The organism is Ruegeria sp. L12 (assembly GCF_056531745.1).
This window is the reverse complement of record NZ_JBQFMH010000010.1, coordinates 1-54,989: the sequence shown is the minus strand read 5'-3', so window position 1 is coordinate 54,989 and position 54,989 is coordinate 1. Positions and strand designations below refer to the sequence as shown.

The 54,989-nt window shown below is 59.7% G+C and carries 59 protein-coding genes (1 of these 59 running past the window's edge); 20 read left to right on the top strand and 39 right to left on the bottom strand.

Annotated elements, in window-relative coordinates:
• Positions 1-115, top strand: partial view of an alkane 1-monooxygenase gene (locus ACR0K9_RS15920; protein WP_480824630.1) — the final stretch only. 1,019 nt of this gene lie to the left of the window's left edge; the window shows 115 of its 1,134 coding nt (coding positions 1,020-1,134); its start codon lies beyond the left edge, outside the window; the stop codon is at positions 113-115.
• Positions 116-194: 79 nt separating this feature from the next.
• On the opposite strand, the gene ACR0K9_RS15915 is transcribed toward ACR0K9_RS15920, so the two are convergent.
• The 4 genes from ACR0K9_RS15915 to ACR0K9_RS15900 form a co-directional block, all read right to left on the bottom strand.
• Positions 195-1,577, bottom strand: coding sequence for an adenylate/guanylate cyclase domain-containing protein (locus ACR0K9_RS15915; RefSeq protein WP_480824628.1), 1,383 nt, complete (start codon positions 1,575-1,577; stop codon positions 195-197).
• 141 nt (positions 1,578-1,718) lie between these two features.
• A complete protein-coding gene (locus ACR0K9_RS15910; RefSeq protein ID WP_480824626.1) occupies positions 1,719-2,822 on the bottom strand; it encodes a DNA methyltransferase in 1,104 nt (367 codons plus the stop codon).
• A gap of 105 nt (positions 2,823-2,927) precedes the next feature.
• On the bottom strand, positions 2,928-3,545 hold the full coding sequence (locus tag ACR0K9_RS15905) for a ribonuclease HII (protein WP_480824624.1): 618 nt from the start codon (positions 3,543-3,545) through the stop codon (positions 2,928-2,930).
• A gap of 110 nt (positions 3,546-3,655) precedes the next feature.
• Complete coding sequence (locus tag ACR0K9_RS15900) at positions 3,656-4,144, bottom strand: hypothetical protein (RefSeq protein ID WP_480824622.1); 489 nt, start codon at positions 4,142-4,144, stop codon at positions 3,656-3,658.
• A 176-nt stretch (positions 4,145-4,320) separates the two neighbouring features.
• Here ACR0K9_RS15900 and ACR0K9_RS15895 point away from each other — a divergent pair, with 176 nt between their 5' ends.
• From ACR0K9_RS15895 to ACR0K9_RS15885, 3 genes are all read left to right on the top strand, one after another.
• Complete coding sequence (locus ACR0K9_RS15895) at positions 4,321-4,608, top strand: hypothetical protein (protein WP_480824620.1); 288 nt, start codon at positions 4,321-4,323, stop codon at positions 4,606-4,608.
• On the top strand, positions 4,580-5,281 hold the full coding sequence (locus tag ACR0K9_RS15890) for a winged helix-turn-helix domain-containing protein (RefSeq protein ID WP_480534396.1): 702 nt from the start codon (positions 4,580-4,582) through the stop codon (positions 5,279-5,281). The genes ACR0K9_RS15895 and ACR0K9_RS15890 overlap by 29 nt, the downstream gene beginning before the upstream one ends.
• 90 nt (positions 5,282-5,371) lie before the next feature.
• On the top strand, positions 5,372-6,943 hold the full coding sequence (locus ACR0K9_RS15885) for a DUF427 domain-containing protein (RefSeq protein ID WP_480824618.1): 1,572 nt from the start codon (positions 5,372-5,374) through the stop codon (positions 6,941-6,943).
• A gap of 18 nt (positions 6,944-6,961) precedes the next feature.
• Here the strand turns inward: ACR0K9_RS15885 and ACR0K9_RS15880 are convergent, their stop codons facing one another.
• The 6 genes from ACR0K9_RS15880 to ACR0K9_RS15855 form a co-directional block, all read right to left on the bottom strand.
• Complete coding sequence (locus ACR0K9_RS15880; RefSeq protein ID WP_480824616.1) at positions 6,962-7,705, bottom strand: DUF1217 domain-containing protein; 744 nt, start codon at positions 7,703-7,705, stop codon at positions 6,962-6,964.
• 47 nt (positions 7,706-7,752) lie between these two features.
• On the bottom strand, positions 7,753-8,154 hold the full coding sequence (gene flbT / locus ACR0K9_RS15875) for a flagellar biosynthesis repressor FlbT (protein WP_480824614.1): 402 nt from the start codon (positions 8,152-8,154) through the stop codon (positions 7,753-7,755).
• Positions 8,154-8,528, bottom strand: a complete 375-nt coding sequence (gene flaF, locus ACR0K9_RS15870; protein ID WP_480534404.1) for a flagellar biosynthesis regulator FlaF — start codon at positions 8,526-8,528, stop codon at positions 8,154-8,156. The genes flbT and flaF overlap by 1 nt, the downstream gene beginning before the upstream one ends.
• Before the next feature lie 75 nt (positions 8,529-8,603).
• Positions 8,604-9,854, bottom strand: a complete 1,251-nt coding sequence (locus ACR0K9_RS15865) for a flagellin N-terminal helical domain-containing protein (RefSeq protein WP_480534406.1) — start codon at positions 9,852-9,854, stop codon at positions 8,604-8,606.
• Positions 9,855-10,062: 208 nt separating this feature from the next.
• The gene (locus tag ACR0K9_RS15860; protein WP_480824612.1) at positions 10,063-10,410 is read right to left on the bottom strand and encodes a flagellar biosynthesis protein FlgN; all 348 of its coding nucleotides are present in this window, start codon (positions 10,408-10,410) and stop codon (positions 10,063-10,065) included.
• Positions 10,400-10,675 (bottom strand): rod-binding protein, encoded by a 276-nt coding sequence (locus ACR0K9_RS15855; protein WP_480824610.1) that lies wholly within the window; start codon positions 10,673-10,675, stop codon positions 10,400-10,402. The genes ACR0K9_RS15860 and ACR0K9_RS15855 overlap by 11 nt, the downstream gene beginning before the upstream one ends.
• 111 nt (positions 10,676-10,786) lie before the next feature.
• On the opposite strand from ACR0K9_RS15855, the gene ACR0K9_RS15850 reads away from it, so the two are divergent.
• The 3 genes from ACR0K9_RS15850 to ACR0K9_RS15840 are packed head-to-tail and all read left to right on the top strand — an operon-like array spanning position 10,787 to position 13,583.
• Positions 10,787-11,998, top strand: coding sequence for a flagellar hook-length control protein FliK (locus tag ACR0K9_RS15850; RefSeq protein WP_480824609.1), 1,212 nt, complete (start codon positions 10,787-10,789; stop codon positions 11,996-11,998).
• Positions 11,999-12,001: 3 nt separating this feature from the next.
• The gene (locus ACR0K9_RS15845) at positions 12,002-12,661 is read left to right on the top strand and encodes a flagellar hook capping FlgD N-terminal domain-containing protein (RefSeq protein WP_480824608.1); all 660 of its coding nucleotides are present in this window, start codon (positions 12,002-12,004) and stop codon (positions 12,659-12,661) included.
• Entirely contained in the window at positions 12,621-13,583 is a 963-nt protein-coding gene (locus tag ACR0K9_RS15840; RefSeq protein WP_480824606.1) for a phosphotransferase family protein, read from the top strand. The genes ACR0K9_RS15845 and ACR0K9_RS15840 overlap by 41 nt, the downstream gene beginning before the upstream one ends.
• Here ACR0K9_RS15840 and ACR0K9_RS15835 read toward each other — a convergent pair.
• The 5 genes from ACR0K9_RS15835 to ACR0K9_RS15815 all read right to left on the bottom strand — a co-directional run bounded on the left by ACR0K9_RS15835 (position 13,578) and on the right by ACR0K9_RS15815 (position 18,865).
• Positions 13,578-14,879 carry an NAD(P)/FAD-dependent oxidoreductase gene (locus ACR0K9_RS15835; protein WP_480824604.1) on the bottom strand — a complete coding sequence of 434 codons (1,302 nt, stop codon included), beginning with the start codon at positions 14,877-14,879 and terminating at the stop codon, positions 13,578-13,580. The two genes, ACR0K9_RS15840 and ACR0K9_RS15835, sit on opposite strands and share 6 nt — an antisense overlap.
• Positions 14,876-15,694 carry an ABC transporter permease gene (locus ACR0K9_RS15830; protein WP_480534419.1) on the bottom strand — a complete coding sequence of 273 codons (819 nt, stop codon included), beginning with the start codon at positions 15,692-15,694 and terminating at the stop codon, positions 14,876-14,878. The genes ACR0K9_RS15835 and ACR0K9_RS15830 overlap by 4 nt, the downstream gene beginning before the upstream one ends.
• Positions 15,691-16,581, bottom strand: a complete 891-nt coding sequence (locus tag ACR0K9_RS15825; RefSeq protein ID WP_480824602.1) for an ABC transporter permease subunit — start codon at positions 16,579-16,581, stop codon at positions 15,691-15,693. The genes ACR0K9_RS15830 and ACR0K9_RS15825 overlap by 4 nt, the downstream gene beginning before the upstream one ends.
• On the bottom strand, positions 16,581-17,708 hold the full coding sequence (locus ACR0K9_RS15820) for an ABC transporter ATP-binding protein (protein WP_480824600.1): 1,128 nt from the start codon (positions 17,706-17,708) through the stop codon (positions 16,581-16,583). Before ACR0K9_RS15820 ends, ACR0K9_RS15825 begins: the two co-directional genes overlap by 1 nt.
• Before the next feature lie 71 nt (positions 17,709-17,779).
• On the bottom strand, positions 17,780-18,865 hold the full coding sequence (locus ACR0K9_RS15815) for a polyamine ABC transporter substrate-binding protein (RefSeq protein WP_480824598.1): 1,086 nt from the start codon (positions 18,863-18,865) through the stop codon (positions 17,780-17,782).
• Positions 18,866-19,005: 140 nt separating this feature from the next.
• Here ACR0K9_RS15815 and ACR0K9_RS15810 point away from each other — a divergent pair, with 140 nt between their 5' ends.
• Together ACR0K9_RS15810 and ACR0K9_RS15805 are read left to right on the top strand one after the other, a co-directional pair.
• Positions 19,006-19,689 carry a GntR family transcriptional regulator gene (locus ACR0K9_RS15810; RefSeq protein WP_480824596.1) on the top strand — a complete coding sequence of 228 codons (684 nt, stop codon included), beginning with the start codon at positions 19,006-19,008 and terminating at the stop codon, positions 19,687-19,689.
• Between the two features lie 75 nt (positions 19,690-19,764).
• Positions 19,765-21,162 carry an aspartate aminotransferase family protein gene (locus ACR0K9_RS15805; RefSeq protein WP_480824594.1) on the top strand — a complete coding sequence of 466 codons (1,398 nt, stop codon included), beginning with the start codon at positions 19,765-19,767 and terminating at the stop codon, positions 21,160-21,162.
• Between the two features lie 34 nt (positions 21,163-21,196).
• Here ACR0K9_RS15805 and ACR0K9_RS15800 read toward each other — a convergent pair whose 3' ends face one another.
• Together ACR0K9_RS15800 and ACR0K9_RS15795 are read right to left on the bottom strand one after the other, a co-directional pair.
• Complete coding sequence (locus ACR0K9_RS15800) at positions 21,197-22,513, bottom strand: lytic murein transglycosylase (RefSeq protein WP_480824593.1); 1,317 nt, start codon at positions 22,511-22,513, stop codon at positions 21,197-21,199.
• A gap of 63 nt (positions 22,514-22,576) precedes the next feature.
• Positions 22,577-23,290, bottom strand: a complete 714-nt coding sequence (locus ACR0K9_RS15795) for a helix-turn-helix transcriptional regulator (RefSeq protein WP_480824592.1) — start codon at positions 23,288-23,290, stop codon at positions 22,577-22,579.
• 81 nt (positions 23,291-23,371) lie between these two features.
• On the opposite strand from ACR0K9_RS15795, the gene ACR0K9_RS15790 reads away from it, so the two are divergent.
• Together ACR0K9_RS15790 and ACR0K9_RS15785 are read left to right on the top strand one after the other, a co-directional pair.
• The gene (locus ACR0K9_RS15790; RefSeq protein ID WP_480824590.1) at positions 23,372-24,067 is read left to right on the top strand and encodes a glutathione S-transferase family protein; all 696 of its coding nucleotides are present in this window, start codon (positions 23,372-23,374) and stop codon (positions 24,065-24,067) included.
• Positions 24,064-24,450 (top strand): DUF1801 domain-containing protein, encoded by a 387-nt coding sequence (locus tag ACR0K9_RS15785; RefSeq protein ID WP_480824588.1) that lies wholly within the window; start codon positions 24,064-24,066, stop codon positions 24,448-24,450. The genes ACR0K9_RS15790 and ACR0K9_RS15785 overlap by 4 nt, the downstream gene beginning before the upstream one ends.
• Here ACR0K9_RS15785 and rnr read toward each other — a convergent pair.
• Genes rnr through dapE form a run of 3 tightly spaced genes read right to left on the bottom strand, consistent with a single transcriptional unit; the run spans position 24,441 to position 28,466 of the window.
• On the bottom strand, positions 24,441-26,699 hold the full coding sequence (gene rnr / locus ACR0K9_RS15780) for a ribonuclease R (RefSeq protein ID WP_480824586.1): 2,259 nt from the start codon (positions 26,697-26,699) through the stop codon (positions 24,441-24,443). The two genes, ACR0K9_RS15785 and rnr, sit on opposite strands and share 10 nt — an antisense overlap.
• Positions 26,700-26,747: 48 nt before the next feature.
• Positions 26,748-27,323: a TIGR04282 family arsenosugar biosynthesis glycosyltransferase gene (locus ACR0K9_RS15775; protein WP_480824584.1), complete on the bottom strand. Its 576-nt coding sequence runs from the start codon at positions 27,321-27,323 to the stop codon at positions 26,748-26,750.
• A gap of 3 nt (positions 27,324-27,326) precedes the next feature.
• On the bottom strand, positions 27,327-28,466 hold the full coding sequence (gene dapE / locus ACR0K9_RS15770) for a succinyl-diaminopimelate desuccinylase (RefSeq protein WP_480824582.1): 1,140 nt from the start codon (positions 28,464-28,466) through the stop codon (positions 27,327-27,329).
• 208 nt (positions 28,467-28,674) lie between these two features.
• Between dapE and ACR0K9_RS15765 the strand changes: the two genes are divergently transcribed.
• Positions 28,675-29,733 carry a transporter substrate-binding domain-containing protein gene (locus ACR0K9_RS15765; protein ID WP_480824580.1) on the top strand — a complete coding sequence of 353 codons (1,059 nt, stop codon included), beginning with the start codon at positions 28,675-28,677 and terminating at the stop codon, positions 29,731-29,733.
• Here ACR0K9_RS15765 and ACR0K9_RS15760 read toward each other — a convergent pair.
• Entirely contained in the window at positions 29,730-30,074 is a 345-nt protein-coding gene (locus ACR0K9_RS15760) for a hypothetical protein (protein ID WP_170763491.1), read from the bottom strand. The genes ACR0K9_RS15765 and ACR0K9_RS15760 overlap by 4 nt on opposite strands.
• A 611-nt stretch (positions 30,075-30,685) precedes the next feature.
• Here ACR0K9_RS15760 and ACR0K9_RS15755 point away from each other — a divergent pair.
• A complete protein-coding gene (locus tag ACR0K9_RS15755; RefSeq protein ID WP_480824578.1) occupies positions 30,686-31,885 on the top strand; it encodes a hypothetical protein in 1,200 nt (399 codons plus the stop codon).
• A gap of 170 nt (positions 31,886-32,055) precedes the next feature.
• Here ACR0K9_RS15755 and dapD read toward each other — a convergent pair whose 3' ends face one another.
• Both dapD and ACR0K9_RS15745 read right to left on the bottom strand, forming a co-directional pair.
• Entirely contained in the window at positions 32,056-32,883 is an 828-nt protein-coding gene (dapD, locus tag ACR0K9_RS15750; protein WP_480824576.1) for a 2,3,4,5-tetrahydropyridine-2,6-dicarboxylate N-succinyltransferase, read from the bottom strand.
• Positions 32,884-32,991: 108 nt separating this feature from the next.
• Positions 32,992-33,903 (bottom strand): threonine/serine dehydratase, encoded by a 912-nt coding sequence (locus ACR0K9_RS15745; protein WP_480824574.1) that lies wholly within the window; start codon positions 33,901-33,903, stop codon positions 32,992-32,994.
• A 79-nt stretch (positions 33,904-33,982) separates the two neighbouring features.
• Here ACR0K9_RS15745 and ACR0K9_RS15740 point away from each other — a divergent pair, with 79 nt between their 5' ends.
• Both ACR0K9_RS15740 and ACR0K9_RS15735 read left to right on the top strand, forming a co-directional pair.
• A complete protein-coding gene (locus ACR0K9_RS15740; protein ID WP_480534455.1) occupies positions 33,983-34,825 on the top strand; it encodes an LOG family protein in 843 nt (280 codons plus the stop codon).
• A 24-nt stretch (positions 34,826-34,849) separates the two neighbouring features.
• The gene (locus ACR0K9_RS15735; protein ID WP_480824572.1) at positions 34,850-35,926 is read left to right on the top strand and encodes a cystathionine gamma-lyase; all 1,077 of its coding nucleotides are present in this window, start codon (positions 34,850-34,852) and stop codon (positions 35,924-35,926) included.
• Here ACR0K9_RS15735 and ACR0K9_RS15730 read toward each other — a convergent pair.
• A complete protein-coding gene (locus ACR0K9_RS15730; protein WP_480534459.1) occupies positions 35,921-36,310 on the bottom strand; it encodes a hypothetical protein in 390 nt (129 codons plus the stop codon). The genes ACR0K9_RS15735 and ACR0K9_RS15730 overlap by 6 nt on opposite strands.
• Before the next feature lie 160 nt (positions 36,311-36,470).
• Here ACR0K9_RS15730 and ACR0K9_RS15725 point away from each other — a divergent pair, with 160 nt between their 5' ends.
• Both ACR0K9_RS15725 and ACR0K9_RS15720 read left to right on the top strand, forming a co-directional pair.
• Positions 36,471-37,391 carry a DnaJ C-terminal domain-containing protein gene (locus ACR0K9_RS15725; protein WP_480824570.1) on the top strand — a complete coding sequence of 307 codons (921 nt, stop codon included), beginning with the start codon at positions 36,471-36,473 and terminating at the stop codon, positions 37,389-37,391.
• A complete protein-coding gene (locus ACR0K9_RS15720) occupies positions 37,388-37,726 on the top strand; it encodes a hypothetical protein (RefSeq protein WP_480824568.1) in 339 nt (112 codons plus the stop codon). The genes ACR0K9_RS15725 and ACR0K9_RS15720 overlap by 4 nt, the downstream gene beginning before the upstream one ends.
• Before the next feature lie 27 nt (positions 37,727-37,753).
• On the opposite strand, the gene ACR0K9_RS15715 is transcribed toward ACR0K9_RS15720, so the two are convergent.
• The 5 genes from ACR0K9_RS15715 to ACR0K9_RS15695 all read right to left on the bottom strand — a co-directional run bounded on the left by ACR0K9_RS15715 (position 37,754) and on the right by ACR0K9_RS15695 (position 41,175).
• On the bottom strand, positions 37,754-38,368 hold the full coding sequence (locus ACR0K9_RS15715) for a cytochrome P460 family protein (protein WP_480534465.1): 615 nt from the start codon (positions 38,366-38,368) through the stop codon (positions 37,754-37,756).
• Positions 38,369-38,567: 199 nt separating this feature from the next.
• Positions 38,568-39,752 (bottom strand): dual-specificity RNA methyltransferase RlmN, encoded by a 1,185-nt coding sequence (gene rlmN / locus ACR0K9_RS15710; RefSeq protein WP_480534467.1) that lies wholly within the window; start codon positions 39,750-39,752, stop codon positions 38,568-38,570.
• A 77-nt stretch (positions 39,753-39,829) separates the two neighbouring features.
• Complete coding sequence (locus ACR0K9_RS15705; RefSeq protein ID WP_480824566.1) at positions 39,830-40,201, bottom strand: lysozyme inhibitor LprI family protein; 372 nt, start codon at positions 40,199-40,201, stop codon at positions 39,830-39,832.
• A 106-nt stretch (positions 40,202-40,307) separates the two neighbouring features.
• A complete protein-coding gene (locus ACR0K9_RS15700; RefSeq protein ID WP_480824564.1) occupies positions 40,308-40,475 on the bottom strand; it encodes a hypothetical protein in 168 nt (55 codons plus the stop codon).
• Between the two features lie 166 nt (positions 40,476-40,641).
• Positions 40,642-41,175, bottom strand: coding sequence for an invasion associated locus B family protein (locus tag ACR0K9_RS15695; RefSeq protein WP_480534473.1), 534 nt, complete (start codon positions 41,173-41,175; stop codon positions 40,642-40,644).
• Between the two features lie 182 nt (positions 41,176-41,357).
• Between ACR0K9_RS15695 and ACR0K9_RS15690 the strand changes: the two genes are divergently transcribed.
• Positions 41,358-42,356, top strand: a complete 999-nt coding sequence (locus ACR0K9_RS15690; RefSeq protein WP_480824562.1) for an asparaginase — start codon at positions 41,358-41,360, stop codon at positions 42,354-42,356.
• A gap of 3 nt (positions 42,357-42,359) precedes the next feature.
• Here ACR0K9_RS15690 and ACR0K9_RS15685 read toward each other — a convergent pair whose 3' ends face one another.
• The 8 genes from ACR0K9_RS15685 to hutI form a co-directional block, all read right to left on the bottom strand.
• Complete coding sequence (locus ACR0K9_RS15685) at positions 42,360-42,680, bottom strand: YciI family protein (RefSeq protein ID WP_480534476.1); 321 nt, start codon at positions 42,678-42,680, stop codon at positions 42,360-42,362.
• A gap of 22 nt (positions 42,681-42,702) precedes the next feature.
• The gene (locus ACR0K9_RS15680; RefSeq protein ID WP_480824560.1) at positions 42,703-43,131 is read right to left on the bottom strand and encodes an SRPBCC family protein; all 429 of its coding nucleotides are present in this window, start codon (positions 43,129-43,131) and stop codon (positions 42,703-42,705) included.
• Positions 43,119-43,448 carry an ArsR/SmtB family transcription factor gene (locus tag ACR0K9_RS15675; RefSeq protein WP_480824558.1) on the bottom strand — a complete coding sequence of 110 codons (330 nt, stop codon included), beginning with the start codon at positions 43,446-43,448 and terminating at the stop codon, positions 43,119-43,121. The genes ACR0K9_RS15680 and ACR0K9_RS15675 overlap by 13 nt, the downstream gene beginning before the upstream one ends.
• Before the next feature lie 40 nt (positions 43,449-43,488).
• Entirely contained in the window at positions 43,489-44,367 is an 879-nt protein-coding gene (serB, locus tag ACR0K9_RS15670; protein WP_480824556.1) for a phosphoserine phosphatase SerB, read from the bottom strand.
• Positions 44,368-44,435: 68 nt separating this feature from the next.
• Complete coding sequence (gene hutU, locus ACR0K9_RS15665; protein ID WP_480824554.1) at positions 44,436-46,118, bottom strand: urocanate hydratase; 1,683 nt, start codon at positions 46,116-46,118, stop codon at positions 44,436-44,438.
• On the bottom strand, positions 46,115-46,912 hold the full coding sequence (gene hutG, locus ACR0K9_RS15660) for an N-formylglutamate deformylase (protein WP_480824552.1): 798 nt from the start codon (positions 46,910-46,912) through the stop codon (positions 46,115-46,117). Before hutG ends, hutU begins: the two co-directional genes overlap by 4 nt.
• Positions 46,912-48,447, bottom strand: a complete 1,536-nt coding sequence (hutH, locus tag ACR0K9_RS15655; protein ID WP_480824550.1) for a histidine ammonia-lyase — start codon at positions 48,445-48,447, stop codon at positions 46,912-46,914. Before hutH ends, hutG begins: the two co-directional genes overlap by 1 nt.
• On the bottom strand, positions 48,444-49,649 hold the full coding sequence (gene hutI / locus ACR0K9_RS15650) for an imidazolonepropionase (RefSeq protein ID WP_480824548.1): 1,206 nt from the start codon (positions 49,647-49,649) through the stop codon (positions 48,444-48,446). Before hutI ends, hutH begins: the two co-directional genes overlap by 4 nt.
• Positions 49,650-49,730: 81 nt before the next feature.
• On the opposite strand from hutI, the gene ACR0K9_RS15645 reads away from it, so the two are divergent.
• Both ACR0K9_RS15645 and ACR0K9_RS15640 read left to right on the top strand, forming a co-directional pair.
• Positions 49,731-51,086 carry a formimidoylglutamate deiminase gene (locus tag ACR0K9_RS15645; RefSeq protein ID WP_480824546.1) on the top strand — a complete coding sequence of 452 codons (1,356 nt, stop codon included), beginning with the start codon at positions 49,731-49,733 and terminating at the stop codon, positions 51,084-51,086.
• Positions 51,087-51,112: 26 nt separating this feature from the next.
• On the top strand, positions 51,113-51,817 hold the full coding sequence (locus tag ACR0K9_RS15640) for a GntR family transcriptional regulator (protein WP_480824544.1): 705 nt from the start codon (positions 51,113-51,115) through the stop codon (positions 51,815-51,817).
• A gap of 111 nt (positions 51,818-51,928) precedes the next feature.
• Here the strand turns inward: ACR0K9_RS15640 and serA are convergent, their stop codons facing one another.
• A complete protein-coding gene (gene serA / locus ACR0K9_RS15635) occupies positions 51,929-53,524 on the bottom strand; it encodes a phosphoglycerate dehydrogenase (RefSeq protein WP_480824542.1) in 1,596 nt (531 codons plus the stop codon).
• Between the two features lie 59 nt (positions 53,525-53,583).
• The gene (locus tag ACR0K9_RS15630; protein WP_480824540.1) at positions 53,584-54,738 is read right to left on the bottom strand and encodes a phosphoserine transaminase; all 1,155 of its coding nucleotides are present in this window, start codon (positions 54,736-54,738) and stop codon (positions 53,584-53,586) included.
• Positions 54,739-54,989 lie beyond the last annotated feature (251 nt).

The window sequence follows — 54,989 nt, the reverse complement described above, 5'->3', positions numbered from 1 at the left end:
CCTTTGGCGACGGATCATGAACCCGCGCGTCAGGGCATGGCGGCGGCAATACTACCCCGAGATCACCAACTGGCAGCCCTATAACAAGGCGCAAAACCCCAAGCCCGGGGCATGACCGCAGCGCGCATCAGCGCGCTGCCCGGCCCAACCGTCCGAGCTGCATCTTCGATGCTGCTCTGACGGGCGGGAGCACCTCAGCCCGCCATCACCCAGACATCCATCGGCGCCTCGACCCCGCGCACGGCCTGCTGGCGCCTGGCTTCAAATCCGGCCATTACGTCCGGTGCAGATGGATTCTCTTCCACAACCCGCGCCCGCACGGCATCGCTCACAACGATACGGGCTTTGAAATCCCGGGTCAGCGCCTCAAGCTTGGCGGCGACATTCACCGCATCTCCGATCACCGCAAATTCCAGGCGGTTCGCGCCGATATCCCCCAACACGACTGAACCGTATTGCACCCCGATCCCGACATGGATTTCAGGCTCACCTGTCCGGCGGCGATCGAGGTTCCAGCGATCGATCACCTCGGCCATCGCGCGGGCACAGCCCAACGCGTTGCTCGCATCCATGGGCGTTGGCACCGGCGTGCCGAAGGTGGCCATCAACCCGTCGCCCAGATACTTGTCCAACGTCCCGTGATGACGGAACACCTCGGTCTCCATCCGGGCGTGAAAACCGCGCAAGACCTCGATCACCTCGTAAGGATCGCGCCCTGCCGCGTATTTGGTGAACCCGACAATATCGATGAACAGAACCGCAACATCCTCTTTGCGTATCTGTTTCAATGGCTCGTCGTTCTGGCTCAACTCGTCCACGACATTGGGCGAGAAATAACGCGACAGGTTGGCCCGCTCACGCTCCAACCCTGCGTTGCTCATCAACAGATGATTCAAGCGGCGCATCGAGATGCCGAGTGTGACGGCAACCATGACGAATACGATCACCTGCTGGACACGCAGGGTCGGCATGAAGCTGTTGGGGTCCAGCATCTCGGCCACATCCGGGTAGCCTGACAGAGCTTCCGCGATGCGCTCACTGATCCCCGGAATGGGCGTGGATACCCACCAGGCGATGATCCAGCCCGCTGTCCACATCCCCGCGGTCCAGGTGCCGATGGCAATCACCGTGCGCCAGGAATAGGCCAGCGTACCTGCGGCCAGAATGATGAAGAAATACTGGAAATTGTCGAACCGATACTGCATCGCCAGCGGTCGTACATCGTCGCTGAACGGGTTGGGGACGATCATGCCCAATGTCATGATCAGCAGGTCAACGAAGATCAAAAGCAGTTCGGTCCGGGATTGTCCCACTTCACCTGCACGTCGGATCAGCCAACCATTGGCACAGATCAGAAGCAGGATGAAGTGATACCAGAGCACCTCCCACTGAGGGTTCAGATAGATCAACAGCAACGCAGTCAGCCCCATCGCAACCCAGCGGGCGCGCACAGCCAGTTCCAGCCCTTCGCGCTTGTGCCGTTCCAGCGCGGCCTCGGTATATTTGTTATCCAGATCGAATGTATCAGGCTGCGTGAAGAACAGGCTGCGGGGTCTGCGCACGGTGGTCTCGGTCATGGCCGTGAACTTTCTTGCGACAAATAGGGGCTGCCTCATGCAATCACTGTTGGGGCAAAAACAAAAGACCCCGCCGTAACATCGGCGGGGCAAGGCGTAGTGCCTTGTGTCAGGCCACAGGCACCGGCGGTATTGGTAAAATCAGCTGTGCATCTCGGCCCTGATCTGCTGGCGCAGCACGTCGATGGGTACGGTTTTGCCATCGCGTTTAAAGCACCAGTAAGTCCAGCCGTTACAGGAGGGCGCGTTTTCCAGATGCGCCCCCACCTGATGGATCGAGCCCTTGACGTTGTCGCCCACCAGCGTGCCATCTGCGCGCACCTTGGCCTTGTGGCGCTGGTTCATGGAATACAGCTCTTCACCCGGGCGCAACATGCCGCGTTCGACCAACTGGCCAAAGGGTACGCGTGGCTCGGCACGCTTGCTGGCGCTGACCTCAAGCGCTTCGCGGTCGAACTTGCGGACCTTGGCGATGCGCTTCTCGGCCACCTTGCGATAGCTTTCCTCGCGTTCGATGCCGATGAATTCTCGACCCAGCATCTTGGCGACGGCGCCGGTGGTGCCGGTGCCAAAGAACGGGTCAAGGATCACGTCACCCGGATTGGTGGAACCGATCAGAACCCGATGCAACAGCGATTCCGGCTTCTGCGTCGGATGCGCCTTGTCGCCGTTTTCATCCTTCAGACGCTCATGCCCGGTGCAGATCGGCAGCACCCAGTCGCTGCGCATCTGCACGCCTTCGTTCAATGCCTTCAACGCCTCGTAATTGAACGTGTATTTCGCACCTTCACGCTTGGAGGCCCAGATCATCGTCTCATGCGCGTTGGTGAACCGCTTACCGCGGAAGTTTGGCATCGGGTTCGATTTGCGCCACACCACGTCATTCAGAATCCAATAGCCCGCATCCTGCAGGGCAGACCCCACGCGGAAAATGTTGTGATACGAGCCAATCACCCAGATCGCGCCATTGGGTTTCAGCAACCGATGCGCCGCCTTCAGCCAATCGCGCGTGAACTGGTCATAAGCCCCAAAGCTGGAAAACTGATCCCAGTGATCATCGACCGCATCGACCTGCGAGTTATCGGGCCGGTGCAACTGGCCTTTCAGTTGCAGGTTATACGGGGGGTCTGCAAAGATCAGGTCAACCGATGCCTCCGGCAGACTGTTCATCACCTCGATGCAGTCTCCGGATAGAATCGTGTTTAAAGGGAGCGCGGCTGCGCCCTTTGTCTTGATTGTGGTCATATCACTGCCTCAGTTCCACGGCGCTTTTGCGCTCATTTGGTTGAGACTAGGATGAGTCAAAGACGAATCGCCGTCAATTTCTTTTTTGAATCAGCGACTTACGATTTACTCTTGATACAAGATATTGTGGACGGGTTTGAACGAACGTCTATGGTGTGGGGTCGCGCCAAGATTTCGCAACGCGTCGCGGTGCTGTTTCGTCGGATAACCGGCATTTGCCTCCCATCCATAGCCGGGATGCTGTTGCGCCAAATCCACCATCAGCCGATCGCGCCAGTTCTTGGCCAGGATCGAAGCCGCTGCTATTGACACCGACCGCGCATCGCCTTTGACCACAGCCTCTGCCGATATCATCAGACCGCGAGGAATCAGGTTGCCGTCGATCAGCAGATAATCCGGCGCCGGGTTCAGCGCGGCCACCGCACGCTCCATCGCCAGATGAGAGGCGCGCAGGATGTTGTGCTCATCGATCTCGGCCACGGTGGCCTCGGCAATCACCACATCGGCGCGCGCGCGCAACGCGTCGTCCAGACTGACGCGACGCTTGGCCGTCAGCTTCTTGGAATCATTCAACCCATCGGGGATGTCGTCCGGGTTCAAAACCACCGCTGCGGCAACAACCGGTCCGGCAAGTGGCCCGCGCCCAACCTCGTCCACCCCGGCAATGCGAAGATATCCGCGCGCCTGCAGGGCCTTTTCAAGTTCATAATCAGGTATCGACATCCTCTTGGCAAACCGCGTTTCCGTCACGGGCGCAAGAAAAAAGAAGAGGGCAGCTTGCGCCACCCTCTTCCATGTGGCGCTTCTTTGGCACCACTCCTGCTCGAAACCGATTACTGGTAAACGACACGGTATCCTTTCTGGCGCAGGCAAGTGGGTTCGTAGGCCCGTATTACCGTCTTACCATTCCAGAAACCAACCTTGCACTGGTAGGGCAGGCTATTTGCATGTTTGTAATGCTTCTTAAGGCAATTCGGTCCAAGCAGCGGACGCTTTTTCGAATAGCCGTCAAAGGTGCGCAGGCAGCGCTGCGGCAAATCATAACGCGCAACGCGCTTGGGCAGCGGGCGGACGTGATGTTTGTTCACGGGCTTCCTGACATTGGGATACACGTATTGCGGCTTCGGCTTGTACTGATGCCTGCGCACCTCAACCTGTTTACGATTTTGTTTTTGATAGTGGTTGACCGCCGCCCCGATGATTGCGAGCGCCGCCAACCCGCCGATAACATCCCCGGTATCCGCCGCCCGCGCCTGAGACGCGGAAACCCCGGTGATGGCGATGGCTGTGGCGACGATCAAAGCGATGAATTTACGATGCATGATGCGTGTCCTTTCGGATGATGGGGCTGGCCCGTGACGGACCGCGTATTTGATGCCCCGACAGTGCGGCCACCCCCTTCAGACAAGCAATAACGGCACCCTGTTATCGGATATCACGACCTCAAACCCCCTGAGGTTATTGAATATCCGTACAACCCATGCGCAGGATGCAGCCCATGAAACAGATCCTCTCTTCTCTGGTTCTGACGGCCCTGATATCGGTGGGGTCGCAGGCCATCGCGGCAGACTGCTACGCCGATTACAAAGCCAAAAAGGATGATCCCTTGCGGCTGCATTATGGTGTTATGGAAGTCTCGAACTGCAAAAAGGGGCCGGCCCGGAAAGAGGTCGCGAAGCGGCTGAAGTCAAACGGCTGGACCCTGTTGAATGTCATGTCCGTGTTTGAGGCGGACGGGTTGGATCGAAGGAAGGCCAATGCCGGAAAATTCTATCTCCGTTACTGAAGCGCGTCGCACGGGGGTTCGTCTGGTTGGTCTGGGGATCGCAGCAATTGTAGTGATCCTGGTGACGGCTGCGGTTTTCCTGTTCTGGACACTGCCCGATGCCAACGCCTTCAACGCCCGGGTCGAACGCTTGTTTGTCGAGGCCGACCTGACCTCGCAATCCGAAATCCGGTTGCTTGAGATTCTGGCCCAGTCCGGCACCGCCTTTGCCGACACGCTATCCAGTTATCGCATGGTAATCTTCGTGCTGCTCGTCTTTGCCAGCGCCATGCTGATCGCGGCGCTGATTTTTCTGGTGATGCTCGTCCTGTTCAACCGCCGCATGGCCCAGATCGAGCGGACCGGAATTCAGGTCACATCGCTTCTGATCAGTCGTGAGGAGAACACGGTCTACCTCAACAACATGGACTTCAAACTGACCCCGGCCGCGATGGAGACGCTGTCGGTTCTGGCCGAATCCCGGTTGGATGATGAAGTTCTGTCCGGGGTGCAAATCGAGGCGATGATCTCGGGCAAGAATGCCGCCGATTGCGACGAAGCCGCAGGCGCCACCCGGATCAAACGACTGCGTGATGCCCTGGGCAATCAGATGGTCAGTGAGCTGTTGGTGAAGAACATCGCCAAAAAAGGCTATATGCTGTCGATAGAAAAAGACGTGATTCAGATGGTCTGAGGCCAGAGGGGTGCGGAAATACGGCTCCCGCCCCTTGGAAATCTACCCGCCAAGGCCCATCCTATAGGAACTGGCCAAGGGAGGTTACAGATGAACGTCCACGCCACTCCAGATGTCAAAGGCTATGGGATTTCCGTCGAACCCCTGCAGGGGCGGATCGCGATTTACCGCGGCGATATCCTTTTGGCCGAAAGTCACAATGCCAAGGTGATGTACGAAACACGGCTACCGCCGGCGATATACATCCCGCGCGACGACCTGTGTATTGAGCTTGGCCCCGAGACCGAGTTGCAGACCTTTTGCCCCTTCAAAGGCACCGCAACCTATCACGACATCAGCCTGCCCGAAGAGCGGCTGAACAACTCGATCTGGGCCTATGAGGACGCCTTTCCGGAAAGTGCGGCCATTCAGGGCCATATCGGGTTTATGCCGGATACGGCCACGAGGATCGATCTTGGCGCCAACCAACTGCGCCACCCCGATGACGGCAACATCAGCGGGCCTTTGATTGACTGGCTGATGCGCGGCGCCTCCGAGTTGGATACGCCCGACGGGTTTACCAAAGCGCTGGCTGAGAAAATGCTGGAACATGGCATCGCCATTCAGCGTCTCAGCATTCTGGTCTGGTCGCTGCACCCGCTGATTGCGGGCAAACACTATATCTGGGAAAAGGATGCGGCCGAGATATCGACCCATACCCCGACCTATGAAATCCACGACCATCCGGCCTTTACCAACAGCCCGCTGCGCCACGTCTCGAACGGATTGGGCGGGGTGCGCCAGCGCCTGAACAACGACAACCCGCATAATAGTTTTCCGATCATCGAAGACCTGCGGGCCAAAGGGGCCACGGATTATGTCGCCATGCCGCTGCCCTTTTCGGACGGGCGGATCAACGTTCTGACGTTGACCTGCGATCACCCGGATGGGTTCACCACGGAGAATCTGGGGCTGGTCTTCGAGTGTTCCTCGGTCATCGCCCGGTTTTATGAAGTCTTCATGCAGCGCGAAAATGCGCAGGTTCTGCTGGAGACCTATGTGGGCAAGCGCACGGGCGCGCGGGTACTGGGCGGTGAAATCCGTCGCGGTGATGGAGATGACATTGATGCCGCGATCATGTTCTGCGACCTGCGAAACTCGACAACGCTGGAAGAGCAGCTGGGCCGCAGCCGATATATCACCATTCTGAACTCTTTTTTCGAAACCGTGTCCGGCATCGTGCATGACCATGACGGGGAGGTTCTGAAATTCATCGGCGACGCGGTCCTCGCCGTATTCCCCGCCGGCGACAACCCGGCCCGCGCCCGTGCAAACGCGCAGCAATCAGCGGTCGAAATCGTCGGGAAACTGGCCGCGCTTCGCAATGAAGAGCGGGATCATCATTGCGATTGCTCGATCGGCGTTGCCTATGGTCGGGTGACCTATGGCAATGTCGGCTCGCGTGAGCGTTTGGATTTCACCGTGATCGGGCAGGCCGCCAATGTCGCCGCACGTTTGGGCGAATATGGTAAGACCGTCGGCCATCGGATCGTGGTGTCACAGGATATCGAACCCGCATGTCAGCACGCTGTCCCATTGGGCGCGATAAAACTGCACAACGTGTCGCAACCGGTCGAGTCCTTTGCGCTACGCAGTCCCGCGGATGCCCTATTGGATGCCTGACCGGCGCCGCTGACCGGATCACCCGCCGCCAAGCAGGATCAATGCGGTCTGGGCGGGCGAAATCGTGTTTTGCAGCGCTGCAATCTGGGTCCTCGCCAGGTAGGTATCGGTCAGCGTCTCGACCGCCTCAGCGTCTGAGAATTGGGACAGGTTCGATGATCCGGTGACACGCTGCAGACGGTCTTTGAATACGTCCAACTGCTTGTCGATATCTAGTTGGGCGAAACTTGACGGCAACCCAAGCGTGGTCTCCATCATGCTCCGCAAGGGTGGTGATCCCATCAGGTCAAACCATTTTGTATCTTCGCTGCTGTCGGTCCCTGCGAATTCGGGCAATGCATGCTGGATGTAGAGTGCAATGCGCATGGTATCATCTTGTTGCCCAACCGAGATTTCAAAGCTGGCCACCAGATTGTCCTCGGCAATCTTACGCATGTTGTTAATAAGGTTCGTTTTCGGAACTTCCCCGGGCCCAAACCCGAAGGCATCGGCCATATCGCGGTACCTTTTGTCGGCCAGACGATTGGACAGCGCATCTTCTGCCCGGGTCCCATCGGACAGAACCTTCTGGATGAAATACCGATTGTCCAGATCACCCTCCAGGCCAAAAGCCCCAAGGGCCACCTGCAACAGCCGCCTGTCCGATACCAAGTCTTCAGCGGAACGCATGTTGCCGATGTTTTCGAGAAAGTACTTCGTATCCCTCTCATTCACCGCGGAAGCAGAGTAGCTTTCAAGCTGCGCCTCGTAGGTGCGCTGCAAAAAGCGCCACCCAACGACCCCTTCTGTTGGCACGACCGGCTGAAAGATCATTGTTGATACGCCATCAGTCGTTCTTCGCGCGGCAGCAAAGAGCGAAGCGACTTGAGACACCTATAATATTGCTCGGACACCAGTGCTTCGGTCGCATCTGCCAGCACACGACGGCTGTCGGTGTCGGTAAACACCTGGCTCAACTCTTCAACCCGGCGCAGCAGCCGCTGGCGCGCCTGATCGGGTTCACTGTCACCGGACAACACCAACTGCGCGGCATAGCAGACGCGGCGTACCGGGGTGTTGGCCTCTTCCGGGTGAATCGCATCCCGCAAACGCAAGACATTGGCCTCAGGTGTCATGATCGAGAACCGGCTGCGGCGATCACCGTTTTCGATCACCACCCCGTTGATCAGAACGCGTTCCTTCGGGGCAAGTTTCAGAACCAGACCGCTCATCAGCTGCCCCTCATCTGGCGCAGCCCGCGCAGCACGGCCATGTTGATCTCGAGCAAGGGTTCCACCCCTGCCTTGTTCCCCAGAACCTGACTGCTGTGATGTTCGGTGAATTCCGCCAGATAGAATATCCGTGCGCGCAGTTCATTCGGCAGCGCATTGTCCGTGTCTGAAACACCGGTCGCCAACACGGTCCACAAACGCCGGTTTTCATGCAAAGCCTGAACAAAACCGCTAAAATCCGCGCCCTTGCGCGATGCCGCCGCCTTCAGGCGATGCGTGATCTTTGATATCGCCTCGTATTCCGTATCCCGAGGGGTGCGGGTTGGTGCTGCTGATTGCGCGTAGGCATGTTGGGCGAGCATTTGCGGGGTCACTTGAAATCCTTCCAATTGTCCTTCTGGGGCGATCAGATCCGGGGCGCGTCAAGCGCGCCCCGGATAGGTTCCGGGTTAACGGAACAGCGACAGGATGGATTGCGGCGCCTGGTTCGCAATCGACAGCGATTGCGTCGCCAATTGCTGCTGCACCTGCAGCGCCTGCAAACGGGCCGATGTCTCTTCCATATCGGCGTCAACCAGAGAGCCGATGCCGGATTTGAACGAGTCGGTCAGTTTCGACACAAAGTCCTGCTGCGTTTCGATCCGACCCTGCACCGAACCAAATGCCGCGGCCGCGTCGATCGAAGTGTCGATCAGCGTTTCAATGGTGCCCAGCGCAGCGGCTGCACCGGCATCCGAGGATACGTCGATCGAGCTCAGCGCGCCAAGACCACCCGAACCGGCATTGGTGAACTGTGCCGAGATCGAAATGTCCTGATCCGCGTCAGCACCCGCAGCGGCGGTACCGGTGGCAAACGAGATGGTATTCGGTGCGCCGGAAGAGTCATAGTCAGCCGCAAGGCCAGTGATCCCAAGCGCATCAATCTGGTTCTTGAGACCGACCGCAACCAGCGCATCGGTGTAGTTTTCATCATACGTGCCGGACGGGTCCAGGTCGCTGTCCTGAATGGTGTAGGACACCTCTTGATCACCAACCCGGATCGACACGCTGTCACCCACCTCGAAGTTGTCGGTGGAGCTGTCGATGACGATGTCCCCGGTGCCTGTAGTGCGGTTCAGAGTGAATCCGGCGACATCGTTGTCCGTTGTCGCGTTGTCCGACCCGGCAAGGACGCCTTTCGCGGTATAGCCGCCAATGGACAGATCCTGGCTGGCAACAGAAATCGACGACGCGTTCACCGCACCCGTGTTGTCGCGATCCAACGAGGACAGGACCGAGACGGTACCCGCGGTGCCATCAACCAGGTTCAGACCATTGAACTGCGCAGCGCCAACAACAGATGCGATCTGGTCGCGAAGCGCAGTAACGTCATCGTTGATCTTGGACCGGTCAACGTTGTCTTCCTGCGCCGCAACGATCTTTTCCTTCATCTGCGTCAACAGGTCGGTCACGGTTTCCGAGGCGTTTCGTGCAACCGCAACGGTCGATTCACCCAGTGCAAGGCTGTCCTTGATGGCCTTGAAGCCCTTGACGTCCGACTCCATGACTTTGGAAATCGCCCAAACGGCCGAGTTATCCTTGGCGGTCGCGACATCCTTACCGGTCGAGATCGCGTTCTGGGTCATTTCCAGGTTCTTGTTGACTGACTTCAGGGTTTGCAGCGCAACCATCGCGCCATTGTTCGTCAGAATGCTGGACATATTTGTCATCCTTTTTATGTTCGGGCGCGTTTCGCGCCGCTGCTTTCCCGCCTCATCGGCAGGCATTCTGTCGTTCTGACCTGTGCGTCGTGCCCTGCGGCCTGCGCGCCACCTGCTGATCAGGTGCAACGCCACCTTTGACCGTGATCCCCTAACGGAGTGCTAAGACACCCATCCCCAAAACCTAGGATTTGAATCAAACCGGTTCTTACGCGCGTTTCTCCAGCTTCGCACGGGCGCGAACGGCGAATCCGTTACGCTGACCCGAAGCGTCGTAAGTGCTGAATTCCTGCCGCACGCGCCGCAATTCATACATCCGGTCTGCCACCGCGCGAATCCCCTCAGCTGCACTGTTGAGAAGGGCCTGATTGCGCTCGACCTTCTTCTGGACCCGGATCAGGTCTTCGGTTTCGAAAATTTTCAGATCGTTGATGACACCGATCAGTTGCTCCTTTTCGGGCGTCAACTGGTCCAGTGCGTCCAGATTCCCTTGCGCCAACGCGGCGCGCTCAGTCTCCAACAGGTCTTCGAGTGCCTTGATCGGGTCATTGCCCATCCGTTTTCTCCATCATTGCGTTGAACAGAATCTCGGACAGGCCGATGCCACCGGACCGCGCCATTTGTTGTGCTTGCTGCTGAACAAGGAACGAGGCGAATTGATCCTCTCCGGCACCGCCACCAAAGCTCTGGCGCGCTTCGCCCAGACCCGCCGATTTCAGCATCTCAGCCAGAAATGCCGCCTCAAGCTCAAGAGATGCAGCCCTGAGTTTTTGCGAAATCGCCGTGTTTCCCACCTTGGGTGCGGTCACTGGAATCGTCATCGGATTCTCCGAAAATTGCTTCGAACTTTCCCGATCAAAGAGGAAAGCGGTTAAAATAAACGTAACTTCCTGAGGGCAAGCTGCCGAACAGATAAACGGAGTCGCAGCCACATGCCCAACCCGCTGACCCTGATTACAACCGCATCCTCAAGCGGTGCCAAACCGGATACCCCCCCGGGGAAAGATGCCGAGTCGAAAAGTGGCTTCGCTTTTGAGAAAGCGATGGAAGAAGAGGCCAGGTTGAAGGATGTGGACAAGGAAGCCGAGATCACGGTCACAGATCAGGTTGCGCTTCCCGATCCGTCTGACGTCGACGTCCAAGAAGCCGCACGCCCTTCCGATCCTCAGGCGCGCGCTGAAGAGAATACGGACCAGCCAGAGATTGGGTTGATTCGAACACCCGACGTGCCGGTTGGCGTTGAAGTCGAACATTCTGAGCGGGTCCCCGATAGGGCTCTGCCCAGTGAATCGGTACACGCACGTTCACAGCTTGCTTCAACGCAGGACGCCACTGTTTTGCTGCCAGATCAACCGAAAGCGGCGTCGCAGGCGGACGGATCAAAGCCCGCCGAACCCGTCGAAATTGATGTCACAAGACACCAACCGAAGGCAGAACATAGCGTAGCAGCGCAGCCTCAGAATGTTGTCTCGGTCATGGAAGCAATCACCCGGAATCGTCAGCAAGAGCCTTTACTCAAGGCACGTATCGCTGAGCCCACGGCATTGCCCGCGAACCAGCCGATGCATGCTGCAACGCCGTCCACTTCCGTCCCCGTTCCGCAGGTGGCCTTGCCCAAGTTGAAAGGAGCAGAAGAATCCGTTGTTCCGGGGGCTGACCTCCTCGATCTTCCACCTTTGCGCGAGGCTGCGGCCTCTCACGCATTGCGCGATAGCACTCCCGCCATGCCCCCGCCTCCCGCGCGGGCCGAGACCGCCCGAGCGATTGCCAGTCAGATGGCGGCGGTCATATCCGCAAAACCCGGCGCAGGCGGGGTGGAAATCGCGCTGAACCCCGAAGAACTTGGGCGCGTCTCGATCACGCTGAATGGCCGCGACGACGGGATGCATATGATGATCATGGCCGAACGGCCGGAAACGATCGACCTTATGCGCCGCCATATCGCGATTCTATCAGCCGAGTTCGAAAAGCTGGGATATGGCGGGTTATCTCTGGATTTCGGATCGTCCGGCGACACCCCGACCGAGCGCGAACAGCCGGATTCTGAGCCGTTTTTCAATACAACCGAACCCGCAAGCGGCAGTGATTCGATCACGCGCCCGTTACAGATTGGCCCCGATCGGGGCCTGGATATGAGAGTCTGACCCATGATCCCAGCCCTAAACGCGACAACCACCTCTCCGGCAGCGACCGGAACCCCCTCGCAAAACTCTACGCTGACGTCGGATTTCGAGACTTTTCTGCGTATGTTGACGGCACAAGCGCGCAATCAGGACCCGCTGGAGCCGCTGGGCTCTTCAGAATACGCCTCGCAATTGGCCCAGTTTTCGATGGTGGAACAACAAGTCAAAGCGAATGAGCTTTTGTCGGCGCTGGCCCAGTCGCTGGGATCCGTCAATCTGGAACAACTCGGCAGTTGGGTCGGAATGGATGTACAGACGACCGCCCAGTTTCGATTTGAGGCCGCACCCGTCACACTTTCGGCGCAGGCCGAGGCCACAGCGGATCGTGCAGAGTTGGTCATCCAGGACGGACAGGGCGCGGTGGTCGACCGTGTCTCTGTCCCGCTCGACCGGTCCGAGTTCGTATGGGCCGGTGTGGACAGCGCTGGAAACCCCTTCCCGGCGGGCAATTACTCGGCCGCGCTCGAAAGCTTCAAAGACGGACGAAGGCTCAGCAGCACCCCCGCCGCCGCCTTCAGCCGGGTGGTCGAAGCCCAGATCAACGACGGCGGCATCATGTTGAAACTGGACAGCGGTGCCGAGGTTGCAGTCGAAACGGTTTCGCAAATCCGCACAGGCGCTTGATCTGATCCTTCGGGCGCGCCAAAGCTGGGCGCACCGCGATTCGCCCGAAGAACTGGTAAAGCTCCTGTCTGATCACGCCGCCCCACCATCCGAGCTTGTGAATCAGCTCATCGCCCGCAAGCTGATCGAGCCGGATGACCGGTTCGAAGTGCTTTATGGTGGGCGCACCAATCAGGTTTGGAAAGTGTTGTCCGGTGACACCGGTGCGGTGCTCAAGCTTTATCGCGCGCAGTTCCGCAATCCGCTTTTTCGCAATGATGCGAAGCTCGAGGCCGCCTGCCTGCAAGCGCTCGGGGATACCGGGTTCGTTCCAAAACTGCGGGCCACCGGTGCGTTCGGACCGTCAAACTGGGTCTATTATGACCACGCCCCGGGCTCTCCGTGGCGTGATGGAGTCGAAGGGGTTGCTCGATTGCTGCAGCACCTGCACCAGCGATCTGTCAAACTGGACGCTCCGCCGGGCTGTAATGGAAGCGACGATCTGGATCGGCATGCTCAACAAATACTGGCCCTGTGCCTCTCAGACAAGGCGGACCGATTGCGGGCCATGCGCCCTTGGCAAGACGTCGCCCCCCTGCCCAAACGATCTCTGATCCATGGTGACCCGGTCGCTGGCAATATTCTGCAAGCCGATAGCTGCATGACCCTGATCGACTGGCAATGCCCCGCCTGGGGTGACCCGTGCGAGGATCTGGCCATGTTTCTGTCACCCGCGATGCAGCAGCTATATCGCGGGGCACCTCTGGCACCGACGGAAGAGGCGCAGTTCCTTGCGGCCTACGGCGACCCGCACATCACACGGCGTTATCGCACACTGCAACCTTGGTACGCCTGGCGCATGGCGGCCTATTGCCTTTGGCGCGCCGAGAACGGAGCCCCGGATTACGCCAAAGGATACGAACTGGAAATCGCAACTTTATAGATCTGCCAGCCCCAACAGTGCATAGGCCGGCGGCATCACCGCACGGCGCCATCGACCGAAGGGAAAGCGACGGGGAATACTGGCCATCGGACCGGGCAAACCGGGCTCCTGCCCCAAAACCATCCGGGCCAACGCGCGCCCGCAATAGGTGCCCATAGCGACGCCATTGCCGTGATAGGCAAATCCGGCGTAAAGCCCGGAATGCCCCGGCACAGGCCCAACAAAGGGGACGAGATCGCGGGACAGGCACACCATGCCGGACCACACATGCGTGGCCTCGACGCCTGCCCAAGCCGGAAACATCTTTCTGAAATCGCGCAACAGCTTTTGTCGGATAGCCGCTTCGGCCCTAGGAGAAGAAAGCAACCCGCCACGCATTCCAAACAAGAAACGCCGATCCGGCATCAGGCGGAAATAATGCAGCAAATTGCGCGTGTCATAGGCCATCTGGCCCGAAGTCCAACCCTGAGCCTGCAACTCCGCCCCGGACAGGGCGCGCGTCACCATCACCGTGGATTGCGCAGGCATATAGCGCGCAGCCATCCAGGGCGGCAGGTCGTCGCTGGAATACCCGTTGGTGCAGATCAGCACGCTGGCGGCACGCACGACACCGGATCGGGTCGTCAGGTGATGACCGTTTGCGGTTTTCTCAATGCGCAGGACCGGGCTGTGTTGATACAGGTTTGCACCGGCCTGATGCGCCGCCGCCGCCAGACCGAATAGGTATTTCCGCGGGTTGAGGCCAAAGCTGACCGGGCTGGTGTAACCGCCGAAAAACCGCCCCCCGAGACCGAGAGCCGTCAGTTCATCCCGCTCGTGCAACTGACCGGTCCCGTCATCTTCACGCCGCAACTTCTCCATCGCGCGAGGCGAATGGGCCAGACGGGTTTCGCCGTTGGAATGCGTATCGGCCTCAATATCAAGGCGCGACAACAGGTCAGCCACCAGTGACACGGCGTCTGTTTCCGCTTGGTGATAGGCCTGCGCTTCGGTGGCTCCGTACCGGCGGGACAAGGCCGCGTTACTCAGCTTCGAACCGCCTAAGCAGCAAAACCCGCCATTACGACCCGAAGCGCCCCAACCGGGTGTTTCTGCTTCGAGAACGGCGACCGAGACGCCTGCTTCGGCCAGATGCAATGCCGCCGAAAGACCGGTGAAACCGCCGCCGATGATTGCGACATCGACGCCAAGATCACGATCCAGGACGGGCCAGGACGGGGCAGCAATCGTTTCATCCCACCAACACCCCGCACGTGGCGCGGGGCCATAGGCATATTCCGGAAATACCCGTTTCATTCAGCCCGCGCAGCGGCCATTTCTTCCTGCTTTTGACGCATCATCGCCCGTTTCGTTACCAGTGAGGCGGTGATGACCCCTACCGTGACGACCGCGATCATCAGCGTCGACAGCGCATTGATCTCTGGGCTGACACCCAACCGAACCGCCGAGAATATCTTGATCGGCAGGGTCGTCGCCGAAGGTCCCGAGGTGAAGGACGCGATCACCAGATCGTCCAGCGACAGGGTGAAGGCCAGCAACCAGCCCGAAATCACCGCTGGCGCAATGATCGGCAGCGTGACCAGCCGGAACGCCTGTGCTGGTGAGCAACCCAGATCCAGCGCCGCTTCTTCCAGCGATTGATCGAATGTCACGAGGCGCGAGGATACGACGACCGAGACAAAGCACATCGAAAAGGTGGTATGCGCCAGCACGATGGTCAGAATGCCCCGGTCAAGCCCGATACCGATGAACAGCAACAGCAGGGACAGACCGGTGATCACCTCGGGCATCACCAGCGGGGCGTAGATCATGCCGGAAAACAACGTCCGACCAAAGAACCGCCCGCCGCGGACCAGAACATAGGCTGCTGCCGTGCCCAGAATGGTAGCCAGAGTCGATGAAAACACCGCCACCCGTATGGTGACCCATGCCGCATCAAGGAAAGCCTGATTCTGCACCAATTCTCCGTACCATTTGGTCGAAAATCCGGCCCAGACCGTCACCAGCTTGCTTTCATTGAAGCTGAAAATGATCAGGATGATCATCGGGATATAGAGGAACGCAAAGCCCAGCGTCAGCGAGACCGCGTTGAACCAACTCAGCCTGTTCATTGATCCGCCTCCGCCTGTTTCTGCTGATTGCGCTGAAACAGCACAATCGGAATGACGAGGATCAGCAGCAGCACGACGGCCACGGCGCTGGCCACTGGCCAGTCGCGGTTCGAGAAGAACTCTTCCCACAACACCTTACCGATCATCAGCGTGCCCGAGCCGCCGAGCAGCGAGGGGATCACGAATTCGCCGATCACCGGGATCATCACCAGAAAACAACCCGCGATGATACCGGGGCGCGACAGCGGGATGGTGATCAGCCAGAAGGCCATCAGGCGGGAACAACCCAGATCCTCGGCCGCTTCGATCAGCGATCCATCCATCCGCTCGAGCGCCGAGTAGATCGGCAGGATCATGAAAGGCAGATAGGTATAAACAATGCCGATATAGACTGCGGTATTTGTGTTCAGGATGGTCAGCGGGGTCGAGATAATGCCGGTCCACAGCAGGATCTGGTTCAGATATCCTTCGTTGCTGAGGATACCCATCCACGCATAGACACGGATCAGGAACGAGGTCCAGAATGGCAGGATCACCAGCATCATCAGCGTGGGCCGCCACTCTTCCGGTGCACGCGCCATCGCGTAGGCGATGGGATAGCCGACCAGAAGGGTCAGAATGGTTGAAATCAGGGCGATCTTGACGCTGGACAGATAGGCCTTCCAATACAGATCATCTTCGGTCAACCAGACGAAATTCTCCAGATCAAGCTGGCTGAAGAACTCTTTGACCCCTGCCCAGCCCGCAGACAAATCCAGTGTCGGGGTGTAGGGCGGGATCGCCAGAGCGGTGTCCGACAGCGATATCTTGAGCACGATCAGAAACGGCACCAGAAACAGTGCCAGCAGCCAGACGTAGGGAATGGCAATCAGGACGGCGCGGCGCATCAGTTTTGCAGCAGAACCGCGGCGGTGGCCGTCCAGGACAGCCAGACCGGGTCTTCCCAGGTAAAGGACCGGCGCGAGATACGACGGGTATTCGCCGTTTGCGCCTTGATGATCGTGCCATTGGGCAATTCGACATGATAGGTGGACAGATTGCCCAGATAGGCGATGTCATGCACCTTGCCCTGAATGGCGTTGATTGCATCCGCCGGGCGCTCGGCGGATATGGCCACCTTCTCGGGCCGGATGGCCAGATGGCAGCCTTGACCATTTGTCAGGCTGGTTGCAGAGGTCGCCGTCAGCGGCGGTTGCCCCTCGGCCCAGTCGATCTGATAACTCTCATCGCCCTGCGCGGTTGCGCGGCCTTCGATGATATTCACATCTCCAATGAAATCAGCGACGTAGACCGAGTTTGGGGTTTCATAGATTCGGTCCGGCGTCGCCACCTGCATCAGTTTGCCCTGATCCATGACGGCCACGCGGCTTGCGACGGTCATGGCCTCTTCCTGATCATGGGTTACGATCACGAAGGTGGTGCCGGTCTTTTCCTGAATGTCCATCAATTCGAACTGCGTATCCTGCCGCAGTTTCTTGTCCAACGCTCCCAGCGGCTCATCCAGCAACAGCAGTTTCGGCGCCTTGGCCAGAGACCGGGCCAGTGCCACACGCTGTCTCTGCCCGCCCGAAATCTGGTGGGGCTTGCGCCGGGCGAATTGTTCAAGCCGGGTCAGGCGCAGCATCTCTTCAACCCGGTCGTTGAGGTCCTGTTTGGGCATGTTATCGCGGCGCAGACCAAAGGCGATGTTTTCCCAGATGCTCAGATGAGGGAACAACGCGTAGGACTGGAACATCATGTTCACCGCACGCTTGTTCGGCGGAATCGGATCGATATCCTGCCCGCCCAAAAGGATATGACCCTCGGTCGGGGTTTCAAACCCGGCGAGCATTCGCATCATCGTGGTCTTGCCACAGCCCGACGGGCCGAGCAGGGCAAAAAATTCTCGTTCGTAGATATCCAGCGACAGATTGTCGATTGCGGTGAACGCGCCAAAGCGCTTGGTCACGTTCTGGAACTGGATCAGAGGTTTCGCCTGCGGGTCATCCCACGGCTCAAAAACGTCAGAGTTCAAAGCGGCCCCCGTTTGTCGGACTGGACAGAAATACGCGCAAGACGGTGCGTCCGCCTTGCGCTGTCGTCAGATCAGGTGCCTGATTTCACTTTGGTCCACAGTCGGGTCACGACCCGCTGCGTCTTTGGCGGATAAGGCGTGGTGATATAGGTGTTCGCCATGGTCGCCGCGTCCGGATAAATTGCCGGGTCGCCGATCACGTCTTCCTCAAGAAACTCTTGCGAGGCCTTGTTGCCATTGGCGTAGTACACATAATTCGACGCAGCAGCCATGTTGTTGGCATCCATGATGAAATTCAGGAACTGATGCGCCCCTTCCGGGTTCGGCGCATCCGCAGGAATTGCCATCTGGTCGAACCACATCAAAGAGCCCTCGGCAAACGGATGATATTCAATCTCCACGCCGTTATCCGCTTCGGCCGCACGATCGCGGGCCTGCAGAATGTCACCGGACCATCCGACCGCCACACAGATATCACCGTTTGCCAGAGCGTTGATGTATTCCGAACTGTGGAATTTCTGGATGTGCGGACGCACAGCTGTCAGCACCTCTTCGGTTTTGGCAATCACATCCTTGTCGTGGCTGTCCGGGTTCTCACCGATGTACTGCAATACCATCGGGATGATCTCGGATGGTGCGTCCAGGAAATGCACACCGCAGGCAGCCAGCTTTTCCATATTCTCGGGCTTCAGAACCAGGTCCATGCTGTTCAGCGCAGCATCATCGCCCAGCACCTCTTTGACCTTGTCGACATTCACTCCAAGACCTGTAGTGCCCCACATATAGTTGATCGAATAGGCATTGTCCGGGTCATAACCAACTGTGCGCTCCTGAATGACGTCCCACAGGTTACCAGCGTTGGTCAGCGCCGACTGGTCCAGTTGCTGAAAAGCTCCGGCCTGAATTTGACGCTGCAGGAATGTGCCCGATGGCACCACAACATCATAACCCGACCCGCCGGCCAGCATCTTGGTCTCCAGAACCTCATTGCTGTCGAACACGTCGTAGATCAGGGTCAGCCCTGTTTCTTCTTCGAATTTGGTCAGCAGCTCTTCGTCGATATAGTCTGACCAGTTGTAGACACGCACTTCCTCAGCAAATGCCGCCGTTGTCCCCAATGCGACGATCGCTGTCATCCCCAGCGTTTTCAGTTTCATAGTTCTCTCCCTGAAAGTATGCGGCTATTTTCCCGTTTTTTTGGATTTGATCAAGTTTTGCGTTTTATCCCCGTCTGACTTATAGTCTCAGCAGGCAAATATTGTGGCAAGTCGCAGGCACGCGGATCGGGGCAAACCTTTTGGATTTGATCAAAAATAAAGCAAATGCAGTTCCATCAGACAGCGAAAAGCGCCCGGCGCATGAGCAGGTCTATCACACCCTAAAATCACAGATCCTGTTTGGCGACATGGTACCCGGACAGCCGGTTACGATCCAGGGACTCACTGATTCGCTGGGCGTCGGCATGACCCCGGTACGCGAGGCGATCAGGCGGTTGATCTCGGACGGGGCATTGATCTTCCAGGGCAATCGGCGCGTCAGTGTCCCGCTGCTGACCTCGGGTGATATCGAGCAGATGATATTCGCCAGAATCTCAATAGAAACAGAGCTTTCCAGACGTGCGGCCGACAAGATTCCCACGGCAGAGATCGACCAACTGGAACGCATAGACCAACGGTTGGACCGCATGATCGCAGATGGCGATGTCGGCGGGTATCTCCGGCTGAATCACGCATTTCACCAGGCGCTTTATGGTCATGCCGAGGCCCCGATCCTTGTCGATCTGGCGGAACGGCTATGGCTTCGATTCGGGCCTTCCTTGCGCATCGTGTGCGGACGTTTCGGAACGCAGAGCCTGCCGGACAGGCACAAGGACATCATCACTGCGCTGCGTGAACGCAATGCGGAACAAGCCGCTATTGCGACCGCGCAGGACATCGAACAAGGCATGATGATGATGGGGGATGCCCTGAAATCCGTTTAGAAAACGGTGATTCGATTGACAGCAAAAAATTTGATCATATTCTGTACGGCGACCCCGCTTGCAGGAGAATCCCGGATGTCCACCATCACCAATCACATGCCAACTGCCGCATTGCAGGCGCTGGATGCGGCACACCATCTGCATCCGTTTTCGACCAACAGCGATCTGGAAACGGAAGGGGTGCGCGTGATCACCCGCGCCAAAGGCGTTTATCTGACCGACAGCGAAGGGCACGACATTCTGGACGGAATGGCCGGGCTGTGGTGCGTCAATATCGGCTACGGCCGTGATGAACTGGCCAATGTCGCCGCGCGTCAGATGCGCGAACTTCCGTTCTACAACACGTTCTTCAAGACCACCCATGTGCCTGCGATCGCTCTGGCCGCGAAACTGGCCGAGCTTGCGCCGGGGGATCTGAACCATGTGTTTTTCGCCGGGGGCGGATCCGAGGCGAATGACACCAACATCCGTCTTGTCCGCACCTATTGGGCCGAAAAAGGCCAGCCGGACAAGAACATCATCATCAGCCGTCACAACGCCTATCACGGCTCAACCGTCGGCTCGGCCTCGCTGGGCGGTATGGCCGGAATGCATGCGCAGGGCGGCATTCCGATCCCGAACATCCATCATATCAACCAGCCGAACTGGTGGTCCGAAGGCGGCGACATGACACCGGATGAATTCGGCCTGGTCCGCGCGCGTGAACTGGAAGAAGCGATTCAGGAGCTGGGCGAGGATCGCGTTGCCGCCTTCATCGCTGAACCGGTACAGGGTGCAGGCGGCGTCATCGTGGCGCCCGACACCTACTGGCCCGAGATTCAGCGCATCTGCGACAAGTATGATATCCTGCTGATCGCGGATGAGGTGATCTGCGGTTTTGGCCGCACCGGCAACTGGTTCGGCTCGCAAACCGTTGGAATCAAGCCGCATATCATGACCATCGCCAAGGGTCTCAGCTCGGGCTATGCGCCGATTGGCGGGTCGATTGTGTGTGATGAAGTGGCCAAGGTCATCAGCGCCACCGAGTTCAACCATGGCTATACCTATTCGGGCCACCCTGTCGCGGCAGCGGTGGCGCTCGAGAATCTGCGCATTCTGGAAGAAGAGAAGATCATCGATCATGTACGCGATGTGGCCGCCCCCTATCTGAAAGAGAAATGGGAGGCGCTGACCGATCATCCGTTGGTGGGTGAGGCAAAAATCGTGGGCATGATGGGCTCGATCGCGCTGACCCCCGACAAGGCGAGCCGCGCCAAATTCGCGTCCGAGTCCGGCACGGTCGGCTACATCTGCCGTGACCACTGCTTTGCCAACAATCTGATCATGCGCCATGTCGGCGACCGCATGATCATCTCTCCGCCTCTGGTCATGACGCCCGAGGATATCGACGAGATGTTCGTGCGCATTCATAAATCGCTTGATGAGGCTCTGGTGGAGATCACCGAAAAAGGCTTGATGAAAGTCGCGTCCTAAGGTGTTCGGGCGGCCTCCTTGGCCGCCCGGGTCTTCACCGCATCCGCTCCAGCAAGCTTAGCGAGGGGTAGCCATCCGGCACCAGCCCCTGCGCCATCTGAAAGGCCCGCACCGCGTTGATCGTGTTGGGGCCGGTGCGCCCATCGATGCCCTGCGTGTCGAACCCGGCTTTGGTCAGGCGCTTTTGCAGTTCCTTGCGTTCGGCAAAGCTCAGCACCCGGTCGCCGCGCGGCCACCCCGCCTGAAACGGCGCGCCACCCGCCAGCCGGTCGGACAGGTGACCGATGCCGATCACATAGGCATCGGCGCCGTTATAGGCCTCGATCACCTTGAAATTGTCGAAGATCATCAGGGCCACGCCACGCCCACCGGCAGGCAACAGGATTGATGCCGCGCCGTGATCCGGTACCGCAGCGCCATCGCGGGCCACGACACCCAATTCTGCCCAATCCGATGGCAAGGCCTTATGATCCCGCCGCGCCAGCGCGTAATCGAAACCATCCGGCAACCGGACCTCGACGCCCCATGGCTGCCCCTTGTTCCAACCATGCCGCGCCAGATAGGCGGCGGCCGAGGCCAGCGCGTCGGTTGGGTCGTCCGACCAGACATCACGGCGTCTGTCACCATCGAAATCGACCGCATAATCTAGAAACGAGGTCGGCATGAACTGCGTATGCCCCATCGCCCCGGCCCAGCTTCCAATCATGTTTTCCGGGCGGACATCTCCGGCCTGCACGATCTGCAGCGCCGCGATCAGTTGCGTTTCGAAAAAGGTCGCCCGCCTTCCGTCAAAGGCCAGCGTTGCCAGCGACCGGATCGTCTGATTACTGCCCCGAAAAGTTCCAAAGGACGTTTCCAGCCCCCAAATCGCGGTCACCACCTCTTTTTCGACGCCATATTGCGCCTCGATCCGGGTCAGTGCGTCCCGGTGCCGCTCCAGCCCCGCGCGCCCGTTCGAAACCCGCGTGTCCGAGACGGCGGCGTCCAGATACTCCCAGATCGGCTTGGAAAACTCGGCCTGATTGCGGTCGCGCCGAATGACCTCCTTGTCATAGCTAAGGCCCGCAAATGCCTGATCCAGTGTCGTGCCCGAGATACCTTGTGCCATCGCCCGTTCGCGAAACGCACCCAGCCATGCCTGAAACCGCGCGTTACCCTCAGCTGACACGAGTTGAACCTTTGCTTCGGGCCGCACCACGGGCCGGATCGAAACCGTCACATCCGCCGAGGCCAGCTGCACGTTTTCGATCTGAGGTCGGGCCAAAGGCCGTGTTGAATTGTCTGATATCTCCGCCTGCACTATGGATGCCCATAATGCGGCGGTCATGACGCCGCCTATGCATTTATGCATTCCGTTTTTCCTGATTACTGCTCGGTGCTGATGATAGCGCAGAACGGGCGTTTCACAAAGTGCTCAGGACCCGGTTTCGTGATCCTTTGCCTCATGCTCGGCGCGGATGCGGGCGATGGCGTCCCGCAGCAATGGCACCCGGTTGGGGCGAAAGCTCTCTTCGGTCACGGTCATGTCCTGCATCCGGTCCAGCCGGAACACCCGGAAATCCTGCCGCAGATGACACCAAGACAGCAGAACACTGGCGCGATCCATGTAAACGATGCTCAGCGGATTGACCCGGCGACGGGTGTCATCGCCCTTCGCATCCGTATAGGCGAACTCGACCGCGCGCTCGTCCCACGCGGCCTGACGCAAGGCGGCCACCTCAATCGTTGGAATGGCCGGTCGGTCAAACCGCGTGGCGGTCAGAACGGCGTGGCTCAGCCGATGCGACTGACGCTGTGGCAGGCGCCCCTGTAGCTTGCGCAGCGCCTCGCTGGCGGCATCGGACAGCGCCGGGTCACCAATCAGTTGCACCTCGCGCAGGCCCAGAACCAGCGCCTCAAGTTCGTCATTTGTGAACCCCAGCGGCGGCAAGGTGGCGTCTTCTATCAGGGTAAAGCCAAATCCGGCCTCACCGTCGATCACTGCACCCAAAGCGCGCAGAGCGTCGATATCGCGGTGGATGGTGCGCGCTGAAACACCCAGATCCTGCGCCAACTGAACCGATGTTCTGGGCGACGGACCAGATCGCAAAGCTTGCATCAATTGAAACAGACGGGCGGTACGGGACATGGTGAGAGTTAACCTAACCCTGATGACGAAATCTGTCATCAGGGGATCGTACCCATCACGTGACGCAAGATGGAGATCACCATGCTGACCCTACTCACCTTCCCTTCCGCCTTTGGCCAATTCAGCGCCAGCCCGTTCTGTGTGAAAACCGCGCTCATGCTGCAACGCTCGGGGCAACGCTGGGCGCGGTCCGACATGCTGGCCCCCCGCAAGATGCCGCATCAGAAGCTGCCGGTTCTGCGCACGCCCGAGCGTCTGGTGCCCGACAGCGACCTGATCCGCGACTGGCTTGAGGCGCAGGGGATCGATTTCGACGCTGGCCTCAGTGACGTACAAAAGGCGCAGTCCCGCGCGCTGATCCGGCTGGCCGAAGAGCATCTGTATTTTCACATCGTGCAGGACCGCTGGGCCAACGATCAGGTCTGGCCGATCCTGCGGGACACGTTTTTTACCACGATCCCGGCGCTGATCCGCAAGCCCGTTTCAAATTCGATCCGCAAGTCGGTCCTCAAAGGGTTGTCCTTTCAGGGCGTTTCCCGATTTTCATCCGCCGAACGGCAAGACAGGCTGGAGCGCGACCTCGAAGCGATCTCGGCCTATCTGTGGCTATCCCCCTATCTGATGAGCGATGCGCCGACCTCGGCGGATATGAGCGTCGGCCCCATGCTGGCGGCAATGCGCGCCACGCCAGCCGACACCCCGCTGACCCGACGGATCAAACAGGATAAGCTGCTGAACAGCTATGTAGACCGGATGGAGCAGGCGATCCCGCTATGACGCCGTTTGACGACCCCAAAGTGGCCGCCGCCTTTGACGCGCTGCCGGAGGACACCCGCGCAGGTGCTTTGACCCTGCGCGCGCTCATCTTCGAGACCGCAGCGTCCCTGCCCCGCGCTCAACCGCTGAGCGAGGAACTGCGCTGGGGCCAGCCCGCCTATCTGGCACCCAAAGGTTCAACGATCCGGCTGGGCGGGCATAGATCTGCGTCCTTCGCCCTGTTCGTGCATTGCCAGAGCCGATTAATGAGCGATTTCACCTCGGCCTTTCGGGGTGAGGACCGGATCGACGGAAACCGCGCGGTGCTATTTGACGACCCCGCGCAGATCGACCCGACCCGCCATGGCTGGCTGATTGCGCGGGCGCTGACCTATCACCTCTGACGGCGCTTGCGCTCGATCTTTCGCTTGATCTTGTCCTTCTTGCGCTTGGTGCTGACAGCCTTGCGCCGCGAGCCCCGCTTGGCGGGGCCGCGCCCGCGTGGAAGCGCCTGATCGTCGATGGACAGCAGCTCAAGTTCTAGCCCGCCTGTGACCGGCGTCGCCTCGGTCAGGCGCACGGTGACACGCTGGCCGATGGCAATGATCAGGCCCGTGTCCGAGCCCATCAGCGTTCCCGCCTCGCGGTCGAAATGGAAGAATTCCCGCCCCAGGGACCGCACGGGCACCAGCCCATCCGCGCCGGTTTCGTCCATCTTCACGAAGGCGCCAAACCGGGCGATGCCGCTGATCCGGCCCGAGAATTCATTGCCCACCCGCTCGCTGAGATACGCAGCCAGATAGCGATCGGTGGTGTCCCGTTCGGCCATCATGGATCGGCGCTCGGTATCAGAGATATGGGTGGCGGTTTCCTCCAGCCGCGCGATTTCATCCTCGGTCAGCCCGTCCTTGCCCCAGCCATGGGCCAAGATCAGCGCGCGATGCACGATCAGATCGGCATAACGGCGGATGGGCGAGGTGAAATGCGCATAGTTGCGCAGCGCCAGACCGAAATGGCCGAAATTCTCGGGGTTGTAATAGGCCTGCGCCATCGACCGCAGGGTGGTCAGGTTGATCAGTTCCGCATCCTCGGTCCCGGCGGCGGCGTTCAGCAGCGCGTTCAGGTGCCGGGTTTGCAGCACCTGCCCCTTGGCCAGATTCAGCCCTGCCGCCTGCGCCGTTTCCCGCAGGCTTTCCAGCTTCTCGGGCGCGGGTTCTTCGTGCACGCGGAACAGCAGCGGGCGGCGTTTGGCGATCAGCGTCTCGGCAGCGGCGACATTGGCGAGGATCATGAACTCCTCAATCAACTTATGCGCATCCAGCCGGTCGCGGAAGGCGACACTGGTCACTTCACCGGTGTCGGACAGCACGATCTTGCGTTCGGGTAGGTCCAGTTCCAGCGGCTGCCGCACCGCGCGCGCAATTTTCAGCGCCGCATAAGCGGCGTAAAGCGGTTTCAGCACCGTCTCCAACAATGGCCCGGTGCGGTCGTTGGGCGTGCCGTTGATGGCCTCCTGCACCTCGGTATAGTTCAGCGACGCGGCAGAGCGCATCAGCCCACGCACAAAACGATGGCCGATCTTGTTGCCCTCTGCGTCGATCTGCATTCGCACAGCGATACAGGCGCGCGGAACGCCTTCGTGCAACGAGCATAGGTCACCCGACAAACGATCCGGCAGCATCGGCACCACGCGGTCGGGGAAATAGCTGGAATTGCCCCGCTTGCGCGCCTCGCGGTCCAGCGCCGTTCCGGGCTGCACATAGGCGGCGACATCGGCGATGGCGACCCAGATCACATGACCGCCGGGGTTCTTGGGATCGTCATCCGCATGGGCATAGCAAGCGTCATCATGATCGCGCGCATCCGACGGGTCGATGGTCAGCAAGGGCATGTCCCGCAGGTCTTCGCGGCCTTTCAGACCAACGGGTTTGGCCTTGTCAGCCTCGTCAATCACCTTGTCGGGGAAGTCGTCGGGAATGCCGTGCTGGTGGATTGCAATCAGCGAGACCGCCTTGGGCGCGGTCGGGTCGCCCAGCCGTTCAACAATACGCGCGCGCGGCAGGCCCATGCGGTTCTTGGGTCCCGCCTGTTCGGCCTCGACCAGCTCACCGTCTTTGGCGCCCAGAACGGCGCCGTCCGCGACCAGCCATTCGGTGGACCCGGCCTTGTCGATGGGCACGATCCGCCCGCCCTCGGCCCCTTTGCGGAAGATGCCGACGATCTTGCGCGGGTTGGTGCCGATGCGGCGGATCAGGCGGGCCTCGTAATTGTGGTCTTCTTCATGCACCACAGTCAGGCGGGCCAGAATGCGGTCGCCCTCGCCCAGCGCCGGATCGCTTGCACGGGCAATGATCAGCACAACGGGCTCGACCCCTTCGCCATGCCATTCCAGCGGGCGGGCAAACAGGTCGCCATCGGCGTTCGGCGCCTTCACTTGCAGCACACTGACCGGCGGCAAACGATCCGGGTCACGATAGCTGCGCTTGCGCTTTTCCAGATGTCCTTCGGCCTCAAGTTCCTTAAGGATACGCTTCAGATCAATCCGATCCGCACCCTTGATGCCAAAGGCCTTGGCGATATCGCGTTTCGAGGTCAGGGTGGGGTTCGCCGAGATCCAGTCCAGGACCTCCTGCTTGGTGGGGATGCGAGTCATATCTTCGGCCTAGCATGGGTATGCGACCGCGTCATGACCAAAAAGCGCTCAGGGGGTCAGATCGGCCACTGTGTCAACGTCGCGCAGATGGTCCAGCAGCTCTACGCGGCAACCGGGGATCGAGGCCAGCGTATCGGCCAGTGCATGTTCGGTCGACCAGCGGACTTTTTTGAACAAATCCAACGGCAAGGCGCCATAGCGCTGAGCGCCGACGAGCCAGTATCCGCCATCCGGCGCTGGACCGAACACCATCTGCGACCGCCCAAGCGCGCCAAACGCCCGCGCGATATGGCTGCGGGTGATGCCGGGAATATCCGCCCCGATCAGGCAAACCGGCCCTTTCGGCATCCCTCGCAACATCCGGCCCATGCGGTCACCCAGATCGCCGCGCCCCTGCGACGCGCGCGGCAGGTCTGCAGGCCAGATGCGGCTGCTCAACCCCTCGCGATCCGGTGAGACCGCCAGCACGATCTGCCAGCGCGGGTCACGCAAGCGCCGGATCAGGGACCGGGTCTGGTGCCGGAACCACCAGGCCGCGCCGACCATACCGATATCGCGGCCCAGCCGCGTTTTGACACGGCCCGGGTGCGGCTCTTTCACCATGATCACCAATGTGCGCTGCATGGGTCAGGCAAAATAATCCGTCAGAATGCGGGTATAGATCGCCTTGAGTTGTTCGATCTGCGCCACCTCGACGCATTCATCCACCTGATGCAAGGTGCGGCCTACAAGGCCGAATTCAACCACCGGGCAGTGGTTCTTGATGAACCGCGCGTCCGAGGTGCCGCCGGTCGTCGACAGTTCAGGCTGCACACCAGTTTCGGCCTCAACCGCCTGTGCCACCAGATCAGACAGAGGGCCCGGCGGGGTCAGAAAGCTTTCGCCCGAGATTTTGATTCTTGTCTCGACCTCGACACCAAACTCTTCGGCCACACGCGCGGCCTCGGCCCTGAGCCACTCGCTCAGGCCCGCGCCGGAATGCAGGTCGTTGAAGCGAATGTTGACGGTGCCGCTGCATTGCGCAGGAATGACATTTGTCGCGGCATTCCCGGTGTCGATGGTGACGACCGCCAGTGTCGAAGCGTCGAAATGGTCGGTGCCATTGTCCAGTTCGTGACTGGCCAGCCGATCCATCAGCCGCGCCATCGCGGGCAGAGGATTCTTCGCCTGATGCGGATAGGCGGAGTGGCCCTGCACGCCTGTCACCGTGAACCATGCCGTCATCGAACCACGCCGACCAATCTTGATCATTTCGCCCATACGGTTCGGACAAGTGGGTTCCCCCACCAGACAGACCGACATCTGCTCACCCGCGGTGTCCATGTGATCCAGCAGCGCAGCTGTGCCATCCACCGCGTCGCCTTCTTCATCACCGGTGATGGTCAGGATGATGGCCCCATCCGGCGGCGTATCGCGCACGAAATCTATGGCTGCTGCTGCAAAGGCCGCCACCCCCGATTTCATATCGGTGGTACCGCGGCCATACATCACTCCGTCATGCACTTCGGCCCCGAACGGAGGTCTGGTCCATGCCGCTTCGTCCCCCACCGGAACGACATCCGTGTGACCGTTGAACCCAAAGCTTCTGGCGTGCCCTTTACGCCCCCACCGCGCGAACAGGTTGCAGACACCGCCGCGATCCACGCGGGTACACTCGAAGCCCGCCACTGACAGGGTTCGGTCCAGCAATTCCAGCGCGCCGCCTTCCTCAGGTGTGACCGATGGGCAACGGATCAGATCTGCGGTCAGCTGAACGGGATCGGTCATGATAGGTCTTTCATCTCTGTAGGCGCCGGTGTTCCTGCACAGATTCAACGAATTGACCGGAATGCCAACCCCGAAGCGGTAAAATCCCCGAACACTCTGGCCGGAAATTGACCATGACACTCTAATAAAACATGGGCCTTGACCCTGCGGCGATCTTGCCGCGCTGCAACATATTACGGTAGAGGGCCGCGAAACAGGTGAATTGACCATGAAACGCGCACTATTCGCATTGATCTGCCTGACTTTCGCCGTCTTCGCGCAGCAGAGCCAGGCCCAGACCCTTACGGTTACCACGGTGACCCGTGCCCCGTTCTCGTTTGTCGAGGATGGCGCGCAGACCGGATTCTCGATGGATCTGCTGGCGGCACTGGCCGAGTCGCTAGGATGGGAATATTCAACCAACCGGGTTGAGGGGTTCAGCGAAATGCTGGGCGCGGTTCAGGACGGCTCGGCCGATCTGGCGATTGCGAATATCTCGATCACCGCGATGCGCGAGACGCAGATGGATTTCAGTCAGCCGATCTTCGAGGCCGGTCTGCAGATCATGGTGCCGTCCGAGGCAGCACGCAGGCCGTCACTGCTGCAGGCGCTGTTGTCGCGCGAACTGTTCATTGCCATCGGGCTGGCTTTTGCGATCCTTCTGGGTGGCGGCATGCTGATGTGGAGCTTCGAGCGCCGCGCACAACCCTATTTTGACCGCAAGCTGAACGAGGCCTGGTTCCCCTCGTTCTGGTGGGCGCTCAACCTCGTGGTCAATGGCGGCTTCGAAGAACGGATGCCGCGCACTCCTTTTGGCCGTCTGCTGGGTGTCGTTCTGGTGGTCTCGTCGCTGTTTATCGTGTCGGTCTTCACGGCGCGCATCACATCGGTCATGACGGTGGATGCTATCACCGGCAGTGTGAATTCGGTGAATGATCTTTATGGCAAAGAGGTTGGCACCATCACCGATTCAACCGCGGCAAGTTTCCTGAACCGGCGCGATATCGAGTTCACCGGCTATCCCGGCCTGCAGGAGATGCTGACCGCCTTTGAGAACGAAGAGTTGAATGCGGTCGTCTTCGATGCCCCGATCCTGTCCTACTATGCCTCGCACGAAGGGCGCCGCATTGCCACAATGACCGGCGGCATCTTCCTGCGCGAAAACTACGGGATCGCCTTCCCGACCGGTTCGCCCCTGGTCGAAGACGTCAATCAGGCGCTGCTGTCACTGCGGGAAGATGGCACCTATGATGAAATCTACCGCAAGTGGTTCGGGTCGCGGAACTAGGCGGTTTCTTCATCTCCGAAGAACGGCGTCATCTGCGCCACGATAACAGCGTTTTCGTCCAGCGCCCGCTGCATCAATGCCCGCTCATCCGGCTCGATATCATGCCCCTGCGCCTCACGCTCGGCCAGGGTGCCATAGCCGGTGACATCCAGCGGCGCAGTGTCGGCCTGTTTCAGGATCGCCACCGTCTCGCGTACCGCCTCGGCCTCATCCACTCCGCTGGCAAAGCACATCAATGCCGCCCCGGTCGCGCCTTCGGGCAGCCCGTCGCCATCTTTGCGACCGATCTGAACCAATAGTGTATAGACCTGCTGGCGTGAGGGTTTTTTCTGCTTTTCCATGGAAATGGCCTTATCGGTCCACATTTCTTTGGTCAAGTTGATATCCCATTCGAGTAGACACAGTCACTCGAAACCACAACTCGCCGCTTGAATCCAGGACTTAATAAGCGCGAATTGGTCTTCTGGGGCATGTATTGACAACGCATAACTCCCACAGCAAAGATGGCTGAGCACGCTATCATTTTTGCTTTGCTTACATTTACGAAAAGCAAAAATTTCGAGTAGTTTATCTTATGAAAAACCACTTGGACTCCGATTGTGCAAATTGACTAACTCTTGAATTCAGTTTGCGAGTACGAGGATTAACAATTGCTGAGAGAAAACTGGCGGACATTTGGAGCAATTTCGGTTCTGGTACTATGCGTTGTTGTCGTAACCGCCCGCGTTCTGCTCGATGCGGATGGTCGATTGTCAGCAGACAGTACCAATTACCTGCGGATTGCTTACGAGATTTCACAAGGAAACTGGGTTTGGCTACCAGACCCGACGCAGGAAAGTGGGGCTCGATCTTTTATTGCAACCTGGCCACCAGGGTATCCTTTGGCGGTATCTGCGCTTGTAAAATCACTGTCTGTTGATGCGTTCATGGCCTCGAAACTCGTCTCGCTAATTTGTTTTTTTCCAGCGCGGCTTTAATTTTCTGGTTTTTTAACGAGCGCGGCGCGCCCATTTCTCTCCTATTGATTAATGCGAGCACACTAACGATCTTCTCATTCAGTTGGAGCGAAGGACCATTTATTCTGGGTTTGTTATTGCTTTCAGTTTCGATGACCCGCGCGATCGAAGATACAAACCCAAGTATTCTGCGCCATTTCGCCATTCCGATTTGCCTCTCAATAATGCTGTTCGAAATAAGATATGTCGGGATATTCGCAGTATGTGTCCTCCTCGCGGCAGCCGCTATTAACATACGTTATTCTCTAAAGTCTTCCTTTCTTCTTTTACTTGCAGCCCTTGTCGCACTGAGCATTTGCATCTTACATCTGCAATTCAACATTTCCGAAACCGGTTTCGCTACTGGCCCAGACAGAATTCCTGCACCCGAAAGTAACGCTGAGCTGGCTTGGGCGCTTATAACGTCGTTACGCGATGAGCTGCTGCTTCCAATGACTACAAACTATTACGGCCGCTTATTCTGGATCGGCGTTGGACTTCAGTGTGTCTTGTTCCTTTGGGTCACTATTGTTTATCTGAAGCTTCCAGAAGAACCCGGAACCGGTTTCAGATCTGGTTTGGCCAGCGGGTTCTTGTTGGTCGGTCTGGGGTATTTGGCTGCGATAGTTTTTCTACGCTGGCGCACCCATTTTGATCCGTTTAGTTATCGGCTGCTCAATCCCGGCGTTTTGTTGCTATATATTTTCGTATTGAATTTCTTGCTGCAAAAGAGACCAGGCATCTTGAACCCCGTGTTTCTCTCATTGTGCCTTCTTGGGCTTTTCTCTAGCGGATGGGTTGCTCGCGAGGCTTTGTGGCAGGCCAACGATCCAGGCTACTTTGCACAGACCAAAGCTCGATTGGAAAGGTACAGCGACATTGCTTCGGGCACTGTAGTCGCCTTCGGGGATCGACACATGCGCTATTTAAGGCCCGACCTGTTTGTTGTGGAGCCCAAGTTCACGCCCTACTATGAGGCGAGTGAGACTTGGGGGGACTTTGTGAATAGACTAACCCCTGGCTTGCCTATTGTGATTGATGCCATCGACACGCATCCCTGGCGAGGATACGATCCCCGGATAATTGAGTTTCTGAACGCTCAGGAGCAAGGCGCTTTGATCCCGATCGACGGATCGATCGAAGCAGAGCTTCGCTAGCGAGAGGCCAAACAAGAATATCGTTGTCAATTTGATCGTGCCTGATTGACAGAAAAAGCTACTTTTAGACGTCAATCACGATTGAGATTGGGCTCAAGAGGAATACCAAAACGAAACAGACCGCGACAATGCTCATCGCGATCCGTTTGTATTTCACAAGACCATGACTATCAGTCGCGCAACAGCTCGTTGATGCCGGTCTTCGAACGGGTTTTCTCATCGACCCGTTTCACGATGACTGCGCAGTACAGGCTGACATTGTTCTTCGACGGCATCGAACCGGCGACCACCACCGAATAGGGCGGGACCTCGCCATACATGACCTCTCCGGTTTCCCGGTCTACGATCTTGGTGGACTTGCCGATGAACACGCCCATGCCCAGAACCGAGCCTTCACGGACGATGCAGCCCTCGACCACCTCGGAACGGGCGCCGACAAAGCAGTTGTCTTCGATGATGGTCGGACCGGCCTGCATCGGCTCGAGCACGCCGCCGATGCCGACGCCGCCCGACAGATGTACGTTCTTGCCGATCTGTGCACAGGATCCCACAGTGGCCCAGGTGTCGACCATGGTGCCTTCATCGACATATGCGCCAAGGTTCACGAAGGACGGCATCAGCACAACACCCGGCGCAATATAGGCAGATTTGCGGACCACACAGTTCGGCACGGCGCGGAACCCGGCCGAACGCCACTGATTTTCGCCCCAACCGGCGAACTTGCTGTCGACCTTGTCCCACCAGCCACCGGCCTGCGGGCCGCCGTTGTGGATCTCCATATCCTTGATACGGAAGCCCAGCAGAACCGCTTTCTTGGCCCACTGGTTCACATGCCAGTCACCGCTCTCCAGCTTCTCGGCCACGCGCAGCGACCCGCTGTCCAGTGCGTTCAGCGTATCTTCGATTGCTTCGCGCGTCTCGCCGGTGGTGGCGGGAGTGATGGTGTCGCGCGCCTCCCAGGCGGCTTCGATGGCGGCTTCGAGCTGCGCGTTGGACATAGGTGGGCTCCTTGCAGAATCTGTTCACGTATGTCTGGCCTATACGCAAGTGAACCACGCGGCGCAATGCGACGTGGAACGCACCATATGCGCCCGATTATGTCCGTGTCAGCCGCTCAATGGTGCCGGAGAGATGTTTCCGCCGCAAATCAGCACCGCCACACGCTCATTCGGTTCCGGCGAGTATGCCCCCGACATCAGCGCCGCCAGTGCGGTTGCACCTGCCGGCTCCACCAGAATCCGGTGCGATTGCCACAGCGCTTTCTGGGCGCTGGCAATGGCCTCGTCGGTGACAAGCACTGATGTCGTCCCCTGCGCCAGTTCAAAACAGATCGATCCGATCCGCCGCGCGCCCAGCGCGTTGGCTGCAATGCCCGAGACGGTGACGTCCACCGGTGCGCCCGCCTGCAAGGCTGCGTTCAACGCGCAGGAGGTTTCCGGCTCGACCGCCACGATCTTACGCGCGCCCTGTAACCAGGCCAGCGCGCCCGCGATCAGGCCGCCCCCGCCCACGGCAATCAGAACGGTATCGGCCTGAAGGCCTTGTGCCTCCCATTCGGCAAAACAGGTGCCCTGCCCGGCCACGGTTGCGGGCGCGTCATAGGCGTGGATCTGCATCGCCCCGGTTTCCGCCTCATGCGCCTGCGCACCCATCAATGCGTTTGCGTATTCGCCGGACACAACGCTCAGATCCGCACCCGTCTGTTCAATCAGGGCAATTTTCGACGGGCCCGCCAGTTCGGGCACAAATATCTTGGCCGGATAGCCCAGAGTTTGCGCCGCATAGGCGGCAGCGGCCCCATGGTTGCCGCCGGATGCAGCCACAACGCCCGCATCGGGTACATCCATACTTAGCAACGTGTTGAACGCCCCGCGCGCCTTGAAACTGCCGGTGTGTTGCATATGCTCCAGCTTCATCTCGACCGGATAGCCCAGCATATGGCTTTCCATCACCGGTGTAACTTGCGCGTATCCTGCGATGCGATCCCGCGCTGCGGATATTTCACTCTTCCAATCCATTCTTGTTCTTCCGTGACTGGCACTCTGCCCGCGAACCCTATAGCTGTTTCATGAACACGCAAGCAGGGATCGATCACCGATGAGAGAAGACCGCCACAGCCCGTTCCGCGACGCGCAGACCGACCGCTCGACCGCGAGCGAGGTTCCTGACACGCCGCAGACGCGCTCACCCGCCTATCGCCTTGCCTTTGCCGACGACGAATTCCTCTGCCGGGATGAGCTGCGTCCGGTGCGCCTGCAGCTGGAATTGCTGAAACCCGAGATGATCATGACCGAGCGTGAGATCACCTCGACCATCGTCATGTTCGGCGGCGCGCGTATCCCGGAACCGGCGCAGAAACACACTGCGCGCACGGAAACGCTGGCCGGGCTGTCCGAATATTATGACGAGGCGCGCGAATTCGCCCGCTTGATGACCGAGAAATCGAACCAGACCGGATGCCGCGAAAACGTCATTGTCACCGGCGGCGGCCCCGGTGTGATGGAGGCCGGCAACCGGGGGGCGCAGGATGCGGGTGGCTGTTCCATCGGCCTGAACATCGTGCTGCCGCACGAACAGGCACCGAACGAATATGTCACCCCCGAGCTCAGCTTCAATTTCCACTATTTCGCCATCCGCAAGATGCATTTCCTGATGCGTGCCCGTGCCATCACCATCTTCCCCGGCGGGTTCGGCACGATGGACGAGCTGTTCGAATCCCTCACCCTGATCCAGACCGGTCGCATGGATCGCGTGCCGTTCCTGCTGTTCGGGCGCGCGTTCTGGGAAAAAGTCATCAACTGGGAGGCCCTGGCGGATGCGGGCACCATCTCGGACGAGGATCTGGACCTGTTCCGCTTTGTCGACACAGCGCAAGAGGCGGTCGATATCATCGAGAACTGGGAACCTGCCCCCCCGCGCGACGAAATTCCGGGGCGCTGACTAATGGTGGTCAGGACCGGAGAGATGCTTCACCTGCGCGGCAATGCGCTGGATAAGGGCGAGCCGGTGGCATTGCCGCTGACACAAAGCAGCATGTACCACTTGCCGGGTGCGCCGGATGGGCACGCCACCTATGGCCGCGTGGACAATCCGACCTGGGTGCATCTGGAACATGTGCTGACGCATCTGGAAGACGCGCCCTGCCTCAGCTTTCCATCGGGCATGGCGGCCATCTCGGCGGCACTGTTTGCCACTGTGCAGGCCGGGTCGCGCCTGCTGATCCCGTCAGATGGATACTACGTGACCCGCTTGCTGGCGGATCGGTTTCTGTCGGGTCTGGGCGTGGTGGTCGAAGAACGCCCGACCACCGGTTTTGCTGAGGGTGGATTTGACAGGTTCGACGTGGTGTTTGTCGAAAGCCCCTCGAACCCCGGGCTGGACATGATCGACCTGAAGGCGGTGGCGGAACAGGTCCGTGCTGCTGGCGGCATCACGATTGCCGACAACACGACGCTGACCCCGTTGGGCCAGCGCCCGCTGGATCTGGGCATCGACGTTGTGGTGTCGTCGGACACCAAGGCGATGGGCGGGCATTCCGACATGCTGATGGGCCATGTGGCCAGCCGCAATACAGCGATCATGGAGCGGGTCGAGGAATGGCGGAAAGTTTCCGGCGCGATCCCCGGCCCGCAAGAGGCGTGGCTGCTGCATCGCGGGTTGGAGACGCTGGATGTGCGCTTTGACCGCATGTGTACCTCTGCTCAGGTGCTGGCGGAACGGTTGGCTGCGCATCCCGCCGTGCGTCAGGTGCGCTATCCCGGTCTGCCAGACGATCCATCGCATGCGCTGGCCAAGGCGCAGACCGCGCGGTTCGGGTTCCTGCTGTCGCTGACGCTGGACAATGAAGACAAGGCCGAGGCCTTCATCAACACCTGCCCCCTGCTGCGCCCCGCCACATCTTTCGGCGGCGTCCACAGCTCGGCCGAGCGGCGCGCGCGCTGGGGTGATGATGTCAATCCGGCCTTCATCCGCCTGTCGGTCGGATGCGAACCGGTCGAGGAACTGTGGCAGGCGATCGAGACCAGCTTGAACGCGTTATGATTTCTTTTTGGGCTCGCGCAGTTCGGTGAACACATAGATCGGCAGCACGATGCTGGCGATCAACGCCCCCAGCCACACCAGCAACGTTGCGGCCAGCAGGTTCGAGATGCCGCCAACCGTCAGCCCCGCGGTGATCAGATCGGTCACAAGCAGGCCGACAAAGGTGACGATCAGCGCGATACCGCCCTTCAGCGCCGGGGCTTTCTTTTCCCCCAGTTTCAGGATCAGCGGTTCTGCCACCACCTGAACCAGCGTGAAGACAATCACCACAACAATGAACGAGATTGGCTTGATCGCGAAGCCCGCCAGCAGCAGCGAGGCCAGCAGCAACCCGATGGCATTCCCGGCCAGCAGGGCGAGGATGGACTTTATTCTGCGCGACATGAGGTGATCTCCGGCAAATAACAGTTCGAAACATGCAGATATTAGCAGGGCAATCGTATTTTGCGAGGCAATTCAGCGCCGCTTGCGTTTTGACCTGTTGAAATCACATGATAAAATACCTTCATCAAGATCAGCCCCACCCATATCCACGAGAGGTGAGATGAGCGACGATCCCTATTCCGTTCTCGGTGTCGCCAAAGATGCCAGCGCTGCCGATATCAAGAAAGCCTATCGGCGCATCGCCAAGAACTGTCACCCGGACCTGAAACCGGGCGACGCCGAGGCCGAAGCCAGGTTCAAGGCCGCAGCGGCTGCTTATGACCTGCTGAAAGACCCGGACAAGCGCACACGCTATGACAATGGCGAGATCGATGCCTCGGGGCAGGAACGCCCGCAGCAACAATATTACCGCGACTATGCCGAGGCTGCCGGGAACCCCTATCGCGGGCGTCAGGCGGACCCCGATGACATGTCCGACATCTTCGCCGAGTTCATGCGCGGGCGCGGTGGCTTTGGCGGCCAGCGCACGCAGGAGTTTCATGCGCCGGGGCACAACCTGAACTATTCTCTGCAGATCAGTTTTCTGGATGCGGTGTTCGGGGCCAGCCAGAAACTGACCCTGCCGGATGGGGATAGGATCGAGGTCAAGATCCCTGCCGGCATTACCGATGGCCAGACCATCCGGCTGCGCGGCAAAGGCGCACCGGGCTATGGCGAAGGCCCTGCGGGTGACGCCCTGGTGACGGTCTCGGTTGCGAAACACCCGGTGTTTGATCGTCAGGGCGACGACATCCATATCACGCTGCCCATCACCATTGACGAGGCCATTCTGGGCGGCAAGGTGCCCGCCCCCACCATCGACGGCGGCGTCAACGTTTCCGTGCCTGCGGGCACCAGCAGCGGCAAGACCCTGCGCCTGCGCGGCAAGGGCGTGAAGAAACGCGGCTCAGGCGAACGCGGGGATCAGTTGATCGAACTGACCGTTGCCCTGCCCGACACGGTGGATGATGACCTGAAGCAATTCATGGAAACATGGCGCGAAACGCATCGCTATGATCCGCGGAAAGGAATGCCGTCATGACCCTGAGCGAGAAGCAGCTGATTGAAACCGTCACCCGCCTGACCTCGGACCGGCTGACCGAATATCTGGCGGCCGAGATCGTGATCCCCGAGCAATCGGAACAGGGGCTGGTCTATCACAGCATCGATGTTGCCCGGCTGGAACTGGCCTGCGAGTTGCACGAGCAATACGAGATGGAGGCGGATGCGCTGTCGATGATGATGTCTCTGATCGATCAGATGCACGGGCTGCGCGCCGAGCTGCGCGAGGTGCTGAACGCGGTAGAGGCGCAGCCAGAACCGATCCGCCAGCAACTGGTCGAAATCATCGGGACAGCGCGGTTCCAACGTCGCTAAACAAAAGTGGCCAATTGGGCCTAACGATCACTGATCGACGCGGTACTCCTCGGGGACATAGAAGGTGTAATCCCGGTCTGCGACAGCTTCGTGGCATTCATGACAATAGGCCATTGCGGCTGCGCGATTGCCCATCGTGTCACCAAAGAGCGACCCATCCGGCATCACCATGATATAGCGCCAATCCGCGGTCTCCGGGTTCGCGCCCTCAGGCAGCTTCTCCATCACGAACAAAGCGCCGGGATGAACCGCGCCTTCATCTGTCACCGTCACGCTGTCCTTGGCCAGAACCGATCCTGCCGGCAGCAGGTCACCCTCCTGCATCGTGCCATAGTTGTGGGCCATGCGATTGGCATAGCTGTTCACATAGCGCTGTCCATGCGTGGCCGAGATATATGGCGCGTCGTTGAACAACGGCCAGCTTTGATAATTGCGGATCAGATCAAGCTGTGCCGCCGCATAACCGCGCGCCATGCGACGGGTCAGGGACCGGTAATGTGCCTGTGCCTCGGATTTCGACAGATCAGCTGGATTCTCAATCGCCAGATGCGCCTCTTGATCCGTGCTCTGCGCCAATGCGCCAGTCGTCAGTACGGACACCAGGAACGCTGTGCCAATAAGGTACTCGAACTTCTCAAACATTTTTCATGGCCCATCCGATAAACGGTTATGCCTGAACGCTGCGCTAAGCTTTGTAATAAAAGTTAGCGCGGTCACGTCAACTTACCATGAGCCGGGTCATGGGCTCGCCGTCTTGTGTGTATTGGTGAGCATCCATCCCCGCCAGTACAGAGACAATCATACCAAATCAGGGCGCAATGTTCACATTAAATCTGAAAAATCAGCCCAATCCGGCCTCGGATTCAATTTGCTTGCGCGATTTACGGGCCCGCTCGGTGGCCGATTTCAACTGACCGCAGGCGGCCATGATATCCTCGCCCCGCGTCTTGCGGATGGGTGAGGCATAGCCCGCCTGATAAATGATGTTCGCAAACGCCCGGATACGATTGTTCGAGCTGCGCTTATATGGTGCGCCGGGCCATTCGTTGAACGGAATCAGGTTGATCTTGGCCGGGATATTGTGGCGCTTGATGTGGTCAATCAGACGATGCGCGTCTTCATCGCTGTCGTTCACGCCATCCAGCATCACGTATTCAAAAGTGATCCGTTCCGAGTTCGAGACATTGGGATAGCTGGCCAGCGCCTGCAACAGCTCCTCGATATTCCAGCGCTTGTTGATCGGCACCAGAACATCGCGGGTTTCATCAGTGGTCGCGTGGAAGGAAATCGCCAACAGACAGCCGATTTCCTCAGCCGTGCGCGCAATCTCCGGCACTACGCCCGAGGTCGACAGGGTGATCCGGCGGCGCGACAGGGAAATCCCTTCGGGGTCCATGGCGATTTTCATCGCGTCGCGGACGTTTTCGAAATTGTAAAGCGGCTCGCCCATGCCCATCAGAACGATGTTCGACAGCAGCCGGGTTTCGTCCTTGGGCGCGCCGGGGGTGGGCCATTCGTCAAGATCGTCGCGGGCCATCATCACCTGCCCGACGATTTCGGCCGCTGTCAGGTTGCGCACCAGCTTTTGTGTGCCGGTGTGGCAAAACGAACAGGTCAGCGTGCACCCCACCTGAGACGAGATGCACAGCGTGCCGCGATCCTCTTCAGGGATATATACAACCTCGACCTCATGTCCGCCCGCGATGCGGCACAGATATTTGCGGGTGCCATCCTCGGATACCTGACGGGTGACCACTTCGGGGATTTCGATGACGAAATGCTCGGCCAGTTGCGCGCGATAGGCTTTGGCCAGATTGGTCATCTCGGCAAAATCGCGCACGCCCCATTGATAGATCCACTGCCAGATCTGCCCGGTGCGCATCTTGGCCTGCTTCTCTGGCGTGCCATGTTCGATCAGAACCTCCCGCAGGCGATCGCGGGACAGGCCGACAAGATTCACCTTCCCCTCGGGCAGTTTGCGGGGGATGGTCATGACGTCTTGAGTGATCGGCGCTTTCGGCGACATTGGCGTATCTCGGTGGATTCTGGCTTGGGATGCGCCTCTATATAGGAACGCGCGCAAAGATCAAAAGAATTCGTGCGTCAATTCGCAAAGCGCAGCAATTCGTCAACACGCGCCCGGCCCAGATCGACCCGACAGGCGGTGATGGCGATACCCGTGCCCGACCCACCCCCGAACGAAGCACCCACGGCATCGCATTGCATGTCCCGATAGGTAGCCCATGCATTCTGCGCTGCTTCCAGTGCTGGCTGCGTGACGACGCGCCCGGTGACCTCGTCCAATTCCGTCGCCGCCTGCATCGCAAGGGCATAGCTGCTGTCCACTGCAGCATTCACGCGCTCTTCCATCTCCGAGACACAGGACCCGATTTCGACCTGAGACCCCGCATCCGTGCATTCCATCGTCGGGTCTGCCATCGCGGCAAAGGGAAACAGGATCAGAATCCAGCGCATCGGGTGACCTCTCTGGTGGCGACTACAATTCATCACTGCCTAACACAGGGCGTGGATCAGAACAAAAACGACCGCAGGAGACCAGTTCCCCTGCGGCCTTGTCGGATCAATTCACTGCGGGCGGGATATAGCAATCTTCTGCATCCAGCGTTTTTACCGGGTCTTCCGGCCCGCATTGCTCACCCGTTATCGGATAGGTGTCCGATCCCTTTTCGCAGCCAGCCAACAGCGCTGATGCCACCAAAAGGGCGGCGAAGTAGGGTTTCAAGGTCATTGTGCTCTCCCACGGTACTGTCTGAACCGATGAGTTCAGAAAACGCGGCGTGCGGCTTTGATCCGGATCAAGATATTCGCCCCGACGTGGCGTAAACCCCCAAGAAAGAACACAAACGCAAAACCCCGCCATGCGGCGGGGTCATGAGATCACTTCCGAATGTCGCTTAGTTTGTGCAGCGCGTTTCGGCGTCTTCAATGGCCGCCGTAAAGCCCAGCAGCGAGAACGTGTCTTTGGTCTGCGTTCCACGTTCCGAGCGGGCGGTCAGCACCGCCTCGCTGCCGCGTTTCATCGCGGTGACGATCTTGGCATCGTCAGAGGCGGTCGCAGGCCATGCCCATTCGCCATCGGTGAACAGCTCAAACTCACTGCCATCAACAACCAGATTGACGGTTGATCCAGGGGCAAAAGGATAGCCACCGGTAAAGGTAACCTGACCTTTAACCTCTGCGTTGGGGCGATAGAACACGAACAGCAATATATCGCTGCGCCGCACCGACACGACTCGTCCGCCGCGCGTGTTCACCGTCTCCTTGGGCGCCGAAACGCTCCAGCATTCGGTGGGGTCTTCTTCGACGAAAACGCTCCAATCGGTTTTCGCTGCAACACGGTTGGTGCTTGTTGCCTGCTGCGCAACCGCCGTTGTCGCCATCCCTGCCATACACAGGCCCGCAATCACGCGGACGAGCTTTGATCCCATCTTTCCAGCCTCCTGGCCCGACCTATACCTCATACCCATCGGAATCGGCTCGCGAGCTCTGCCCGGCTCGTCCTTGATCAGTTGCGTATCCCGATGATTGTCGACATACACACACTAACGCAGGTTTCGCCACAGGCGAAAGGGCGATTGGCAGTTTTTTGCGCATGAATCGGAGGCCCTGGATGACACAACCGATAGCGATGACAGAGCTGTGGCGCGGGCCGCTGCTGGAAAGCCTGCATCTGGGGCACGCGGTGGTCTGTGATGGCAGCGGTCAGATCGTGCAAAGCTGGGGCGATCCGCAGACGGTGATCTATCCCCGGTCCTCAGCCAAGATGATCCAGGCACTGCCCTTGATCACCTCGGGCGCTGCCGCGAAATATGGCCTGACATCCGAGCATCTGGCGCTTGCCTGCGCCTCGCACAACGGTGCGCATATCCATACGGATCGGGTGAGTGCCTGGCTGGATCACCTTGGCCTGACCGATCCCGATCTGCGCTGCGGCCCGCAGGAGCCGCAGGATATGGCTGCGCGCGACGGATTGATTTTGGCGGATGATACCCCGTGTCAAATTCACAATAACTGTTCCGGCAAACACTGCGGCTTCCTGACGGTCGCCCAGCATATGGGCGCCGGACCGGAATATCTTGAGATCGACCACCCGGTTCAACAGGCATGCCTGTCGGCCTTCGAAGAGACCACGGGCGAGACCAGCCCTTGCTATGGGATCGACGGATGCTCGGCCCCGAACTTTGCCACGTCTCTGGTGGGTCTGGCGCGATCGATGGCGTGGTTCGCCTCGGCGGCGGATCGGTCGGACCGGGCCAGTGATGCGGCGCAGCAGTTGACGGCCGCGATGATGAAACACCCTGAACTGGTCGCCGGAGAGACCCGCGCCTGCACCGAGATGATGCGTGCCATGAATGGCCGCGCCGCGATCAAAACCGGGGCCGAGGCCGTCTTCGTGGCCATCATCCCCGAAAAACGCATGGGCATCGCGCTGAAGATCACCGATGGCACCACCCGCGCCAGCGAATGCGCGATTGCCGCCCTTCTGGTCAGCCTGGGTGTGCTGGAGGCCGATCACCCGGCCACCCGCAAATTCCTGAACGCCACGCAATACAGCCGACGCGGGCTGGAATGTGGCGTGATCAAGCCCGCGCCGGGCTTTCCCGGCTAAGGTTTACATTTCGATCTCGTGCACCTCGGCCACCTCGACCGAGCCTGATCCGTTAACCACCATCGGGCAGCCCTTGGCCATCTCGGTCGCGGCATCAATGCTGTCGGCCTTGATCACCGTAAAGCCCGATGCCGGGTTCGCGCCGCCATTGTCAGCCACGCCGCCGGAACTGACCGTATAGGACTGGCCCACCGGATTGCCGGGGATGTCCAGCGCTGGGCCCATGTCCTGAAACCAGGCCCCCCAGGCGGCCATCGTGGCTTCGATCTCGGCGGGGTCCGTTGGGGTATGTCCCCCGTGATAGACAAACAAATATTGGGGCATATCGCTCCTCCCTGATGAAAACTTATTTTGCCTTCGCCTCCAGCTTGCGCAGCGAAGAGGTCCAGCCCTGATTGTGGTTCGCTGCGGCCTCGGCATCGGCCAGTTCGCGGTGATCCAGCGTCAGACGTGATCCGGTTTCAGTGGCCACCACCGAAAAGGTCACGTGACTTTCCGCCCCGCGCTGATTCTGATCGTCATGCCAGCCCCATGTGAACCCCACCGATTTCGGCGGATCGACATGGGTCACGTGACCCGAAACCTTGTATTGCTGGCCTTCACTGTTCTGCATCACCGAATACCATGGACCCGTGCGCGAGAAATCCAGATCGTGTTCAGGCACATGCATCCCTTCAGGACCCCACCATTGCAACAGTCTTGCCCCGTCGCTGATCCACGCAAACAGGTCTTCGGGACTGATGGGGAACTCCCGCTCCAGTTTCAGGTCGGCCATGAATTTTCCCTTTCGATAATGTCGCTGAGGCGGTCGAGGCTGTTTTCCCAGAATTGCCGCCTGGAAATGGTCCAGTCGGCAATGGCGCGCAGGCCCTCGGGCCGGATCGAATAGATCCGCTGCGTGCCTTGCACGCGTTGCTGCACCAGACCAGCCTCGCGCAGCACTTTCAGATGGCGCGAGATCGCGGCGCCGGACATGCCGCGCCCTTCGATCAGATCACCGGCGGGCAGCTCTCCGTGATCCATCAGTTGCTCGACAATCGAGAACCGGGTAGCATCGGACAAAGCGGAAAAACTGGTCAGAAGCGTGTTCATGACCACTATTTAACACAAATGTTAAATTAAGAAAACCCCTTCAGGGCGATACGAATTCGGAACGCCCATATCCCTGCAGGTACAGCAGCGCCGTCAGATCCCCATGATTGATCCGAATATCGCATTCCGCGGCGACCGACGGCTTGGCATGCAGCGCCACACCCGTTCCGGCGCGCCCCAACATACCCAGATCATTGGCCCCGTCCCCCACGGCGATCACTTCCGTCTCAGCGATACCGAGACGGGTGGAAATCTGCTCAAGCGCCTCGATCTTGGCCTGCCGCCCCAGAATGGGCCGCTGCACATCTCCGGTCAGCTTGCCGTCTTCGGCCAGAAGGGTGTTGGCGCGGTTCTCGTCAAAGCCCAGCAGCTCGGCCACGCGCGCGGTAAAGGCCGTAAAACCACCAGACACCAGCGCGGCATAAGCCCCGTTCGCGCGCATCGTCGCCAACAGCGCTTTGCCGCCCGGCATCAGAGTGATCCGTTCATTCAGAACTTTGGTGATGACGCTTTCGTCCAGCCCTTTCAGCAACCCGACACGTTCGGTCAGCGCGCCTTCGAAATCCAGTTCGCCATTCATCGCGCGCGCGGTGATGTCCTTGACCCGATCACCGACGCCTGCCTCATCTGCCAGTTCATCAATGCATTCCTGCTGGATCATGGTGCTGTCCATATCCGCCAGCAGCATTTTCTTGCGCCGGCCTTCCGACTGCTGAACGACCAGATCCACGCCGACCTGCTGCAGCTCTGCCCAGACGTCCCACCGGTTCTCAGGCACCTCAGGTATGGAAAACTCGGCTGCCTCGCCGGGGCTCAGCCAGATCCCATCGCCCCCGCCCCAGGCATTGCGCAGAGACTCGACCAATGCCTGATCGAGCGTCGGCGCATTCGGATTGGTCAACAGGGTGGCTACGTACATATCGGGTCTCCGGCAAGTTCCCCTGCGAGATATCGCAGGGGTCGCCGTTTCACCAGAGACAGTTTGACCTAGCCCAGAATGCCCGGCAGCCGCAGCCCGTGTTCGCGGGCGCAGTCTTTGGCGATCTCATACCCTGCATCCGCGTGACGCCACACGCCCGAGGCCGGGTCGTTCCACAGCACCCGCTCCAGCCGCCGCGCGGCATCCTCGGTTCCGTCGGCACAGATCACTACGCCTGCGTGCTGACTGAAGCCCATGCCGACCCCGCCACCGTGATGCAACGACACCCAGGTCGCGCCGCTGGCGGTGTTAATCAGGGCGTTCAGCAGGGGCCAGTCCGAAACCGCGTCCGAGCCATCCAGCATCGCCTCGGTCTCGCGATTGGGGCTGGCGACCGAGCCGCTGTCCAGATGGTCGCGCCCGATGACGACCGGCGCCTTCAGCTCGCCTTTGGCCACCATCTCGTTGAATGCCAGCCCGGCGCGGTGCCGATCCCCCAGACCGATCCAGCAGATGCGGGCAGGCAGACCCTGAAACGCGATGCGGTCCTGCGCCATATCCAGCCAGCGATGCAGGTGTTCGTTTTCGGGAAACAACTCCTTCATCTTCGCATCAGTCTTGTAAATATCCTCGGGGTCACCGGACAGGGCGCACCAGCGGAACGGGCCGATGCCGCGACAGAACAGCGGGCGGATATAGGCAGGAACAAAACCGGGGAAGGCAAAGGCGTTCTCAAGCCCTTCATCCTGCGCAACCTGACGAATGTTGTTGCCATAATCCAGCGTAGGTACGCCTGCGTTCCAGAAATCGACCATCGCTGCGACATGCTGTTTCATCGAGGCGCGCGCGGCTTTTTCCACTGCTTTAGGGTCTGTTTCGCGCTTCTCGCGCCATTCACCCATGGTCCATCCCAGCGGCAGGTAGCCGTTGATCGGGTCATGCGCACTGGTCTGATCGGTCACGATATCCGGGCGCATCCCGCCCTCAGCCATGCGGCGATAGATTTCAGGAAAAACCTCGGCCGCATTGCCCAGCAGGCCAACCGATTTCGCCTCACCCGCTTTGGTCCAGCGGTCGATCATCTCAAGCGCTTCGTCCAGCGTCTCGGCCTTCTCGTCGAGGTATTTGGTGCGCAGACGGAAATCGATGCTGTCCGGGTTGCACTCCACCGCCAGGCAGCTGGCCCCGGCGAAGACAGCGGCCAGCGGCTGCGCGCCGCCCATACCGCCCAGACCTCCGGTCAGAATCCACTTGCCGGTCAGGTCGCCGTCATAATGCTGACGGCCAGCCTCGGCAAAGGTCTCATAAGTACCCTGAACGATGCCCTGCGTGCCGATATAGATCCACGAACCAGCGGTCATCTGGCCATACATCATCAGGCCCTTCTTATCGAGCTCGTTAAAGTGATCCCAGGTTGCCCAATGCGGCACGAGGTTGGAATTGGCGATCAACACGCGCGGCGCATCCCTATGCGTTCGGATGATCGCGATGGGCTTGCCGGACTGGACGATCAGGGTCTCGTCCTCCTCCAAATCCTTCAAACCGGCAATAATAGTGTCGAAATCCTTCCACGTACGCGCCGCACGACCGATGCCGCCATAGACCACCAGCTCATGCGGGTTCTCGGCCACATCCGGGTGCAGGTTATTCATCAGCATCCGCAGTGGCGCCTCGGTCACCCAGCTTTTGGCGTTCAACTCGGGGCCGGTCGGCGGGAAAATATCGCGGGTATTCTTGCGAGGGTCGGTCATTGTGCAAGCTCCAATGCAGTGTCCTGGATGGCGTCCAGAATGTCGAATAGCCAGCGGCGCAGACGCGCCGCCTTTTTGTTGTCAAAAGCCCAAGGCGCAGCTTCCGTGGTCAGATAGGTCGATTGCGCCAGCTCCATTTGAATTGCGTGCAGCCCCTCGGCGGGGCGGCCATAGTGGCGCGTGGTCCAGCCCCCTCTGAAACGGCCGTTCAGAACCGTGCTAAAGGGCGAAGATGCGGCGAATTCATAAGTAATAGACTCGATTTCGGGCGCGCAGGTCACGCCTCCATCTGTTCCGATATTCAGATCAGGCAGGGTACCTTCGAACAGAAACGGGATACGGCTGCGGATCGAATGGCAATCAAACAGAACCGCAAAACCATGCCTGGCTTTGACCCGCTGCAACTCTTCCTCCAGCGCCGCATGATAGGGCGCGTGATAGGCTTGGCGGCGGGCTTCGATTTCGTCGACAGACGGCTCTTGCCCCTGCTGCCAGATCGGCTGCCCATCGAAATCGGTCAAAGGCACCAAAGTCGTTGTGTTTTGCCCGGGGTACAAAGACACGCCTGACGGGTCGCGGTTGCAGTCAATCACATAGCGGTGGACATGCGATTGCACGACAGTGGCACCCGGCAAAAGCCCGTCATAGAGCCTGTTTATGTGCCAATCCGTGTCTTTCAGGGACTGCCCGGTCGCATTCAAACGACCCGCAATATCCGGCGGCACATAAGTTCCGCCATGTGGCTGGCCCAGAACAATGGGGCCGTCGCCGTGCTGAACGTCGAACACCTGCATCAGGTCAGCCCCGGCATTGGCACATCGATGGCTTGCAGAACAGAACCGTCCGCGATCAGGGTGCGTACCTGTTCCAGTTCAGGCGCAAGGTACCGATCCTCGGCCAGCGCGGGGATATCGGCGCGCAGGCGATCAATCACCCGCTGCAATGGTGCGCCGGTTTGGAGAGGGGCGCGGAATTCGACGCCTTGCGCGGCGCAAAGCAGCTCGATCCCCAGAATATAGTTCAGGTTCTCGACCATCCGCGCCAATCGCCGTGCCCCATGGGCCGCCATCGAGACGTGGTCTTCCTGATTGGCCGACGTAGGCGTGCTGTCGGTCACACAAGGGTTGGCCAGATGCTTGTTCTCGCTCATCAGCGCGGCGGCGGTAACTTCGGCGATCATCAGGCCCGAGTTCAGCCCCGGTTGCGGCGTCAGGAACGGCGGTAGATCAAAGCTGAGCGCCGGGTCCACCATCAGGGCAATGCGCCGCTGGGCAATCGCGCCGATCTCGGACAGGGCCAGCGCGATCATGTCGGCGGCAAAACCCACAGGCTCGGCATGGAAATTCCCGCCCGAGACAATTGCCTCGGGGTCGGTCAGGACCAGTGGGTTGTCGGTGGCTGCGTTCGCCTCAATCTCAAGCGTCGTGGCGGCCTGCCGGATCACGTCCATCGCCGCTCCGGTCACCTGGGGCTGGCAGCGGATGCAATAGGGGTCCTGCACGCGGGTATCGCCATCGCGATGACTTTCGCGAATCTCGGATCCGTCCAACGCGGCGCGCATGGCGGCGGCGGCCTCGATCTGGCCGCGATGACCACGCAACGTGTGGATTTCAGGTTGCAAGGGCGCGGTCGAGCCCATGATCGCATCGGTCGAAACCGCCGAGACCACCAACGCATTCTGCGCTGCGCGCCAACCTTCGAACAGCCCCGCCAGCGCATAGGCCGTCGAAAACTGGGTGCCGTTGATAAAGGCCAGCCCTTCCTTAGGGCCCAGCTGTATCGGCTCCAACCCGACGGATTTGAGCGCTTCTGCCCCAGGCAGCACCGCGCCATTCACCTCGGCCTCGCCTTCCCCGATCACGACTGCCGTCATATGCGCCAATGGGGCCAGATCGCCTGACGCCCCGACCGATCCCTGTGCCGGGATCACAGGCGTCACGCCGCGAACCAGCATCTGCTGTAGAAGTTCCACCAATTCCCAGCGCACACCGGAGGCCCCGCGCCCGAATGAAAGCAGTTTCAGCGACATCATCAGCCGAGCCAGACGCCGCGGCACGGCAGGACCAACCCCGCAGCAATGGCTGAGGATCAGGTTGCGTTGCAGGGTCGAGGTATCCTCGGCCGCAATCTTGTGGCTGGCCAGTTTGCCGAACCCGGTATTTACACCGTAAACCGGCTCGGCCCCCTGCGCCGCCTGCGCGATGCGCGCCGCTGCGGCCTCGGCCTTTGGTCGGCACGATGCATCCAGCGAGATCGGAACCTCGGACCAATAGATTTCCTCAAGCTGAGCCAGTGAAACCTGACCCGGAACGAGGGACAAGGGCGTCATTGCAGACCTCCGAAAATACGTGCGTGAAGGGGGTTAAAGCCAATTCGGTAAGACAACTCAGCAGGGTGCGCCACATCCCAGACCGCCAGATCGGCACGCAGACCGGCGGCGATTGTCCCGGTATCCGTCAGCCCCAAGGCGTGCGCGGCATTGCAGGTCACGCCTGCAAGCGCCTCGTGCGGGGTGAGGCGGAACAGGGTGCATCCCATGTTCATCGTCAACAGCAGCGACGTCAGCGGAGACGAACCCGGATTGCAATCGGTGGCCAGCGCCATCGGAACCCCCTGCTCGCGCAGCGCCTCGATCGGAGGCAGTTGGGTCTCGTGCAGCGTATAGAAGGCCCCGGGCAGCAGCACCGCAGCAGTGCCCGCCTGCGCCATGGCAGCAACCCCATCCGCATCGAGATATTCGATATGATCGGCGGATAGGGCCCCGAATGAGGCCGCCAACTTTGCGCCTCCCAGATTGGACAATTGTTCGGCATGCAGCTTGACCGGCAGATCCAATTCCTGCGCGACCTTGAAGACACGCTCGATCTGCGACGGGTTGAAGGCGATGCCTTCGCAAAACCCGTCGACGGCATCCACCAGGCCTTCGGAATGCGCCGCGCGCAGGGTCGGGATACAGACCTCATCGATATAGGCATCACCGCGTCCGGCATATTCCGGCGGGATCGCATGTGCGCCCAGAAAGCTGATCCGCACCCGGACCGGCCTCTCTTGTGCGATTCTCCGTGCGGTACGCAGCATGCGCAATTCGGTCTCGGAATCGAGCCCGTAACCGGACTTGACCTCGATGCAGGACACGCCCTCGGCCAGCAAGGCATCCACACGCGGCAGGGCGTCTGACAGCAAAGCGTCCTCCGACGCCGCACGAGTCGCGTTGACCGTCGACAGTATGCCACCCCCTGCGCGCGCGACCTCTTCGTAGGTTGCACCATTCAATCGCATCTCGAACTCGGCGGCGCGATTGCCGCCAAAGACCACATGTGTGTGGGCATCAATCAGGGCCGGAGTGATCAGGCGGTCGCCGAAATCGGTACAGGGCGCATCGGAAAAAGCCTGCGGCAGCGTGGACCACGACCCGACCCAGGCAATCTCCTCCCCCTCGACGACCACCGCGCCATCTTCGATCAACCCATAGGGGTGACCGGATTGCATGGTTGCGATGTGTTTGCTGCGAAGAACGGTTTTTTTCGTCATGGCGATTCTTTTGGGCTCCCCCTGCGCTTGGATTTTTCGTATACGTGTATCGAATTAAAGTCTACACAAATTGGAAATGCCATGACGGTTCATGCAAAAACCGCCTTGTTAGGCTCAAACTGGGTGCGTGATGTGCGGGTCAAGATCACGGACGGGCGGATATCCTCGCTTATGGTGCAGACGCCCGCGCAGCCACAGGATGCCTGCGTCGACGTCCTGCTGCCCGCGCTTGGAAACTTGCACAGCCATGCGTTCCAACGCGCGATGGCCGGAATGACCGAGGTTCGTGCCGCCGGACGCGAAAGCTTCTGGACCTGGCGCACCTTGATGTATCGCTTTCTGGACCGCCTGACGCCCGAGCAGATCGAAGCCATCGCAGCACTGGTTTTCATGGAGATGCAGGAGGCCGGATATGCCTCGGTCGGAGAATTCCACTATGTCCATCATCAGCCGGGCGGCGCGCCCTATGCGCAACTGTCCGAGCTGAGCCAGCGCATATTCGCAGCCGCCGACCAGACCGGAATCGGCCTGACGCATCTGCCTGTGCTCTATACCTACGGCGGCGTCCGGCAAGAGGCATTGGCCGGAGGGCAGTTGCGCTTTGGCAATGACGTCGAACGGTTCTTGCGTCTGGTGGACGACTGCCGAACCGATCTGCCTCATGCTGACAGCCGTGTCGGCATCGCACCTCATTCCCTGCGGGCCACGGCGCCGGATGATCTGAAACAGGTGCTGGCCCAAGCGCCGCAGGGCCCGGTTCATATCCACATTTCGGAACAGCTGCAGGAAGTCGCAGATGTCGAGACCGCATTGGGCCAGCGCCCGGTCGCGTGGTTGCTGGACAATGCCGATGTCGATGCACGCTGGTGTCTGATTCACGCCACCCACATGACCGATGATGAAACCCGCAGACTGGCGCAGTCCGGGGCGGTCGCCGGTTTGTGTCCGATTACCGAGGCAAATCTGGGTGATGGCATCTTCAACGGCGCGGTGTATGTCGAAAACGGCGGCGCATTTGGCGTCGGGTCCGATTCGAACGTGCGTATTTCCCTGCCCGAAGAGTTGCGGACTTTGGAGTATTCGCAGCGGCTTCGCGACAAGGCCCGGACGGTGCTGGTGCGAGGTGAAGGATCTGTGGGCCATGCGCTTTATTCCGGTGCGGCACGGGGCGGGGCGCAGGCGCTGGGACGCGATGCCGGTGAGATCGCCGTGGGCAAGCTGGCTGATCTGGTGGCAATCGACCGGACCCACCCGACGTTGTGTACCTTGCGGGATGACCAGCTGCTCGATGGCCTGTGTTTCGCTGCACCGGACGGCACAGTGACCGATCTGTGGTCGGCGGGACGCCATCAGGTGCGCGCCGGTCGACATGTCGCCCGCGCTGCGATCCTGTCTGCATATCGTGCAGCAATGACCGACCTTCTGGCTGACATTTAGTCAAAAACCCCTGTATCAGAGCCGAAATGACCCAAAGCAACGACACCACCAGTTACAAGGACATCAAGCAGACGGTTCTGCGCCGCATTCGCTCGGGCGAGTGGCGGCCGGACAGCTTGCTGCCCAACGAGCAGGAACTCGCGGTCGAATTCTCCTGCACCCGCACAACGGTGAACCGCGCCCTGCGCGAACTGGCGGATGAGGGTTTTCTGGAACGCCGCCGCAAAGCCGGAACACGGGTCCTGAGCGCGCCGCTAAGGCAAGCGCGCTTCACCATTCCGCTGGTTCGGGATGAGGTCGAAGCCCTGGGCGGCACCTATCGCTATGCGCTGGTCTCAGCCGAGATACAGCCCGCCCCTGACTGGCTGCGCGCCCGACTGGCCCTGCAAGCGGGCGACCGCGTGATGCATGTGCGCTGCATGCATTATTCGGGCAATGCCCCGTTCCAGTACGAGGACCGCTGGATAGTGGTCGAGAGTGTTCCGCAGGTCGAGCAGGCCGATTTCTCTCAAATCGGACCCAATGACTGGCTGGTTCAGACAGTCCCGTTCACCAATGTCGAACTAACCTTTCTGGCCAGTCGCGCCGACATCTCGGTCGCTGGTTTCCTCGATCTACCAGAAGGGGAGCCGGTCTTCACCGCAGAGCGTATCACCTGGTTGCAGGGCCGTCCCGTCACCTTCGCCAAGATGTATTTCGCCGCCGGATATCGGATGACCACGCAATTCTGACCGCAGGCCATCGCAATTAGCGATTTCCTCGGCGGCGCTATGGTCCAAAATATATGCCCGCGCTGTCTCCGGCGCGGGCATGAACAGATGGCAGATCGCGGGATGCCGAGGTCAGGCGACGTCAAATTCCAGCGGTTTGATCTGCGTGAACAATCCGGTCTCGGCCAGTTTCGCACGCGCCTCGGCGGGGACCGGTTCGTCAACATAAAGCAGCGCTATCGCTTCACCGCCCGCCTCGGACCGGCCAAGGGTGAAGTTGGCGATGTTCACGTCATTTTCACCCATAGTCTGACCCAGTGCGCCTATGATGCCTGGCACGTCCTCGTTGGTGGTATAGAGCATATGCGCCCCGATCTCGGCATCGATATTGATGCCCTTGATCTGGATGAAACGCGGCTTGCCATCGCTGAACACCGTGCCCCCGATTGACCGTTCGCGTTTGCTGGTGACGACGGTCACTTTGATATAACCCTCGAACGCGCCGGATTTATCTTGATTGGTGGTCGAGATTTTGATCCCACGTTCCTTGGCAACCACCGGAGCCGAAACCATGTTCACCTCGGGGTTAAACTTTTTCATGATCCCCGCAACCACCGCGCAGTTCAGCGCGGCCAGGTTCATCTCGGCGGCCACCCCGTCATAGAGGATATTGATCGCCTGCACCGGTTCATCGGTCATCTGACCGATGAAGCTGCCCAGATGACCGGCCAGCTTGATCCAAGGCCCCATTACCTTGGCCTCTTCCGCCGTCACGCTGGGCATGTTCAGCGCGTTTTCCACCGCTCCGGTCAGCAGGTAGTTCGAGATCTGCTCGGCCACCTGCAACGCCACGTTTTCCTGCGCCTCGGTCGTCGCGGCGCCCAGATGCGGGGTGCAGACCACGTTGGGCAGGTTGAACAGTGCGTTGTCCTTGGCGGGTTCTTCGCTGAACACGTCAAAGGCTGCACCCGCAACCTGACCCGATTGCAGTGCTTCGGCTAATGCGTCCTCATCGACCAACCCGCCACGGGCGCAGTTGACAATGCGCACACCTTTCTTGGTTTTCGCCAGATTCTCTCGGCTCAGAATGTTGCGGGTCTGATCAGTCAGCGGCACGTGCAGGGTGATGAAATCGGCGCGCGCCAGCAACTCGTCCAGTTCGACCTTTTCAACCCCCATCTTAGCGGCTTTCTCTTCGCCCAGATAGGGGTCATAAGCGATGACCTTCATCTTCAGACCCAAAGCGCGCTCACAAACGATGCCGCCGATGTTCCCGGCGCCAATGACGCCGAGGGTCTTGTTGGTCAGTTCGATCCCCATGAACTTGGACTTTTCCCACTTGCCCGCATGGGTCGAGGCACTGGCCTCGGGGATTTGCCGCGCCACGGCGAACATCATTGCAATCGCGTGCTCAGCAGTGGTGATCATGTTGCCGAACGGCGTGTTCATCACGATCACACCTTTTTTCGAGGCGGCGTCCTTGTCGATATTGTCAGTGCCGATCCCGGCGCGGCCAATGACCTTCAGCTTGTCGGCTTTCTCCAAAATCGTCGGCGTCACCTTGGTGGCCGAGCGGATGGCGAGGCCGTCATATTGACCGATCACCTCGGCCAGTTTGTCCTTGTCCTTGCCCAGATCGGGCATGAAATCCACGTCGATGCCACGGTCGCGGAAAATCTGCACGGCGGTTTCGCTGAGCTTGTCGGATACGAGTACTTTGGGGGCCATATTTGTGGTCCTTGAATTATATGGAAGGTCCGGGCCTGTGTCGCGGCCCGGTGAAAAGGTCAGGCGGCTTCGGTTTGCGCCTCAATTTCGGCCTCAAAGGCCCAGGCCAGCCAGGGCAGCATCGCCTCGATATCCGAGGTCTCGACCGTGCCGCCGCACCATATCCGCAGGCCCGCAGGCGCGTCGCGATAGGCACCGATATCCAGCGCGATATTCTCGGCCTCCAGCCGTTTGGCGACGGCCTTGGCGAATGCTGCGCCATCCTGAATGCGTGCGTCGGTGAATTTCAGGCAGACGGATGTATTCGACCGAGTCGCCGCGTCTTCGGCCAGATTGGCGATCCAGTCGTTCTGGTCGCAAAACGCATGCACCGCACCGGCATTGGCATCCGCGCGGGCGATCAGCCCCTGCAGGCCGCCGACCGAGCGCGCCCAGTCCAGCGCGAACAAATAGTCCTCAACCGCCAGCATCGAAGGCGTGTTGATCGTGGCCCCGGTAAAGATGCCCTCGATCAGCTTGCCACCCTTGGTCAGACGGAAAATCTTCGGCAGCGGCCAAGCGGGGGTGTAGCTCTCCAACCGTTCCACAGCGCGCGGGCTGAGGATCAGCATCCCATGGGCAGCTTCACCGCCCAGCACCTTCTGCCAGCTGAAGGTGGTCACATCCAGCTTGTCCCACGGCAGGTCCATTGCATAGGCTGCCGAGGTCGCGTCGCAGATTGTCAGCCCCTGACGGTCGTCGGCGATCCAGTCGCCATTCGGAACCCGCACGCCCGAGGTCGTGCCGTTCCACGTAAACACTACGTCATTGGCAAAATCGACCGAGGCCAGATCCACGATCTGCCCATAATCGGCAGTTATCACTTCGGCGTCGATCTTCAGTTGCTTGACCACATCGGTCACCCAACCAGAACCGAAGCTTTCCCACGCCAACATCTCGACCTTGCGCTCGCCCAGCAGCGACCACAGCGCCATCTCGACGGCGCCGGTGTCCGAGGCGGGAACGATGCCGATCTTGTAGTCTGCCGGAATACCAAGAACCTCACGCGTGCCTTCGATCGCCGCCTTCAACTTGTCCTTGCCAACAGCGGCACGGTGCGACCGACCCAATGCGGCATCGGCCAGTTTGGACAGTTCAAATGTGGGGGGTTTGGCGCAGGGGCCCGAGGAAAAACGCGGATTCGCCGGCCGCGTTGCCGGTTGTTCGATAGTCATCTGTATTACCCTTCCAGATACACGCCCCTCGTTGGGGAGGGGTGTCCCACGCACAGGGGTATGGGGCGTTTGCAGCCGCAGCAAGCAGAAAAGACGCTTCTTTGGACAAAAACGACACGCGGAAGGGGTTCAAATCAGAACAGGAGTTTCCGATTGGCGAAAACCCCGCCCATTATTGGGCGGGGTTGAGGAGTATTACTCAGCGGCGTCTTCGTATTCTGACATGGGAGGGCATGTGCAGATGAGGTTTC

Excerpts from the sequence above, each read along its gene's own strand:
- ACR0K9_RS15915 (WP_480824628.1), bottom strand. The coding sequence starts at position 1,577 with ATGACCGAGACCACCGTGCGCAGACCCCGCAGCCTGTTCTTCACGCAG.
- ACR0K9_RS15910 (WP_480824626.1), bottom strand. The coding sequence starts at position 2,822 with ATGACCACAATCAAGACAAAGGGCGCAGCCGCGCTCCCTTTAAACACG.
- ACR0K9_RS15905 (WP_480824624.1), bottom strand. The coding sequence starts at position 3,545 with ATGTCGATACCTGATTATGAACTTGAAAAGGCCCTGCAGGCGCGCGGA.
- ACR0K9_RS15900 (WP_480824622.1), bottom strand. The coding sequence starts at position 4,144 with ATGCATCGTAAATTCATCGCTTTGATCGTCGCCACAGCCATCGCCATC.
- ACR0K9_RS15895 (WP_480824620.1), top strand. The coding sequence starts at position 4,321 with ATGAAACAGATCCTCTCTTCTCTGGTTCTGACGGCCCTGATATCGGTG.
- ACR0K9_RS15890 (WP_480534396.1), top strand. The coding sequence starts at position 4,580 with ATGCCGGAAAATTCTATCTCCGTTACTGAAGCGCGTCGCACGGGGGTT.
- ACR0K9_RS15885 (WP_480824618.1), top strand. The coding sequence starts at position 5,372 with ATGAACGTCCACGCCACTCCAGATGTCAAAGGCTATGGGATTTCCGTC.
- flbT (WP_480824614.1), bottom strand. The coding sequence starts at position 8,154 with ATGAGCGGTCTGGTTCTGAAACTTGCCCCGAAGGAACGCGTTCTGATC.
- ACR0K9_RS15865 (WP_480534406.1), bottom strand. The coding sequence starts at position 9,854 with ATGTCCAGCATTCTGACGAACAATGGCGCGATGGTTGCGCTGCAAACC.
- ACR0K9_RS15860 (WP_480824612.1), bottom strand. The coding sequence starts at position 10,410 with ATGGGCAATGACCCGATCAAGGCACTCGAAGACCTGTTGGAGACTGAG.
- ACR0K9_RS15855 (WP_480824610.1), bottom strand. The coding sequence starts at position 10,675 with ATGACGATTCCAGTGACCGCACCCAAGGTGGGAAACACGGCGATTTCG.
- ACR0K9_RS15850 (WP_480824609.1), top strand. The coding sequence starts at position 10,787 with ATGCCCAACCCGCTGACCCTGATTACAACCGCATCCTCAAGCGGTGCC.
- ACR0K9_RS15845 (WP_480824608.1), top strand. The coding sequence starts at position 12,002 with ATGATCCCAGCCCTAAACGCGACAACCACCTCTCCGGCAGCGACCGGA.
- ACR0K9_RS15835 (WP_480824604.1), bottom strand. The coding sequence starts at position 14,879 with ATGAAACGGGTATTTCCGGAATATGCCTATGGCCCCGCGCCACGTGCG.
- ACR0K9_RS15830 (WP_480534419.1), bottom strand. The coding sequence starts at position 15,694 with ATGAACAGGCTGAGTTGGTTCAACGCGGTCTCGCTGACGCTGGGCTTT.
- ACR0K9_RS15825 (WP_480824602.1), bottom strand. The coding sequence starts at position 16,581 with ATGCGCCGCGCCGTCCTGATTGCCATTCCCTACGTCTGGCTGCTGGCA.
- ACR0K9_RS15815 (WP_480824598.1), bottom strand. The coding sequence starts at position 18,865 with ATGAAACTGAAAACGCTGGGGATGACAGCGATCGTCGCATTGGGGACA.
- ACR0K9_RS15805 (WP_480824594.1), top strand. The coding sequence starts at position 19,765 with ATGTCCACCATCACCAATCACATGCCAACTGCCGCATTGCAGGCGCTG.
- ACR0K9_RS15800 (WP_480824593.1), bottom strand. The coding sequence starts at position 22,513 with ATGCATAAATGCATAGGCGGCGTCATGACCGCCGCATTATGGGCATCC.
- ACR0K9_RS15795 (WP_480824592.1), bottom strand. The coding sequence starts at position 23,290 with ATGTCCCGTACCGCCCGTCTGTTTCAATTGATGCAAGCTTTGCGATCT.
- ACR0K9_RS15790 (WP_480824590.1), top strand. The coding sequence starts at position 23,372 with ATGCTGACCCTACTCACCTTCCCTTCCGCCTTTGGCCAATTCAGCGCC.
- ACR0K9_RS15785 (WP_480824588.1), top strand. The coding sequence starts at position 24,064 with ATGACGCCGTTTGACGACCCCAAAGTGGCCGCCGCCTTTGACGCGCTG.
- rnr (WP_480824586.1), bottom strand. The coding sequence starts at position 26,699 with ATGACTCGCATCCCCACCAAGCAGGAGGTCCTGGACTGGATCTCGGCG.
- ACR0K9_RS15775 (WP_480824584.1), bottom strand. The coding sequence starts at position 27,323 with ATGCAGCGCACATTGGTGATCATGGTGAAAGAGCCGCACCCGGGCCGT.
- dapE (WP_480824582.1), bottom strand. The coding sequence starts at position 28,466 with ATGACCGATCCCGTTCAGCTGACCGCAGATCTGATCCGTTGCCCATCG.
- ACR0K9_RS15765 (WP_480824580.1), top strand. The coding sequence starts at position 28,675 with ATGAAACGCGCACTATTCGCATTGATCTGCCTGACTTTCGCCGTCTTC.
- ACR0K9_RS15760 (WP_170763491.1), bottom strand. The coding sequence starts at position 30,074 with ATGGAAAAGCAGAAAAAACCCTCACGCCAGCAGGTCTATACACTATTG.
- dapD (WP_480824576.1), bottom strand. The coding sequence starts at position 32,883 with ATGTCCAACGCGCAGCTCGAAGCCGCCATCGAAGCCGCCTGGGAGGCG.
- ACR0K9_RS15745 (WP_480824574.1), bottom strand. The coding sequence starts at position 33,903 with ATGGATTGGAAGAGTGAAATATCCGCAGCGCGGGATCGCATCGCAGGA.
- ACR0K9_RS15740 (WP_480534455.1), top strand. The coding sequence starts at position 33,983 with ATGAGAGAAGACCGCCACAGCCCGTTCCGCGACGCGCAGACCGACCGC.
- ACR0K9_RS15735 (WP_480824572.1), top strand. The coding sequence starts at position 34,850 with ATGCTTCACCTGCGCGGCAATGCGCTGGATAAGGGCGAGCCGGTGGCA.
- ACR0K9_RS15730 (WP_480534459.1), bottom strand. The coding sequence starts at position 36,310 with ATGTCGCGCAGAATAAAGTCCATCCTCGCCCTGCTGGCCGGGAATGCC.
- ACR0K9_RS15725 (WP_480824570.1), top strand. The coding sequence starts at position 36,471 with ATGAGCGACGATCCCTATTCCGTTCTCGGTGTCGCCAAAGATGCCAGC.
- ACR0K9_RS15720 (WP_480824568.1), top strand. The coding sequence starts at position 37,388 with ATGACCCTGAGCGAGAAGCAGCTGATTGAAACCGTCACCCGCCTGACC.
- ACR0K9_RS15715 (WP_480534465.1), bottom strand. The coding sequence starts at position 38,368 with ATGTTTGAGAAGTTCGAGTACCTTATTGGCACAGCGTTCCTGGTGTCC.
- rlmN (WP_480534467.1), bottom strand. The coding sequence starts at position 39,752 with ATGTCGCCGAAAGCGCCGATCACTCAAGACGTCATGACCATCCCCCGC.
- ACR0K9_RS15705 (WP_480824566.1), bottom strand. The coding sequence starts at position 40,201 with ATGCGCTGGATTCTGATCCTGTTTCCCTTTGCCGCGATGGCAGACCCG.
- ACR0K9_RS15700 (WP_480824564.1), bottom strand. The coding sequence starts at position 40,475 with ATGACCTTGAAACCCTACTTCGCCGCCCTTTTGGTGGCATCAGCGCTG.
- ACR0K9_RS15695 (WP_480534473.1), bottom strand. The coding sequence starts at position 41,175 with ATGGGATCAAAGCTCGTCCGCGTGATTGCGGGCCTGTGTATGGCAGGG.
- ACR0K9_RS15690 (WP_480824562.1), top strand. The coding sequence starts at position 41,358 with ATGACACAACCGATAGCGATGACAGAGCTGTGGCGCGGGCCGCTGCTG.
- ACR0K9_RS15685 (WP_480534476.1), bottom strand. The coding sequence starts at position 42,680 with ATGCCCCAATATTTGTTTGTCTATCACGGGGGACATACCCCAACGGAC.
- ACR0K9_RS15680 (WP_480824560.1), bottom strand. The coding sequence starts at position 43,131 with ATGGCCGACCTGAAACTGGAGCGGGAGTTCCCCATCAGTCCCGAAGAC.
- ACR0K9_RS15675 (WP_480824558.1), bottom strand. The coding sequence starts at position 43,448 with ATGAACACGCTTCTGACCAGTTTTTCCGCTTTGTCCGATGCTACCCGG.
- serB (WP_480824556.1), bottom strand. The coding sequence starts at position 44,367 with ATGTACGTAGCCACCCTGTTGACCAATCCGAATGCGCCGACGCTCGAT.
- hutU (WP_480824554.1), bottom strand. The coding sequence starts at position 46,118 with ATGACCGACCCTCGCAAGAATACCCGCGATATTTTCCCGCCGACCGGC.
- hutG (WP_480824552.1), bottom strand. The coding sequence starts at position 46,912 with ATGCAGGTGTTCGACGTTCAGCACGGCGACGGCCCCATTGTTCTGGGC.
- hutH (WP_480824550.1), bottom strand. The coding sequence starts at position 48,447 with ATGACGCCCTTGTCCCTCGTTCCGGGTCAGGTTTCACTGGCTCAGCTT.
- hutI (WP_480824548.1), bottom strand. The coding sequence starts at position 49,649 with ATGACGAAAAAAACCGTTCTTCGCAGCAAACACATCGCAACCATGCAA.
- ACR0K9_RS15645 (WP_480824546.1), top strand. The coding sequence starts at position 49,731 with ATGACGGTTCATGCAAAAACCGCCTTGTTAGGCTCAAACTGGGTGCGT.
- ACR0K9_RS15640 (WP_480824544.1), top strand. The coding sequence starts at position 51,113 with ATGACCCAAAGCAACGACACCACCAGTTACAAGGACATCAAGCAGACG.
- serA (WP_480824542.1), bottom strand. The coding sequence starts at position 53,524 with ATGGCCCCCAAAGTACTCGTATCCGACAAGCTCAGCGAAACCGCCGTG.
- ACR0K9_RS15630 (WP_480824540.1), bottom strand. The coding sequence starts at position 54,738 with ATGACTATCGAACAACCGGCAACGCGGCCGGCGAATCCGCGTTTTTCC.